Origin of the sequence: Pseudomonas sp. Yb2C2, from assembly GCF_052112325.1 — a bacterium.
Lineage (GTDB): Bacteria > Pseudomonadota > Gammaproteobacteria > Pseudomonadales > Pseudomonadaceae > Aquipseudomonas > Aquipseudomonas marginalis.
This window is the reverse complement of record NZ_JAVAJK010000021.1, coordinates 1-57,206: the sequence shown is the minus strand read 5'-3', so window position 1 is coordinate 57,206 and position 57,206 is coordinate 1. Positions and strand designations below refer to the sequence as shown.

General features: G+C 61.6%; 49 protein-coding genes and 1 pseudogene (1 of these 50 running past the window's edge). 28 read left to right on the top strand and 22 right to left on the bottom strand.

Annotated features, from left to right (window positions below; genetic code table 11):
• Positions 1-498 (bottom strand): annotated as a pseudogene (locus Q8X51_RS24990) (MCP four helix bundle domain-containing protein); its annotated part reaches 258 nt to the left of the window's first position; the annotation flags it as partial.
• Between the two features lie 136 nt (positions 499-634).
• Here Q8X51_RS24990 and Q8X51_RS24985 point away from each other — a divergent pair.
• Both Q8X51_RS24985 and Q8X51_RS24980 read left to right on the top strand, forming a co-directional pair.
• Positions 635-1,843, top strand: coding sequence for a multidrug effflux MFS transporter (locus tag Q8X51_RS24985; RefSeq protein WP_065946997.1), 1,209 nt, complete (start codon positions 635-637; stop codon positions 1,841-1,843).
• Positions 1,844-1,943: 100 nt separating this feature from the next.
• Entirely contained in the window at positions 1,944-2,801 is an 858-nt protein-coding gene (locus tag Q8X51_RS24980; protein WP_137212316.1) for an SDR family oxidoreductase, read from the top strand.
• Between the two features lie 153 nt (positions 2,802-2,954).
• Here the strand turns inward: Q8X51_RS24980 and Q8X51_RS24975 are convergent, their stop codons facing one another.
• Together Q8X51_RS24975 and Q8X51_RS24970 are read right to left on the bottom strand one after the other, a co-directional pair.
• Entirely contained in the window at positions 2,955-3,869 is a 915-nt protein-coding gene (locus Q8X51_RS24975) for a site-specific integrase (RefSeq protein WP_027605855.1), read from the bottom strand.
• 108 nt (positions 3,870-3,977) lie between these two features.
• Complete coding sequence (locus Q8X51_RS24970; protein WP_065946995.1) at positions 3,978-4,790, bottom strand: M949_RS01915 family surface polysaccharide biosynthesis protein; 813 nt, start codon at positions 4,788-4,790, stop codon at positions 3,978-3,980.
• A gap of 400 nt (positions 4,791-5,190) precedes the next feature.
• On the opposite strand from Q8X51_RS24970, the gene arnC reads away from it, so the two are divergent.
• The 11 genes from arnC (at position 5,191) to Q8X51_RS24915 (ending at position 17,858) form a co-directional block, all read left to right on the top strand.
• Positions 5,191-6,228 carry an undecaprenyl-phosphate 4-deoxy-4-formamido-L-arabinose transferase gene (gene arnC / locus Q8X51_RS24965; RefSeq protein WP_065927534.1) on the top strand — a complete coding sequence of 346 codons (1,038 nt, stop codon included), beginning with the start codon at positions 5,191-5,193 and terminating at the stop codon, positions 6,226-6,228.
• On the top strand, positions 6,225-8,216 hold the full coding sequence (gene arnA / locus Q8X51_RS24960; protein WP_407694215.1) for a bifunctional UDP-4-amino-4-deoxy-L-arabinose formyltransferase/UDP-glucuronic acid oxidase ArnA: 1,992 nt from the start codon (positions 6,225-6,227) through the stop codon (positions 8,214-8,216). Before arnC ends, arnA begins: the two co-directional genes overlap by 4 nt.
• Positions 8,216-9,100 (top strand): 4-deoxy-4-formamido-L-arabinose-phosphoundecaprenol deformylase, encoded by an 885-nt coding sequence (arnD, locus tag Q8X51_RS24955; protein ID WP_137212315.1) that lies wholly within the window; start codon positions 8,216-8,218, stop codon positions 9,098-9,100. Before arnA ends, arnD begins: the two co-directional genes overlap by 1 nt.
• A complete protein-coding gene (gene arnT / locus Q8X51_RS24950) occupies positions 9,097-10,752 on the top strand; it encodes a lipid IV(A) 4-amino-4-deoxy-L-arabinosyltransferase (RefSeq protein WP_407694214.1) in 1,656 nt (551 codons plus the stop codon). Before arnD ends, arnT begins: the two co-directional genes overlap by 4 nt.
• Entirely contained in the window at positions 10,749-11,096 is a 348-nt protein-coding gene (gene arnE, locus Q8X51_RS24945) for a 4-amino-4-deoxy-L-arabinose-phosphoundecaprenol flippase subunit ArnE (RefSeq protein WP_407694213.1), read from the top strand. The genes arnT and arnE overlap by 4 nt, the downstream gene beginning before the upstream one ends.
• Entirely contained in the window at positions 11,093-11,506 is a 414-nt protein-coding gene (gene arnF, locus Q8X51_RS24940) for a 4-amino-4-deoxy-L-arabinose-phosphoundecaprenol flippase subunit ArnF (protein WP_065927529.1), read from the top strand. The genes arnE and arnF overlap by 4 nt, the downstream gene beginning before the upstream one ends.
• On the top strand, positions 11,503-12,882 hold the full coding sequence (locus Q8X51_RS24935; protein ID WP_065946990.1) for a UDP-glucose dehydrogenase family protein: 1,380 nt from the start codon (positions 11,503-11,505) through the stop codon (positions 12,880-12,882). Before arnF ends, Q8X51_RS24935 begins: the two co-directional genes overlap by 4 nt.
• Positions 12,883-12,885: 3 nt before the next feature.
• Positions 12,886-14,508, top strand: a complete 1,623-nt coding sequence (locus Q8X51_RS24930; protein WP_065946989.1) for an ArnT family glycosyltransferase — start codon at positions 12,886-12,888, stop codon at positions 14,506-14,508.
• A 239-nt stretch (positions 14,509-14,747) separates the two neighbouring features.
• On the top strand, positions 14,748-15,458 hold the full coding sequence (locus tag Q8X51_RS24925; protein ID WP_065927526.1) for an HPP family protein: 711 nt from the start codon (positions 14,748-14,750) through the stop codon (positions 15,456-15,458).
• 141 nt (positions 15,459-15,599) lie between these two features.
• Positions 15,600-16,703 carry an enoyl-CoA hydratase/isomerase family protein gene (locus Q8X51_RS24920; RefSeq protein ID WP_065927525.1) on the top strand — a complete coding sequence of 368 codons (1,104 nt, stop codon included), beginning with the start codon at positions 15,600-15,602 and terminating at the stop codon, positions 16,701-16,703.
• Positions 16,704-16,706: 3 nt separating this feature from the next.
• On the top strand, positions 16,707-17,858 hold the full coding sequence (locus tag Q8X51_RS24915; protein ID WP_074846809.1) for an acyl-CoA dehydrogenase family protein: 1,152 nt from the start codon (positions 16,707-16,709) through the stop codon (positions 17,856-17,858).
• A gap of 83 nt (positions 17,859-17,941) precedes the next feature.
• On the opposite strand, the gene Q8X51_RS24910 is transcribed toward Q8X51_RS24915, so the two are convergent.
• The 5 genes from Q8X51_RS24910 to Q8X51_RS24890 are packed head-to-tail and all read right to left on the bottom strand — an operon-like array spanning position 17,942 to position 21,986.
• On the bottom strand, positions 17,942-18,715 hold the full coding sequence (locus Q8X51_RS24910) for an enoyl-CoA hydratase (RefSeq protein ID WP_407694212.1): 774 nt from the start codon (positions 18,713-18,715) through the stop codon (positions 17,942-17,944).
• Positions 18,716-18,726: 11 nt separating this feature from the next.
• A complete protein-coding gene (locus Q8X51_RS24905; RefSeq protein WP_407694211.1) occupies positions 18,727-19,854 on the bottom strand; it encodes an acyl-CoA dehydrogenase in 1,128 nt (375 codons plus the stop codon).
• Between the two features lie 12 nt (positions 19,855-19,866).
• On the bottom strand, positions 19,867-21,051 hold the full coding sequence (locus Q8X51_RS24900; protein WP_137212311.1) for an acetyl-CoA C-acyltransferase: 1,185 nt from the start codon (positions 21,049-21,051) through the stop codon (positions 19,867-19,869).
• A 12-nt stretch (positions 21,052-21,063) separates the two neighbouring features.
• A complete protein-coding gene (locus Q8X51_RS24895) occupies positions 21,064-21,831 on the bottom strand; it encodes an SDR family NAD(P)-dependent oxidoreductase (protein ID WP_065927520.1) in 768 nt (255 codons plus the stop codon).
• Entirely contained in the window at positions 21,831-21,986 is a 156-nt protein-coding gene (locus Q8X51_RS24890; protein WP_159440246.1) for a hypothetical protein, read from the bottom strand. Before Q8X51_RS24890 ends, Q8X51_RS24895 begins: the two co-directional genes overlap by 1 nt.
• A gap of 45 nt (positions 21,987-22,031) precedes the next feature.
• Here Q8X51_RS24890 and Q8X51_RS24885 point away from each other — a divergent pair, with 45 nt between their 5' ends.
• The 4 genes from Q8X51_RS24885 to Q8X51_RS24870 all read left to right on the top strand — a co-directional run bounded on the left by Q8X51_RS24885 (position 22,032) and on the right by Q8X51_RS24870 (position 27,336).
• Positions 22,032-22,925 (top strand): bestrophin family protein, encoded by an 894-nt coding sequence (locus Q8X51_RS24885; protein WP_330216391.1) that lies wholly within the window; start codon positions 22,032-22,034, stop codon positions 22,923-22,925.
• A 71-nt stretch (positions 22,926-22,996) separates the two neighbouring features.
• On the top strand, positions 22,997-24,055 hold the full coding sequence (locus tag Q8X51_RS24880) for a tetratricopeptide repeat protein (protein WP_065927518.1): 1,059 nt from the start codon (positions 22,997-22,999) through the stop codon (positions 24,053-24,055).
• A 111-nt stretch (positions 24,056-24,166) separates the two neighbouring features.
• On the top strand, positions 24,167-25,669 hold the full coding sequence (locus Q8X51_RS24875; protein WP_027605874.1) for an ATPase domain-containing protein: 1,503 nt from the start codon (positions 24,167-24,169) through the stop codon (positions 25,667-25,669).
• The gene (locus Q8X51_RS24870) at positions 25,666-27,336 is read left to right on the top strand and encodes a response regulator (protein ID WP_407694210.1); all 1,671 of its coding nucleotides are present in this window, start codon (positions 25,666-25,668) and stop codon (positions 27,334-27,336) included. The genes Q8X51_RS24875 and Q8X51_RS24870 overlap by 4 nt, the downstream gene beginning before the upstream one ends.
• A 62-nt stretch (positions 27,337-27,398) precedes the next feature.
• Here Q8X51_RS24870 and Q8X51_RS24865 read toward each other — a convergent pair whose 3' ends face one another.
• The 5 genes from Q8X51_RS24865 to Q8X51_RS24845 all read right to left on the bottom strand — a co-directional run bounded on the left by Q8X51_RS24865 (position 27,399) and on the right by Q8X51_RS24845 (position 33,966).
• Positions 27,399-27,776 (bottom strand): response regulator, encoded by a 378-nt coding sequence (locus tag Q8X51_RS24865; protein WP_057703059.1) that lies wholly within the window; start codon positions 27,774-27,776, stop codon positions 27,399-27,401.
• Positions 27,777-27,854: 78 nt separating this feature from the next.
• A complete protein-coding gene (locus Q8X51_RS24860) occupies positions 27,855-29,048 on the bottom strand; it encodes a hybrid sensor histidine kinase/response regulator (protein WP_065927516.1) in 1,194 nt (397 codons plus the stop codon).
• Complete coding sequence (locus Q8X51_RS24855; protein ID WP_065946981.1) at positions 29,042-29,641, bottom strand: chemotaxis protein CheB; 600 nt, start codon at positions 29,639-29,641, stop codon at positions 29,042-29,044. Before Q8X51_RS24855 ends, Q8X51_RS24860 begins: the two co-directional genes overlap by 7 nt.
• Positions 29,638-30,468 (bottom strand): CheR family methyltransferase, encoded by an 831-nt coding sequence (locus Q8X51_RS24850; protein WP_176719685.1) that lies wholly within the window; start codon positions 30,466-30,468, stop codon positions 29,638-29,640. Before Q8X51_RS24850 ends, Q8X51_RS24855 begins: the two co-directional genes overlap by 4 nt.
• Positions 30,469-33,966 (bottom strand): response regulator, encoded by a 3,498-nt coding sequence (locus Q8X51_RS24845; protein ID WP_065927514.1) that lies wholly within the window; start codon positions 33,964-33,966, stop codon positions 30,469-30,471.
• Between the two features lie 219 nt (positions 33,967-34,185).
• On the opposite strand from Q8X51_RS24845, the gene Q8X51_RS24840 reads away from it, so the two are divergent.
• From Q8X51_RS24840 to Q8X51_RS24820, 5 genes are all read left to right on the top strand, one after another.
• Entirely contained in the window at positions 34,186-37,737 is a 3,552-nt protein-coding gene (locus tag Q8X51_RS24840) for a hypothetical protein (protein WP_323159188.1), read from the top strand.
• 238 nt (positions 37,738-37,975) lie between these two features.
• Entirely contained in the window at positions 37,976-38,341 is a 366-nt protein-coding gene (locus Q8X51_RS24835) for a response regulator (RefSeq protein WP_065927512.1), read from the top strand.
• A gap of 198 nt (positions 38,342-38,539) precedes the next feature.
• Positions 38,540-39,940, top strand: a complete 1,401-nt coding sequence (locus tag Q8X51_RS24830) for a DUF1254 domain-containing protein (protein ID WP_065927511.1) — start codon at positions 38,540-38,542, stop codon at positions 39,938-39,940.
• A gap of 131 nt (positions 39,941-40,071) precedes the next feature.
• Positions 40,072-41,619 (top strand): J domain-containing protein, encoded by a 1,548-nt coding sequence (locus Q8X51_RS24825; protein ID WP_323159186.1) that lies wholly within the window; start codon positions 40,072-40,074, stop codon positions 41,617-41,619.
• The gene (locus tag Q8X51_RS24820) at positions 41,616-42,599 is read left to right on the top strand and encodes a DUF3829 domain-containing protein (RefSeq protein ID WP_065946976.1); all 984 of its coding nucleotides are present in this window, start codon (positions 41,616-41,618) and stop codon (positions 42,597-42,599) included. Before Q8X51_RS24825 ends, Q8X51_RS24820 begins: the two co-directional genes overlap by 4 nt.
• A gap of 3 nt (positions 42,600-42,602) precedes the next feature.
• On the opposite strand, the gene Q8X51_RS24815 is transcribed toward Q8X51_RS24820, so the two are convergent.
• Both Q8X51_RS24815 and Q8X51_RS24810 read right to left on the bottom strand, forming a co-directional pair.
• Positions 42,603-43,274 (bottom strand): DUF3313 domain-containing protein, encoded by a 672-nt coding sequence (locus tag Q8X51_RS24815; protein ID WP_074846816.1) that lies wholly within the window; start codon positions 43,272-43,274, stop codon positions 42,603-42,605.
• A 133-nt stretch (positions 43,275-43,407) separates the two neighbouring features.
• Positions 43,408-43,902 (bottom strand): hypothetical protein, encoded by a 495-nt coding sequence (locus Q8X51_RS24810; RefSeq protein ID WP_065927507.1) that lies wholly within the window; start codon positions 43,900-43,902, stop codon positions 43,408-43,410.
• A gap of 194 nt (positions 43,903-44,096) precedes the next feature.
• Between Q8X51_RS24810 and ccoN the strand changes: the two genes are divergently transcribed.
• The 3 genes from ccoN (at position 44,097) to Q8X51_RS24795 (ending at position 46,518) form a co-directional block, all read left to right on the top strand.
• Positions 44,097-45,524 carry a cytochrome-c oxidase, cbb3-type subunit I gene (ccoN, locus tag Q8X51_RS24805; RefSeq protein ID WP_065927506.1) on the top strand — a complete coding sequence of 476 codons (1,428 nt, stop codon included), beginning with the start codon at positions 44,097-44,099 and terminating at the stop codon, positions 45,522-45,524.
• 1 nt (position 45,525) lies between these two features.
• Entirely contained in the window at positions 45,526-45,735 is a 210-nt protein-coding gene (locus Q8X51_RS24800) for a hypothetical protein (protein WP_065946973.1), read from the top strand.
• A gap of 90 nt (positions 45,736-45,825) precedes the next feature.
• On the top strand, positions 45,826-46,518 hold the full coding sequence (locus Q8X51_RS24795; RefSeq protein ID WP_065927504.1) for an aspartate/glutamate racemase family protein: 693 nt from the start codon (positions 45,826-45,828) through the stop codon (positions 46,516-46,518).
• On the opposite strand, the gene Q8X51_RS24790 is transcribed toward Q8X51_RS24795, so the two are convergent.
• The 6 genes from Q8X51_RS24790 to Q8X51_RS24765 all read right to left on the bottom strand — a co-directional run bounded on the left by Q8X51_RS24790 (position 46,515) and on the right by Q8X51_RS24765 (position 52,648).
• Entirely contained in the window at positions 46,515-47,027 is a 513-nt protein-coding gene (locus Q8X51_RS24790; RefSeq protein WP_253490053.1) for a GNAT family N-acetyltransferase, read from the bottom strand. The genes Q8X51_RS24795 and Q8X51_RS24790 overlap by 4 nt on opposite strands.
• A gap of 61 nt (positions 47,028-47,088) precedes the next feature.
• The gene (locus Q8X51_RS24785) at positions 47,089-48,153 is read right to left on the bottom strand and encodes a DUF1176 domain-containing protein (protein WP_407694209.1); all 1,065 of its coding nucleotides are present in this window, start codon (positions 48,151-48,153) and stop codon (positions 47,089-47,091) included.
• 64 nt (positions 48,154-48,217) lie between these two features.
• Positions 48,218-48,937, bottom strand: coding sequence for a hypothetical protein (locus Q8X51_RS24780; RefSeq protein WP_407694208.1), 720 nt, complete (start codon positions 48,935-48,937; stop codon positions 48,218-48,220).
• Entirely contained in the window at positions 48,934-50,208 is a 1,275-nt protein-coding gene (locus Q8X51_RS24775) for an AAA family ATPase (protein ID WP_065927500.1), read from the bottom strand. Before Q8X51_RS24775 ends, Q8X51_RS24780 begins: the two co-directional genes overlap by 4 nt.
• Before the next feature lie 102 nt (positions 50,209-50,310).
• Positions 50,311-51,450, bottom strand: a complete 1,140-nt coding sequence (locus Q8X51_RS24770) for a glycerate kinase (RefSeq protein WP_065927499.1) — start codon at positions 51,448-51,450, stop codon at positions 50,311-50,313.
• Positions 51,451-51,541: 91 nt separating this feature from the next.
• Positions 51,542-52,648: a sugar diacid recognition domain-containing protein gene (locus Q8X51_RS24765; RefSeq protein WP_065927498.1), complete on the bottom strand. Its 1,107-nt coding sequence runs from the start codon at positions 52,646-52,648 to the stop codon at positions 51,542-51,544.
• A gap of 173 nt (positions 52,649-52,821) precedes the next feature.
• Between Q8X51_RS24765 and Q8X51_RS24760 the strand changes: the two genes are divergently transcribed.
• On the top strand, positions 52,822-54,132 hold the full coding sequence (locus Q8X51_RS24760; RefSeq protein WP_065927497.1) for an MFS transporter: 1,311 nt from the start codon (positions 52,822-52,824) through the stop codon (positions 54,130-54,132).
• 64 nt (positions 54,133-54,196) lie between these two features.
• Here the strand turns inward: Q8X51_RS24760 and Q8X51_RS24755 are convergent, their stop codons facing one another.
• Positions 54,197-54,901 carry an SDR family oxidoreductase gene (locus tag Q8X51_RS24755; RefSeq protein ID WP_065927496.1) on the bottom strand — a complete coding sequence of 235 codons (705 nt, stop codon included), beginning with the start codon at positions 54,899-54,901 and terminating at the stop codon, positions 54,197-54,199.
• Positions 54,902-55,002: 101 nt separating this feature from the next.
• Here Q8X51_RS24755 and Q8X51_RS24750 point away from each other — a divergent pair, with 101 nt between their 5' ends.
• Positions 55,003-55,905: a LysR family transcriptional regulator gene (locus Q8X51_RS24750; RefSeq protein ID WP_065927495.1), complete on the top strand. Its 903-nt coding sequence runs from the start codon at positions 55,003-55,005 to the stop codon at positions 55,903-55,905.
• An 81-nt stretch (positions 55,906-55,986) separates the two neighbouring features.
• Positions 55,987-56,997 carry an aldo/keto reductase gene (locus Q8X51_RS24745; RefSeq protein WP_065927494.1) on the top strand — a complete coding sequence of 337 codons (1,011 nt, stop codon included), beginning with the start codon at positions 55,987-55,989 and terminating at the stop codon, positions 56,995-56,997.
• Positions 56,998-57,206: the final 209 nt, after the last annotated feature.

The window sequence follows — 57,206 nt, the reverse complement described above, 5'->3', positions numbered from 1 at the left end:
TTCGATCAGCTCGCTCATCGCCGCCATTTGATCTTCCAGCTGGGAAAACGCCTTGTTGAAGGTGTCCAGTTCCCCGCGAGCGGCCTCAGGATTCTCCAGTGCCAGCGCGACGATGCGCTCGCCGGCACTGATATAGGTGTCCAGGCTGGGTCTGATTTTTTCCAGGCCGGTCTTGATCGTGGCATCCAGCGGCAACTTGAGGTTGTCCCCCAGTACCTGACGGAAATGCTCGGCGTGTTCCTTCAACGAGGTGTTGACCTCGTCCTTGCTGCTGGTGCTTTTGCCCAACCCCACGAGCATGGCAGACAGCACGTCGGCACGCAGTGCGTCGTGCATCATGTCGGCTTCCATATGGTTGCGCAGGACCGTCATGCTCACCTCGCTATCCTGTACGGCCTCGCTCATCCGAACATTCCCCAGGTAGCCGGCCAGGCTCATGACCAGAGCCGTGAGCAACCCAGTCGCAATCAACAGCATCAAGCGTAATTTGATCGTCATGCTGACATCCCCATACCCAACCGTCGAAGCAACGTTCTTACCGTTATCGGCATCAATCCCTGTTAGTGAAGCCTAAGTTTGCGGATCTGCGCGGATCCCTTAAGCTGATCGGCTTTTGCGCTGCCGGAAACCGCCCATGTCCCGAAGTATTGCCCACCTTGCGTTACTGCTGGGGTTGATCACCGCCGTCGGCCCGTTCGCCATCGACATCTACCTGCCCGCCCTGCCTACCCTGGGCGCCAGCCTGCACGCCTCGCCGGCGGCGGTACAGATGAGCCTCACGGTGTTCTTCATGGTCATTGGGGTGTGCCAGCTGTTCTACGGCCCGATCAGCGATGTGTTCGGGCGCAAGCCGCCGATTTACGCCGGTCTGCTGATCTTTGCGGTGGGCAGCGTCGGCTGCGCGTTGGCGCCCACCATTGAAGTGCTGATCGGCTTTCGTGCCGTGCAGGCCTTCGGCGCCTGTGCCGGGATGGTCATTCCCCGGGCGATCGTGCGTGACCTGTACACCGGCCATGAAGCCGCGCGGCTGATGGCCTTGCTGATGCTGGTGATGAGTGTGTCGCCGATTCTCGCGCCACTGGCCGGCAGCCTGGTGATTTCGTTGTGGAGTTGGCGCGAAGTGTTCGCCGTGCTCGCGGTGGTGGCCGTGCTGTGCCTGGTGATGACAATTGTGCAGCTGCCCGAAACCCATCCCGCCGAGCGCCGGCTGGGCAAGACCTTGGGCACGGCGTTCAGCAGCTACGGCGCACTGCTGCGTGACCCGGTCTTCATCGGTTTGTCGGTGGTGTGCGGGTTCGGGCTGGCGACGTTCTTCGTGTTTATCGGCAGTGCGCCCTTCGTGTATATCGAATACTTCGGCCTCACGCCTACCCAGTTCAGCCTGTGTTTCGCCCTGAACGCCGCGTCGTTTTTTGCCATGAGCCAACTCACTGCACGCTTGAGCGCACGCTTCGGCCTGGCGCCACTGATTCGTTGGTCGGTGGTCGCCGTAGCCGCCGTTATGGTGCTGCTGGCCGCGACCACGCTGTGGGTCGACAGCCTGGCCTTGATGATGGCGTTGCTGTTTATCGGCTTCGGTTTCCTCGGCCTGTTGTTGCCGGCGGCGGGCGTGTTATCCCTGGAAGATCATGGTGCTGTGGCGGGATCTGCCTCCGCGCTGTTGGGGGCCATCCAGATGATCACCGCTGCCGTGTCCATGACCCTGGTCGGAGTGTTTGCCGACCACACGCCGGCGCCGATGCTCATCGGTATCGCGCTGTGTGCGCTCGCGGCGATGTTCACCACGCTGTGGACCTTGCGCCGCCTGCCGGCGCACCTGGCGAGCGCCCCGCCCCACGGCTGACCTATACCGCTCGTCGGGCCTGGCCGGCATTCATTACAACTATCGCCGGCCATGAAACTACTAATCCCATAGCACCGCTCGAAACCTATGGAGATTGGAAATGACTGACTACCCTCGCCCGCCCTTCGCCCCTCAAGCGCAAAACGTGCCCGGTACCCAGCGCAAAATGGACCCGTACCCGGACTGCGGGGAACAGAGTTACAAGGGCTCCGGCCGGTTGGCCAACAAAATCGCCTTGATCACCGGTGCCGACAGCGGCATCGGCCGTGCGGTGGCCATCGCCTTTGCCCGTGAAGGCGCTGACGTCGCCATCGCCTACCTGGACGAACACGAAGACGCCAAGGAAACCGCGCGCTGGGTTGAGGAAGCGGGCCGCCAATGCCTGTTGCTGCCCGGTGACATTGCGCAAAAAGCCACCTGCCAGGCGCTGGTCGACAAGACCGTGGAACAGTTCGGGCGCATCGACGTGCTGGTGAATAACGCTGCGTTCCAGATGACCCACGAAACGCTCGAAGAGATCGAGGATGAGGAATGGGTCAAGACCTTCGATATCAACATCACCGCGATGTTTCGCCTCTGCAAGGCTGCGCTGCCGCATATGAAGGCCGGCAGTTCGATCATCAACACCAGCTCGGTGAACTCCGACATGCCTAAGCCGACCCTGCTGGCTTATGCCGCCACCAAGGGCGCAATCGCCAACTTCACCGGCGGCTTGGCGCAATTACTCGGCAGCAAGGGCATCCGCGTCAACAGCGTCGCGCCCGGCCCGATCTGGACGCCGTTGATCGTGGCGACCATGACTGATGAAGACGTGCAGAACTTCGGCAGCGAAACCCCACTGGGCCGCCCCGGCCAACCGGTGGAAGTGGCGCCGATTTATGTGCTGCTGGCATCGGACGAGGCCAGCTACATCTCGGGTTCGCGTTATGCGGTCACCGGTGGCAAACCCATTCTCTAAACCCACCGATCAATTAAGCGTACTTGCCTTTTGTAGGAGCGAGCTTGCTCGCGAAAAACGTCTACGGTAACGCGTGCATTCTGGATAAATGCGGTGCCTGTGAGCTCTTCGTGAGCTCGCTCCTACAGGGCCTAGTAATATCGCGCTGATCGCCTATAAATCGAACCGGTCCACCGCCCGCCTCCGCTCATTGTCGTCACGCACGTCATAACTGGCGGTGGTCTGGATATTGGTGTGGTGCGCCAGCTTCTGTGCAATCGACAGGTCATGCTCCTCGATCACCCGCGTGATGAACGAGCGGCGAAAATCGTGGGGCATGATCTTCACCCCGACCTGCTCACCCCGTTGGCGCGCGATGTAGTAAATCGCGTGCTTGGTGATACGTTCGCGGGTGATATGGCTGCCCCTTCGTATGCGGTTGAACAGGAAGCTGTCGTCCTGCTCGCCTTCCTTGAGCTGTTCGCGCCTGAACGCCAACCAGGCCTGCAACTTGGCGAAAGCCCAGTCCGGTGCATACTTGACCAGCTCCTTGTTGCCCTTGCCGATTACCCGCAAGCTGCGTTCATCGAAGTTGATCTGCGCCAGGTCGAGGTTGACCGACTCGGACTTGCGCATGCCCGAGCCATACAGGATGCCGATGACCGCTGCATCACGCAGGCCTTGGGGGCGAGGGTCGGCGGCGCAGACTTCCATCATTTCCCGGATCAACGTGCGCCGCAGATTGCGGCCCTGGCCCAGGCGCGTGCCGGGCGTGGCCTTGACCGTACGCATTTTCAGGAGATGTTCCTGGCTGATCAGGCTCATGCGCCAGGCTTCATTCATCACCCCGCGCACGGCATTCACGTACAGGGATGAGGTATTCGGCGCGTAGCCGTCTTCGCGCAACGCTGCGACCAGGGCGATGACATGTTCAGGTTGCAGCAGGTGCCAGTCGATGTCTTCGAGGTTGATGTCTTCGAAGCCCAGGCGGTCGGCGGCGTCCTGCAGCACGTAGCGCATGGTGAGTTGGCTGGAGGGGGCCAGGCGGGTGAGGTAGAGGGTCAACGGGTTACGGATAGACTCGGTCAAGGTAGATCAGCCTTTGGATTAAATACCTCGAACAACTCATTGTTTAATCGAGGTATTTAGTGAATTGGCGAAGACCGAGTCTAACCCAGGAAAAGCCCTGGCACAAAATCACGGTGCCGTGTCTTCATCCTCGGTGGGCGCCTGGGGCTGGGTCTGGGCCTGACTCCATTCGGCATCCTGCTTCTGCATCAGTGCGAACCAGTGCTGACGCATAAAGGTCAGGTAAGCGTCCGGCGCCTTGGCAAAGTCCTTCTCATCGCCATAGCAACCCGGCAACGGCAACTCCGTGCCCTGCTCCTTGTACTGGCTGACCAGCGCCTGCTGCCCGGCCACGCTACAATCCTTGGGCAGCGGCATGCCACGCAGGGCCCCGGCCTCTTCATCCCACCAGGCTGCGCCGACCCGGTCGACCCCGCGCAGGCGGTACTTCTGCGACTTGCCGACATGCATGATCAGCTTGAATTCGTTGGGGCTGACATCGCTGGTGCAGGAGCGCGAATAGCCCACGGTGGCCTGGGTGACGCCATCGCCGGTGAGGTCGGTGACCTTGGTCGCGGCCATGTCGAAGCGCAGCGCCGCATCGAATTGGCAATGCTGCACGTCGTCGTAGAGCATCCACATGCGCTTGGGACGGTCACCGTCGATCAGGTATTGGGCCGCATAGACAAACGCCGACTGGGTACCGTCATCCTCGCGTTCACTGACCTGCTCGGAGAGCACCAGCAGGTTCTTGCCCTGGCGGTCGTCCCAGGTATAGGCGGCGACCTGCCTGCCGCGCACTTCAACACCCTCAGGCACTTGGGCGAGCGCGGTGAGCGCCACGCCATCATCTGCCCGTACGGCGCTGACGCAGGCCGCCGTCATCAACAATCCGATCAAAACGGGCCGCCATTGGCCGCTTATACGCTGCACGCTATTCATCCGAGTACCCTGGCAAGAGATGGCTTACTTTACCGGCACTTGAAGCGCATTGCAGAGAAGATTCTTCAATTAAGACCAAGGGCTGGCGGATTAAAGCGCCTCACCTGCAGACAACGCCTATTCAGCCTGCGGGCCTTACCCTGCCATACCTTAGTTGCGTAGCTGAACCCTAGCTGTCTACCTGTCAAATAAACGAGTTTTTCATCTGCCTTTCATATCTGTTGCACATTTTTGCGCTTAATCTTGAACGTGAAACTTCAGAGCGAGTCCCACAACACCAGCTAACCTGTTGATTAAACTTCAACTTTTGCGCCGTTTTTTACCTGCGAGCCCTACGTTTGCCCAATGATCACTGCTGTTTTTACGCTCCAAGTTGCTCTAGCCCCGAGGTCATGAATCTTTGAAACCCTACCCTATTCATTGCGTGTCGATCGTTATCCCGGTCTACAACGAACAAGAAAGCCTGCCTGAACTGCTGCGTCGCACCACCGCCGCCTGCAAGCAACTGGCCTACGAATACGAAATCATCCTGGTGGATGACGGTAGCCGCGACAACTCCGCCCAATTGCTCGAAGACGCCGCCGCGCAAGACGGCAGCAACGTGGTGGCGGTGATCCTCAATCGCAACTACGGGCAGCACGCGGCGATCATGGCCGGTTTCGAGCAGTGCCGGGGTGAAGTGGTGATTACCCTCGATGCCGACCTGCAGAACCCTCCCGAAGAAATCCCGCGCCTGGTGGAACAGGCCGCCCTGGGCTACGACGTGGTCGCCACGGTACGCAACAATCGCCAGGACTCGGCCTTTCGCCGCTGGCCTTCGCGCCTGATCAACCTCGCCGTGCAACGCTCCACCGGCGTGGCCATGAGCGACTACGGCTGCATGCTGCGCGCTTACCGGCGCACCATCGTCGACGCCATGCTCGCCTGCCGCGAGCGCAGCACCTTCATCCCGATCCTGGCCAACGGCTTTGCCCGTCACACCACCGAGATCCTGGTGCACCACGCCGAGCGTGAACACGGCGAATCCAAATACAGCGCCATGCGCCTGATCAGCCTGATGTTCGACCTGCTGACCTGCATGACCACCACGCCGCTGCGCCTGCTGTCCATCGTCGGCTTCAGCCTCGCGGGCCTGGGCGTGCTGTTCGCCTTCGCGCTGATCATCCTGCGCCTGGCCTTCGGTGCCCAATGGGCCGGCGATGGCATGTTCGTACTGTTCGCGGTGCTGTTCGTGTTCACCGGCGGCCAGTTCATCGGCATGGGCCTGCTGGGCGAATACCTGGGGCGCATGTACAGCGACGTGCGTGCGCGCCCCCGCTTCTTTATTGAAAAAGTGCTGCGCAACCAACCGGCAGCACCGGCACCCGTGGTCGTCGTCGACGGCCTGGTGTCTTCCCATTCCACCACTACTTTTCCTTCCGATCAGGTTTCGTCATGAATTCAAAAGCCGTTGTCTTCGCTTACCACGATATTGGCTGTGCGGGCATTGAAGCCCTGCTGACTGCCGGCTACGACATTGCCGCCGTGTTCACCCATGCCGACGACCCCAAGGAAAACAATTTCTACGCTTCCGTCGCCCAACTCTGCGCGTGCAACGGCATCCCGGTACATGCGCCGGAAGACGCCAACCACCCGCTGTGGATCGAGCGTATTGCCAAGCTGAACCCGGAATACATCTTCTCCTTTTACTACCGCAACCTGCTGAGCGAGCCGCTGCTGGCCACCGCCAGCAAAGGTGCGTTCAACCTGCACGGCTCGCTGCTGCCTAAATACCGTGGCCGCGCACCGGCCAACTGGGTGCTGGTCAACGGCGAAACCGAAACCGGCGTGACCCTGCACCGCATGGTCAAGCGCGCCGATGCCGGGGCGATCCTGGCCCAGCAAAAAGTCGTGATCGAGCGCACCGACACCGGCCTGACCCTGCACGCCAAGCTGCGTGATGCGGCCACCAGCCTGCTGCGCGACGCCCTGCCGCAACTGGCTGCGGGCAAGCTGACGGAAACGGCCCAGGACGAAAGCCAGGCCACCTACTTTGGTCGTCGCACCGCAGCCGACGGCAAGCTGGAGTGGAAAAAACCCGCTGAAGAACTGTTCAACCTGGTGCGCGCGGTGACTCAACCGTACCCAGGCGCGTTCTGCGCCGTCGGCGAGCACAAGCTCATCGTCTGGCAAGCCGAAGTGGTCAAGGGCAATGAAGGCCTGGCACCGGGCCGTGTGATCAGCGTCAACCCGCTGCGCATCGCCTGCGGCGAAGACTCTCTGGTGGTCAAGTTCGGCCAGCGCAACGACAACGGCCTGTACCTGGCCGGCCCATCACTGGCCAACGAACTGGGCCTGGTCGACGGCTCCGTGCTGCGCGGTGCCGAGTCCGGCCGCAAGCCGCGCCGGACCCGCGTGCTGATCCTCGGTGTGAACGGCTTTATCGGTAACCACCTGTCCGAGCGCCTGCTGCGTGACGACCGTTATGAAGTCTACGGCCTGGACATCGGCTCTGACGCCATCGAGCGCCTGCGCAGCCACCCGAACTTCCATTACGTCGAAGGCGACATCAGCATCCACACCGAGTGGATCGAGTACCACATCAAGAAGTGCGACGTGGTCCTGCCGCTGGTGGCCATCGCCACACCGATCGAATACACCCGTAACCCGCTGCGCGTGTTCGAGCTGGACTTCGAAGAAAACCTCAAGCTGGTGCGCTACTGCGTCAAGTACAACAAGCGCGTGATCTTCCCGTCGACCTCCGAAGTCTATGGCATGTGCCAGGACCAGTATTTCGACGAAGACACCTCCAACCTGGTGGTCGGCCCGGTCAACAAGCAGCGCTGGATCTACTCGGTCTCCAAGCAACTGCTGGACCGCGTGATCTGGGCCTACGGCGCCAAGGGCCTGAACTTCACCCTGTTCCGTCCGTTCAACTGGATGGGCCCGCGCCTGGACCGCCTGGATTCGGCGCGTATCGGCAGCTCCCGGGCGATCACCCAGCTGATCCTGAACCTGGTGGAAGGTACGCCGATCCGCCTGTTCGACGGTGGCGAGCAGAAGCGTTGCTTCACCGACATCGCCGACGGTATCGAAGCCCTGGCGCGCATCATCGATAACGACAACGATGCCTGCAACGGCCAGATCATCAACATCGGTAACCCGGAAAACGAAGCCAGCATCCGTCAGTTGGGCGAAGAGTTGCTGCGTCAGTTCGAGGCGCACCCGCTGCGCGGCAACTTCCCGCCGTTCGCCGGTTTCCGTGACGTCGAGAGCAAGGCGTTCTACGGCACCGGTTACCAGGACGTGGCCCACCGCAAGCCAAGCATCGAAAACGCCAAGCGCCTGCTGAACTGGGAGCCGACCGTGGAAATGAGCGAAACCATCGGCAACACGCTGGACTTCTTCCTGCGTGAAGCCATGCTCGAAATCGCGGACAAAAAGTAATGAAGGCAGGCTTGCGCATCGACGTCGATACCTACCGCGGCACCCGTGAAGGCGTGCCACGGTTGCTCGAATCCCTGGATGAGGCCGGGGTCAAGGCGACGTTCTTCTTCAGTGTCGGGCCGGACAACATGGGGCGCCACTTGTGGCGCCTGATCCGCCCGCAGTTCCTGTGGAAGATGCTGCGTTCCAACGCGGCCGGCCTGTACGGCTGGGACATCCTGCTGGCCGGCACCGCCTGGCCAGGCAAGCCGATCGGCCGTGACCTGGGGCACTTGATGCGCCAGGCCAAGGCGGCGGGGCATGAAGTCGGCCTGCACGCCTGGGATCACCACGGCTGGCAGGCCAACACCGGGCGTTGGAGCGATGCGCAGCTGGTCGAGCAGATTCGACGCGGCGTGGAGACCCTGAGCGACATCCTCGGCGAACCCATCGACTGTTCGGCGGCCGCCGGTTGGCGTGCCGATGAGCGTGTGGTGCAAGCCAAGCAAGGTTTCAACTTTCGCTACAACAGCGATTGCCGGGGTACCAGCCTGTTTCGGCCGACATTGGCCGATGGCAGCGCGGGCACGCCACAAATTCCGGTGGACCTGCCGACCTTCGACGAAGTCGTCGGGCCGGTGGTGGCCGCCAAGGACTTCAACGGCTTCATTCTTGACCGGTTTTCCGAGTCGAAGCTCAACGTCTACACGATCCACGCAGAAGTAGAAGGGATTCTGATGGCCAACGATTTTCGCCAGTTGCTCGCCCAGGCAGGGCAGCGCGGCATCGACTTCAAACCGCTGGGCGACTTGTTGCCTGCGGACCTGACCACCCTGCCCCGGCAACACCTGGTGCGCGGCGCCTTGAGCGGCCGCGAGGGGTGGCTCGGAGTGCAGCAGGCATGATCCGGCGTTGGGCCTTGCCCCTGCTCCTGCTGGCGTTCGGTGTGTTTTACCTGTTGCCGCTGACCACCCACGGCCTGTGGATTCCGGATGAAACCCGCTATGCACAGATCAGCCAGGAAATGCTGCTGACCGGCAAGTGGGCCTCGCCGCACTTCATGGGGATCCGCTATTTCGAAAAACCGGCTGCCGGTTACTGGATGATCGCGCTGGGCCAGGCGATCTTCGGGCAGAACCTGTTTGGCGTGCGCTTCGCCTCGGCGCTGAGCACCGGCTTGAGCATCCTGCTGGTGTACCTGGTGTCGCGCCGGCTGTGGAATGACCCGCAAAAGAGCCTGGTCAGCACCGTGCTGTACATGAGTTTTGTCAGCGTGGCGGCACTGGGCGGCTATGCCAACCTCGATCCGCAGTTCACGTTCTGGGTCAACCTGACCGGCGTCGCCCTGTGGTTCTGCTTCGACAGCACCACTCGCAACGGCCGCCTGGGGGCCTGGGCGCTGCTCGGTTTTGCCTGTGGCATGGGCTTTATGACCAAGGGCTTCCTGGCGTGGCTGTTGCCGGTATTGATCGCCCTGCCCTACGCGATCTGGCAGAAGCGCTTTCGCGAACTGCTCGGCTACGGCCTGGTCGCCGTGGTCGTGGCCATTGTGGTGAGCCTGCCGTGGGCCCTGGCCGTGCACCTGCAGGAGCCGGACTACTGGAACTTCTTCTTTTGGCACGAGCATATCCAGCGCTTTGCCGGCGACGATGCCCAGCATGCGGAACCGTTCTGGTATTACCTGCCGCTGCTGATTGCCTTCTGCCTGCCGTGGGTGGCGCTATTGCCGTCGACCCTGAAACAGGCGTGGCAGGAAAAACGCGCGGCGAAAACCGCCTTCTTGTTGCTGTGGCTGCTGATGCCGCTGGCGTTTTTCAGCCTGGCCAAGGGCAAGTTGCCCTCCTACATCATGCCGTGCCTGTTGCCGCTGGCGTTGTTGATGGGCCATTCCCTGGCCGACAAACTGGCCCAGGCCCGTGGGCGCGTGTTACGCATCAACGGCTGGCTGAACCTGGTCATCGGCGTGCTGGCCTTGCTCGCGCTGACGTGGGTCCAACTGAAAAAACCGGTGTATGAGCACGGCAGTGAAACCCTCAGCCTGGTGCTGGTGTTTATGTTCCTGTTCGGCTGGATCGTCGCCAACCTGCTGCAAGCGTCGCGCCCGCTGCGCTTGTGGGCGGCGCCGGCGATCGGCAGCTGGTTGCTGGTGGCGCTGGTCCCGGCCGCATTGCCCCATTCGGTGGTTTATAACAAGACCCCGGACCAGTTCATCATCGATCACCTCCAGGAGTTGAGCCAGACCAGCGCGTTGCTGAGCAACGACCTCGGCGCGGCCTCCGCCCTGGCATGGCGCGTCAAGCGCCCGGACGTGACCCTCTATAACACCGTCGGCGAAGTGAAATATGGCTTGGCCTTCGACGATGCGGCCCATCACAAGGTCGATACCACACAGGTCCAGCAATGGATGAGCGACGCGCGAAAACACGGCGCGGTCGGTGTGGTGATGCGCGTCAAGGGTGACGACGAACTCGCCGAAGTGGACTTGCTGCCCAAGGACGGCAAGCGCTACGAGCAAGGCAATATCGTGATCCTGGTGTTCCCGCAGGTTGCGCCATGATCACACTGCTCCTGTTATTGGCGGCCTGCCTGCTGACATGCATGGGCCAGGTCTCGCAGAAATTCGCCGTGGAAGGCTGGCGCGGCCAGCCCGACGGTTGGGCGCTGAAACTGCGCTCACCATGGTTGTGGTCGGCCCTGCTGTGCCTGGGTTTTGGTTTGCTGGTGTGGTTGCTGGTGTTGCAGCGCCTGGAAGTCGGCATCGCCTACCCGATGCTCAGCCTCAATTTTGTCCTGGTCACCCTGGTGGCGCGCTGTGTATTCAACGAAACCATCGACACACGGCATTGGCTGGGTGTGGTGCTGGTGATTGCCGGTGTGGTGCTGTTGGGGCGCCAGGTATGAGCCGCGTGCGTGGTTTTGCCCTGGCCCTGGGCAGCGTTGGCCTGGTCAGCGCCGCCCAATTGGGCATGCGCTGGAGCATGACGCGCCTGCCCTTGCCCACCGAATGGCTGACCGCGTTCAACAGCAACGCCATCGACTTCACCGCGTTGGGCGTAGTAAGCCTGGCGATCCTGGCCTACGCGCTGTCGATGCTCTGCTGGCTCGGCGCCCTCAAGCACCTGCCCCTGGGCCGCGCCTATTCGCTGCTGAGCATCAGCTATGCGCTGGTGTACCTGCTGGCCGCCAGCCTGCCGGTGTTCAACGAACATTTTTCCCTCTCGAAAACCCTGGGGGTGGCGCTTGTCATCCTTGGTGTGCTGGTTATTAACTCTCGCCGTGCTAGCGCTGCAAGCGCCAGGAATGCCCCATGAAAATCAGTGTATTTGGTAGTGGTTACGTCGGTCTGGTGCAGGCCACCGTATTAGCCGAAGTCGGTCACGATGTCATCTGCATGGACGTCGATCAGAACAAGGTCAAGCTCCTGCAGCAAGGCCATGTGAGCATCTTCGAGCCGGGGCTGGCGGCCATGGTCAAGGAAAACCTGGAGAGCGGGCGACTGCATTTCACCTTTGACGAAAAGCTTGCCGTCGAACACGGCGAAGTGCTGTTTATCGCGGTGGGTACACCGTCGGATGAAGACGGCTCGGCGGACCTCAAGTACGTGCTGTCGGTGGGCGATGCGGTGGCCCGCCACCGTATCGACCCGGTGATCCTGGTGGAGAAATCCACCGTCCCGGTGGGCACCGGGGACACCCTGCGCGCCCATATCGAAAAAGCCCTGCACCTGGCCGGCCGGCACCTGGAGTTCGATATCGTCTCCAACCCGGAATTCCTCAAGGAGGGCTCGGCCGTTTCCGACTGCCGCCGCCCGGACCGCATCATCATCGGCTGCGAGCGCGAAGAAGTGCGCGACGTGATGCGCGACCTGTACGCGCCGTTCAACCGCAACCATGACCGCATCATTTTCATGGACCTGCGCAGTGCCGAACTGACCAAATACGCCGCCAACTGCATGCTGGCGACCAAGATCAGCTTTATCAACCAGATCGCCGAGCTGGCCGAACACCTGGGCGCCGATATCGAAGCCGTGCGCCTGGGCATCGGCGCCGACTCGCGCATCGGCTACCACTTTATCTACCCCGGCTGCGGCTACGGCGGCTCGTGCTTCCCCAAGGACATGCGTGCCTTGATCCACAGCGCCAAGCAGGCCAACTGCTCCAGCGACCTGCTGGAAGCCGTGGAAGCCATCAACCAGCGCCAGAAGAGCAAGCTGTTCGAACGTATCAATGCGTTCTTCCAGGGCAACCTGCGCGGCAAGACCTTTGCCCTGTGGGGCCTGGCGTTCAAGCCCAACACCGACGACATGCGCGATGCACCCAGCCGCGTGCTGATGGAAGCCCTGTGGGCCGCCGGCGCCAATGTGCGGGCGTTCGACCCGGAAGCCATGCAGGAAACCCAGCGCATCTACGCTGACGAGGAGCGGCTGATGCTGATGGGCACGCCGGAATCCACGTTGCTCGGCGCCGATGCGCTGATCGTCTGCACCGAATGGCAGCAGTTCAAGGCGCCGGACTTCGAGCTGATCCACCAGCGCCTGAAAACCCCGGTGATCTTCGACGGCCGCAACCTGTATGACGGTGAGCGCCTGGCGCGCAAAGGCTTCCAGTATTACCCGATCGGTCGTGGCGATTCCTGCCAGTTGCCGATCCCCCAACAACAGTGGGTGCCGCAGGTCGTGGAAGCCTGATTCGTGAACAAAGCTCAACCGTCCCTGCTCAGCCCGACGATTCGTCGCCAATCCCTCGGCTTGGGATTGCTGGCGCTGCTGTTGTTCATCGCCGGCAGTTGGCACCAGGCGATTATCGGTTTCGACTCACGCTTCGTGGTATTTGCCCAGGAGATGCTGCGCCATGGGCCGGGTTTTTTTCCCACCACCTACGGGCAGCCGTATGCCGATTACCTGGCCACCTCGACGCTGATGACCTGGCTGTTGTCCCTGCCCCTGGGCCAGGTCACCAGCCTCACGGCCTGGCTGCCCACGTCGATTGCCTCGGCAGTGATCGTCATCCTGGTGTATCGCCTGACGGCGCCCTACTCCCAGCGTTGGGGGCTGCTGAGCATCGCGCTGTTGTTGCTGAGCAGTACCTTCATCAGTGAAACCCGTGCGGTATCCCTCGACCAGATGCTCGCCGCCATCGCCCTGGCGGTGTTCTACCTCGGTTATGCCCATGATCATTTCGGTGCGGGCAGACGCCTGTACTGGCTGTACCTGCTGCTGATCCTCGGCTTTGCGATTCGCGGGCCGATCGGGCTGGTCATTCCCACGGGTGTGCTGTGCAGCTACTACCTGATCAACCGGCAATGGCGCCAACTGTTCAGTTTTGGCCTGCTGGCCCTGGCGCTGCTGGCGGCCTGTGTCGGCCTGCTGTTGCTGATGGCCAAGCTCAGTGGCGGCGAGAGCTTCATGCAGGATGTGATCCGCATGCAGTTCCTGGGGCGCATGGACGGCAGTGAAGGCTCCAGTGGCGCGTTGTATTACTTCACCAGCTCGCTGGGCAACTACGCCCTCGCCTATCCCGTGGCGCTGCTGGTGCTGCTGGCGCTTGCGTTCGGTGGGCGCCGCGTGCCGACGCCGGCGTTGCAACTGGTGCTGTACTGCGCCGCCGCAGGCTTGCTGGTGATGTTGGGCCTGTCGATTCCCCAGGCAAAGAAGGCTCGCTATGTGCTGCCGATGTTGCCGATGGCAGCGATCATTGCGGCGTACCCGTTCCAGGTCACTGAGGGGCGGCTGTTTGCATGGCTACGCGGGCTGATGCTGGGTCTATGGACACTGCTGCCAGGCCTGCTGATCGTCGGGCTGGTATTCGCGCGGCCACGCTATCCGCAGCAGTTGAGCCAGCTGGGGCCGGTGTTCGCCGTTCTCGGCGTGTTGCAAGCCTTGGCATTGCTGGCGTTGTTCAGGGCTCGCCTACGGCCGCTGGGTCCGGCGCTTGCCGCCGTGCTTGCGGTTTGGGCAACCTATATTGCCGTGGTCGAACCGCTCGAACGCAGCGTCTACGACACCCGCACCTTTACCCTGCAAGTGCATGAGCAGGTCAAGCAACAGCGCGCCCCCGTGGTATTGCACGGCTTGGGCAAAGACGCCAAGGCGATCAAATACATGGTCAACCTCGACTGCGACCAGGTGCCGTTGTTTACCCAACAAGCTTCTGACCTGGCACCGCTGCAAGGGCCGGCGTGGCTGGTGATGAGCCAGGCGGATTTCGAAGGGCTCGAAGACCCGCGCTTTGCCTCTATCACGCCTACGTTGAGCGGTGAGTTCGACCGAACCCCCTATGTGCTGCTGCACCTGGCTAAACCTGCCCAACCTTGAGTTGCGTCTGAACCCCAACTGTAAACTCGATGGCCACATGCGGTAGCTATCTACCGCTCCGCCACGCCTTGATAAACTCATTATTTTTGTATTTAACCCTCATTAATATGCATTGGCGCTGCCCTGCCGGGCGCGGCACACTGCGCGGGTTCCTCCCCCAAATGCAGGAACTTTCAAAGGGCTTTTCCGGGCAACCAGACAAGCCTTTTTTTTGCCCGCCGTTTATGGATTTCCTTTCAATGCGCTCTCGCTGGTTTCCCGCTGCTATCAACACCCGCCCCACCGAATGGAGCCGTGCCGCGATTGGCATGGCCTTGGGTACATTCTTCAGTGTGTGGCTCTGTGCCCAGGTCTTCGGCATGGAGGTGGCCCTGCACCTGCTCGGCCCACTGGGGGCATCGGCGGTGTTGTTGTTTGCGGTCTCATCCGGGGCGCTGGCACAACCCTGGTCGATCATCGGCAGCTACCTGTGCGCCGGTGTCGTGGCATTGCTGGTGGCCCGCGTCCTTGGGCGCACCCTGGGCGGTGCCTGCCTGGCGGCCGGCATGGCCGTGGTGCTGATGTGCTGGTTGCGGTGCCTGCACCCGCCCGCCGGTGGGCTGGCCATGAGCCTGGTCCTGGCCGACCCTGCCTCCGCCGCCCTGGGCTGGCACGAATTGGGGGCCGTATTACTCGGCGCCGGCGCCTTGCTGGCCTGTGCATTGGCCTACAATAATGCGACGCGAACGCGCTACCCCAAGGGTGCTGTCGAGACGTCGACGACTGTCCTGCCTGACCCCAGGGCCGCCCGCGACCCCGCTATCACGGCCGCCGACTTGAAGCTGGCGCTGGCGGACATGGAGCAATTCTACGACGTGGCCCCGACGGAGCTGGAGCAATTGATCCATGCTGCAGAAACCCACGCTCGGCGCCGCAGCATCGGTGAAGTACTGGCAACCCGCGTGACCTGAACCCGCGCCCGCCACCCTGCATAAATGCAAAAACGACCTGCATGATTTCGGGTTGTACTGTGCAAATTTGCACTGGTACGATCACGGGAGTGTTTGCGCACGACCATCTTGATAAAGAACAATAAAAGCAGGGAGTTACAGATGACTGCTCAGGTTTCAAGCGAAGCAAGCAGCGCCGAGAGGCGTCAGGACGACGTACTGGCCGAAGTACGCAACCATATCGGTCACCTCACCCTCAATCGCCCCGCTGGCTTGAATGCCATCACCCTGGACATGGTCCGCAGCCTGGCGCAACAGCTGCACGCCTGGTCAGACGACCCGCAGGTGCATGCCGTAGTCCTGCGCGGTGCGGGCGAAAAGGCATTTTGTGCCGGCGGCGATATCCGCTCCCTGTATGACAGTTTCAAACGCGGCGACACCCTGCACGAAGACTTCTTCGTCGAGGAATACGCGCTGGACCTGGCCATCCACCATTACCGCAAACCCGTACTGGCCCTGATGGACGGGTTTGTCCTGGGCGGCGGCATGGGCCTGGTGCAGGGTGCTGATTTGCGCGTCGTCACCGAGCGCAGCCGCCTGGCGATGCCGGAGGTGGCGATCGGTTACTTCCCGGACGTCGGTGGCAGCTACTTCCTGCCGCGCATTCCCGGCGAGCTGGGCATTTACCTCGGCGTGACCGGCGTGCAGGTTCGCGCGGCAGACGCCCTGTATTGCGGGTTGGCCAACTGGTACCTGGACAGCGCCAAGCTGGCCAGCCTCGACCAGAAACTCGACAGCCTGCAATGGCATGAATCGCCCCTCAAAGACCTGCAAGGCGTGCTGGCCAAGCTGGCGGTGCAGCGCCTGCCCGACCCGCCGCTGGCCGCATTGCGCCCCGCGATCGACCACTTCTTCGGCCTGCCGGACATTCCGAGCATCGTCGAGCAACTTCAGGAGGTCACTGTCGCCGACAGCCATGAGTGGGCACTGAACACCGTCCACCTGATGCAAACCCGCTCGCCCCTGGCCATGGCCGTGACCCTGGAAATGCTGCGACGCGGCCGGCGCCTGCCGTTGGAGCAGTGCTTTGCCCTGGAGCTGCACCTTGACCGCCAATGGTTCGAACGCGGCGACCTGATCGAAGGGGTCCGTGCGCTGATCATCGACAAGGACAAGAACCCTCGCTGGAACCCGCCGACGCTCCATGGACTGAACAAAAGCCACGTCGACAGCTTCTTCCATCACTTCGAGCAGGTTGCGAAATAAGCCATGCAAGACATTGAATACACTGAAGAACAGGTAATGATCCGTGACATGGCGCGCGACTTCGCCCGTGGTGAAATCGCTCCCCATGCCCAAGCCTGGGAAAAAGCCGGCTGGATCGACGACGCCCTGGTGGCGAAGATGGGTGAACTGGGCCTGTTGGGCATGGTAGTGCCGGAAGAATGGGGCGGCACCTATGTCGACTACGTGGCGTATGCCCTGGCCGTGGAAGAGATCTCGGCCGGCGATGGCGCCACCGGCGCACTGATGAGTATCCATAATTCAGTGGGTTGCGGGCCAATCCTCAACTACGGCACCGATGCCCAGAAACATACCTGGCTGGCCGAACTCGCCAGTGGCCAGGCGATTGGTTGCTTCTGCCTGACCGAACCCCAGGCCGGCTCCGAGGCCCACAACCTGCGCACCCGCGCCGAACTGCGCGATGGCCAGTGGGTGATCAATGGCGCCAAGCAGTTCGTCAGCAACGGCAAGCGCGCCAAGCTGGCGATTGTATTTGCCGTGACCGACCCGGACCTGGGCAAGAAGGGCATTTCCGCGTTCCTGGTACCCACCGACACCCCGGGGTTTGTGGTCGACCGTACCGAACACAAGATGGGTATTCGTGCCTCGGACACCTGCGCCGTGACCCTCAACCACTGCAGCGTGCCCGAGGCCAACCTGCTCGGCGAGCGCGGCAAAGGCCTGGCCATCGCCCTGTCCAACCTCGAAGGCGGCCGCATCGGCATTGCCGCCCAAGCCTTGGGCATCGCCCGTGCGGCCTTCGAGGCGGCGCTGACCTATGCCCGCGACCGGGTGCAATTCGACAAGGCGATCATCGAACACCAAAGCGTGGCCAACCTGCTGGCAGACATGCAAACCCGCCTGAACGCTGCCCGTTTACTGATCCTGCACGCGGCGCGCCTGCGCAGCGCCGGCAAGCCGTGCCTCTCGGAAGCGTCCCAGGCCAAGCTGTTCGCCTCGGAAATGGCCGAGAAGGTCTGTTCCAGCGCAATGCAGATTCATGGCGGCTATGGATATTTGGAGGATTACCCGGTGGAGCGTTACTACCGGGACGCGCGGATCACGCAGATTTACGAAGGGACCAGCGAGATACAGCGGATGGTGATTGCCCGGGAACTCAAAAACTACCAGCTGTAGGAGCTGCAAGTCTTAAGCTGCAAGCTTCAAGTAAAAGCGCATTGGCGATTACTTGCAGCTTGCAGCTATACAGCTGGCAACGGCTACTTATCCTTGAACTCAGGCTCACGCTTGGCCACAAACGCCGCCATGCCTTCCTTCTGATCCTGCGTGGCGAACGCGGCATGGAACACCCGGCGCTCAAAGCGCACGCCTTCCGACAGGCTCACTTCAAACGCACGGTTCACACTTTCCTTGACCATCATGCTGATCGGCACCGATTTGCCGGCAATCAGCGTGGCGACCTTCAGCGCCTCGTCGAGCAGTTCATCGGCGGGCACGATGCGCGCGACAATCCCGCAGCGCTCGGCTTCCACCGCATCGATAAACCGTCCGGTCAGGCACATTTCCATGGCCTTGGCCTTGCCCACCGCGCGGGTCAGGCGCTGGGTGCCGCCCATGCCCGGCAGCACGCCGAGGTTGATTTCCGGCTGACCGAACTTGGCGCCGTCACCGGCCAGGATAAAGTCGCACATCAGCGCCAGTTCGCAGCCACCGCCGAGGGCGAAGCCGTTGACCGCGGCGATGATCGGCTTGCGACGGTTGGCGATGCGGTCGCTGTCACTGAACAGGTCGTCGAGGTAGATCTGCGGGTAGGTCAGCTCGGCCATTTCCTTGATGTCGGCGCCGGCGGCGAAGGCTTTTTTCGAGCCGGCCAGCACGATGCAGCCGATTTCCGGGTTGGCCTCCAGGCCATCCAGCGCCTGGTTCAACTCGCTGACCAACTGCGCATTCAGGGCGTTCAGGGCTTGGGGACGATTGAGGGTAATCAACCCGACGCGGCCCTGGACTTCGAGCAAAATGGTGTCGTAACTCATGTATCGGCTCCTTAGAGATTGCGTGAGATGACCATGCGTTGAATATCGCTGGTGCCTTCGTAAATCTGGCAGACCCGCACATCGCGGTAGATCCGCTCCACGGGGAAGTCGCTCAGGTAACCGTAACCGCCGAGGGTTTGCAAGGCGGCGGAACAGACTTTCTCAGCCATTTCCGAGGCGAACAGCTTGGCCATGGAAGCTTCGACCAACGCCGGCTTGCCGCTGTCCCGCAGGGCGGCGGCGTAGTGCACCATCTGCCGTGCCACGGCGATTTGCGTGGCCATGTCCGCCAGGCGAAAGGCCACGGCCTGGTGTTCAATGATCGGTTTGCCGAAGCTTTCGCGCTCTCGGGCGTAGTCGCGTGCAGCCTCGAAAGCGGCGCGGGCCATGCCCACCGATTGCGAGGCGATGCCGACGCGACCGCCTTCAAGGTTGGCCAGGGCGATCCTGTAGCCCTCGCCCTCCTCCCCAAGACGGTTGGCCACTGGCACCTTTACATCCTCGAACAGGATCTGGCAGGTATCGGAGGCATGCTGGCCGAGCTTGTCCTCGACCCGCGCCACGCTGTAGCCCGGCGAATCGGTGGGCACGATAAACGCGCTGATGCCACGCTTGCCCGCTGCCGGGTCGGTCACCGCGAACACAATCACCACCCCGGCATTCTGGCCGGAAGTGATGAACTGTTTGCAGCCATTGAGCACGTAATGATCGCCTTCACGCCGTGCACGGGTTTTCAGGCCACTGGCATCCGAACCGGCTTGCGGCTCAGTCAGGGCGAAAGCACCGAGCATGGCGCCGCTGGCCAGGGGCTTGAGGAATTGCTCTTTCTGCTGATCGTTGCCGAAGTTCAGGATCGGCACGCAGCCCACCGAGTTGTGCACGCTCATGATGGTGGAGCAGGCGCCGTCACCGGCGGCGATTTCTTCCAGGGCCATGGCGTAGGCCAGGTAACCGGTATCGCACCCGCCCCACTGTTCGGGCACCAGCATGCCGAAAAAGCCCAGTTCGGCCATTTCGCCGATGGCTTCCTTGGGAAAGCGATGTTCGCGGTCCCACTCGGCGGCAAACGGTTTAAGCCGCTCCTGGGCAAATTGCCGGGCGGCGTCGCTGATCTGCAGTTGTTCGTCATTGGGCAGCATTGGGCTCAGTCCTTAATACAGGCATTCGACGGCCATGGCCGTGGCTTCACCGCCGCCGATACAAATGGCCGCGACGCCCCGCTTGAGGCCTTTCTGGCGCAGGGCCGAGAGCAGGGTGACCAGAATCCGCGCGCCGGACGCGCCAATCGGGTGGCCCAGGGCGCAGGCACCGCCGTGGACATTGACCTTGGCGTGGGGGATTTCCAGCTTGCTCATGGTCACCAGGCTGACCACGGCAAAGGCTTCGTTGATTTCAAACAGATCGACGTCGTCGAGGCTCCAGCCGGTCTTGCTCATCAGCTTGCGAATCGCGCCCACCGGCGCCACCGGAAACAACCCCGGTTCATCGGCAAACGCTGCGTGCCCATGGATCACCGCCAACGGTTTGAGCCCCCGCTGTTGTGCCTCGGACTCGCGCATCAGCAGCAATGCGGCCGCGCCGTCGGAAATCGAGCTGGAATTGGCCGCCGTCACCGTGCCGCCTTCGCGGAACGCCGGTTTGAGGCCGGGAATTTTTTCCGGCCTGGCCTTGGGCGGTTGTTCGTCATGCAGGATGGTTTTCTGCTCTTTGCCGACGGTGACCTGTACCGGGACAATTTCGGCGGCGAAGCTGCCATGGGTGATTGCCTCCTGCGCACGGGTCAGCGACGCGATGGCAAACGCATCCTGCGCCTCACGGCTGAAGCCGTTGAGCTGCGCGCACTCCTCGGCAAAGGTGCCCATCAGGCGGCCTTTTTCATACGCATCTTCCAGGCCGTCGAGGAACATGTGGTCGATGACCCGCCCGTGCCCCATGCGATAGCCGCTGCGGGCGCGGTCCAGCAGGTAGGGCGCGTTGGACATGCTTTCCATGCCGCCGGCGATCACCACGTCGACGCTGCCGGCCAGCAGCGAATCATGGGCGAGGATCGCCGCTTCCATGCCCGAGCCGCACATCTTGTTGAGGGTGGTGCAACGCGTGGACTTATCCAACCCGGCGCCCAAGGCGGCTTGACGCGCGGGCGCCTGGCCCAGGCCGGCGGGCAGCACGCACCCAAACAACACCTCATCCACGGCGTCGGCGGCGATGCCGGCACGCTCGATCGCCGCACGGATGGCGGCAGAGCCCAGTTGCGGCGCAGTCAGGCCCTTGAGGTCGCCCTGGAACCCGCCCATGGGCGTGCGCACGGCGCTGACAATCACGATGGGATCATTCATGGCTCATCCTCCTTACTTGGCCGCCATGCGCAAGGCGCCGTCGAGACGGATCACCTCGCCATTGAGCATGCTGTTTTCAATGATGTGCCGCACCAGCGCGGCGTATTCGGCAGGCTTGCCCAGGCGCGGCGGAAACGGCACGCCGGCGGCCAGGGAGTCGCGTACTTCCGGGGTCATGCCGGCCATCATCGGGGTTTCGAAAATGCCCGGGGCGATGGTCATCACGCGAATGCCGAAGCGCGCCAGCTCACGGGCGGCGGGCAAGGTCAGGCTGGCTATCGCGCCTTTGGACGCCGCATAAGCGGCCTGCCCGATCTGCCCGTCGAACGCAGCCACCGACGCGGTATTGATGATCACCCCGCGCTCGCCGTCGGCGTTCGCTTCCGTTTCGGCGATGGCCGCTGCCGCCAGGCGCAGCAGGTTAAAGCTGCCGATCAGGTTGACGTTGATCACCTGGGCAAAGCTGGCCAGCCCGTGGGGGCCAGTCTTGCCGAGGATCTTTTCACCGCGCACCACCCCCGCGCAGTTGACCAAGCCGTGCAAACCGCCAAACGCCGCGACCGTTGCCTGCACGGCGGTTTCGGCTGCGGCCTCCTGGCTGATATCCGCCACTGCGCTGCGGGCGTTGTCGCCGAGCTGCCTGGCCTTGGCCGCCACGGCGTCGGCATTCAAATCCACCAGCATGACCTTGGCGCCGGCCGCGACCAGCATATCTGCGGTGGCCGCACCGAGGCCGGAAGCGCCGCCGCTGACCAGAAAAACCTTGTTCTCAATCTGCATTATTGTTTCCTTGAACGGTCGAGATCGTCGAAATAGTCGCTCTGCAACGCCACGGCAGCAATGGTCAAAGCCTTCAACATGGCTGACTGGTTTGGCCAATCGTCGACCGCGCTGATCGTCCGGTCAGCCCAAGCGATTGGACGTGCGTCGTGCAAGCTCCTAACCTGAGGGCCTGCGCCACCGAAGAAGTCCTCCCCGCGATGATCGTACGTCCCAAACCGAACCTGCTGGGCATCCTGTTTTCCCTCAAGGGCTCGATTGCCAAGCGCATCGCCCTGCGCAGCCTGCTGGTCACGCTGCTGGCGTCGGTGATCGTGCTGGTGGAAACCCTGCACCCGGCCTATTTCTCCAAGGTCAACGCCACGCCCTTCACATTGCTCGGGCTGTCGCTGTCGATCTTCATGAGTTTTCGCAATAACGCCTGCTATGACCGCTGGTGGGAAGGCCGCAAGCAACTGGGGCAGATGATCATCGAGGTGCGCTCGCTGATTCGCGAGACCCAGTTGCTTACTGACCCGGCGGAGCGTGGGCGCCTGCTGCGGGGCCTGGGCGGCTTCGCCCACGGGCTGGTCGCGCGCTTGCGCCACGAAGACGAAGCCCGGGCGATCCAGCCCTGGGCGAGCGTGGAAGCGAGTCATCCCAACCTGCCTGACCGGGTGCTGCAACAGATTGGCGCGGGATTTTCCGCCCTGGCCGAGCAAGGCGCCCTCAGCGAATGGCGTTACACCCAGTTGGAAACCCGTCTGGTCAGCCTCAGCCAGGTACAGGCCGCGTGCGAGCGAATCAAAAGCACGCCGCTGCCCTTCCCCTACACCTTGCTGCTGCACCGCACCATTTACCTGTTCTGCATCCTCTTGCCGTTCGCCATGGCCGAACCCCTGGGCTGGCTGACGCCGGTGTTTACCGCCATTGTCAGCTACACCTTCTTCGGCCTCGATGAGATCGGCGACGACCTGGAAGACCCTTTCGGCTTTGACGAAAACGACCTGCCCTGCAATGCGATCCTGCGCACCCTGGAGCGTGAGCTGCTCGCCGCCCTCGGCGAAACCGACCTGCCGCCGGCCCTGGAGCCAGTGGAATACGTGCTGACCTGACGCGGGTTTGACACCTGCCGTGGTCTGGCCGAAGCTTGCGGCTTTGCTTCTTCAGCTTTTCGGACGCCTGCATGTCAAAGTCACGCCGTTACGCCATCGTCGGCCTGTGCGCCCTGTTGTTGATTGTGCTGATCACCTGGTATTTCTCCCGCACCGCCCAGGTGGCCGTGCCTCCTGCCATTGCCCACGGTTACTCAAAAGCCTTGAAACAGGCGCATAACGGCGAGCCGGGCGCCGCGCGCGTGCTGTATCAGCAACTGGGCCGGCCGGACCTGTCACCCGAACGCCGCGCCGCGCTGCATGCCGAATTGCCCAACTACCCCAGCCCCCAGGCCTTGAAGCTCGCCGATAAAGACCTCACCAGCGACTCCGCGTTGGTGCGCGAAGCGGCCATCCACAGCATTGTCGGCCTGGTGCCCAGCGGCCAGCGCACCCTGCTGCTGGGCCCGGTGCTCGATGATCCCGAACAAAGCGTACGCTTTGCCGCCGCCAATGCCCTGCTCGGCCTGTCGCCCGACACCTTGGGCCTGTACTTCGGGCCATTGCAGCAGGTATTGGACGAGTTCGTGAAAAAGCTCAAGGCCCAGCCGGAAACGGCCGAAGGCTGGATTCAACTGGCGCGCCTGTACATCCACAGCGCCCTGCTGCCGGAAGCGCAAAACGCCTTGGAACAGGCCATGCGCTTGCAGCCGGACAACCTGCAAGCGGTGGTCGCGCAGATCGAGTTGCTGGATAAACAGGGCAAGACCGATGAGTCCCGCCAATTGCTGGCCCGGCAATTGGCGGCGCACCCTGAGTCGGCCTACCTGCAACATGCCCTGGGTATGTGGCTGCTGCACCATGGCGAGCGCCCCTATGCGTTGCTCGGCCTGTCCAAGGCCGTGGAGCTGGAGCCGGACAATCAGGATTACCGCTACGACCTCGCTACCACCCTGCATGCCCAGCAGGAATTGGAAGCGGCCCAGCGCCAGTTGGAGGAAATCGTCCAGCGCCACCCGGCCAATCGCAAGGCCCGGGTGCTGTTGGTCAATTATTGGAAAGAAAGCGGCCAATTGCAGAATGTGCAGGTGCTGCTCGCCCAGCTGGAACAGCAAAACCCTGACGATCCGGCACTGCAGCAAGGCCTGTAGGCACAATAATCGCGCATCAGTTTGAACCGCCACAAAGCGCTACGGTCAAGAGAACATGGCGCGTCCACCTGGATGCGCATCCTCTACTCGTATGTGACCTGAGGGCACTTCTTGTCTACATCCAAAGCGTTGTTAACCGAAAAAGCAGCCATCGGCATCGAAGGTCTCGACGACATTCTTGCCGGAGGGCTATCGCGCAGCCACCTGTTCCTGCTGGAAGGTGAACCTGGCACCGGTAAAACCACGGTCGCCCTGCACTTCCTGCAGGCCGGGGCGAAAGCGGGTGAGCGAACGCTCTACATCACACTGTCCGAAACCGAGCGTGAGTTGCGCCAGGGCGCCGAGTCCCACGGTTGGGACCTGGACGACAATATTCATATCTTCGAACTGACCCCGCCGGAGAGCCTGCTGGATGCCGAGCATCAGCAGAGCCTGCTGTACTCTTCGGACCTGGAGCTGGGCGAAGCAACCCGGCAGATCTTCGAAGTGGTGGAGCGGGTCAAGCCGACCCGAGTGGTCATCGACAGCCTCTCGGAAATCCGCCTGCTCGCGCAAAGCTCGCTGCGCTATCGCCGCCAGATCCTGGCGATCAAGCATTACTTCGTGCGCTACGACGCCACCGTGCTGCTGCTCGACGACCTGACCACCGAATCCCTCGACAAAACCGTGCACAGCGTGGCCCACGGGGTGATTCGCCTGGAAGAACTGACCCCCAACTACGGCGCCGAACGCCGTCGCGTGCGGGTGGTGAAATATCGCGGGCAGAAATATCGGGGTGGGTTTCACGACTTCACCATCATGCACGATGGCATTCACGTCTTTCCGCGCCTGGTCGCCGCCGAGCATCGTGGCGGTTACATACGCCAGACCTTGAGCAGCGGCATTCGTGAGCTGGATGCCCTGATGGGCGGCGGCGTCGAGACCGGCTCCAGCAGCCTGATTCTCGGCCCGGCCGGTACCGGCAAATCGCTGATCTCGATGATCTTCGCCGCAGCGGCGGTAGGCCGTGGCGAAAAGGCCGCGCTGTTTATCTTCGATGAAGAACTGGGCCTGCTGTTCGAGCGCATGAACAATATGGGCATCGACCTCGCCGCCCTGCAGGCCACCGGCAACCTGCTGATCGAACAGGTGGACGCGGCCGAGTTGTCCCCCGGCGAGTTTTCCCACCGCGTGCGTCGTTGCGTGGACGAGCGCGGGATCAAGACGGTGGTCATCGACAGTATCAATGGCTACCAGGCGGCAATGCCGGAAGAAAACGCGCTGATCCTGCATATGCATGAACTGCTGCTGTACCTCAACCGCCGTGGCGCGGCGACGTTCATGACCGTCGCGCAACATGGACTGGTCGGCGACATGCAGGCTCCTGTCGACATCACTTACCTGGCCGACACCGTGATTCTGCTGCGTTATTTCGAGGCGTTGGGCAAGGTGCGCCGCGCCATCTCGATTATCAAGAAACGCACCGGCGCCCACGAGTCGACTATCCGTGAATACCGTATCAGCAGCCGTGGCATGACCGTCGGAGAACCGCTGGACAATTTCCAAGGGGTTTTGCGCGGTATCCCGACCTACATGGGCGCCGGTTCGCCTTTGCTCAAGGATGAGGGCGTGTGACCACCATTTCACCCGTATCCGAACGCGCAATCGTCCTGGCGCCCATGGGCCGTGATGGTTCGTTGGCGCTGATGATGCTCAAGGAAGCCGGCTACACCGGCATGGTTGCCAGCAGCCTGCCCGCATTGTGCGAGGCCGTGGAGCAAGGCGCCGGGATGCTTATCATCGCAGCCGAAGCCTTGCGCGGCGCGGACCTGGAGCCCCTGCTGGAATACCTTCACCAGCAGCCCGCCTGGTCCGACCTGCCCATCGTGCTGATGACCCATCACGGCGGCAGCGAGCAGAACGGTTCATCCCACCTCAGCGGCCTGCTGGGCAACGTGACGTTCCTGGAGCGCCCCTTCCACCCCGTGACCTTGATCAGCCTGGTGAGCGCGGCCCTGCGTGGACGGCGTCGGCAATATGAAGCACGGGACAGGTTGATCGACCTGAGCGAGAGCGAACTGCGCCTGCAGCGCACCCTTGAGACCCTGGAGCAGCAAGTCGAAGAACGCACGGCGCAGTTGCGCAGCAACGAAGAAGCCTTGCGCCAATCCCAGAAGATGGAAGCCGTCGGCCAGTTGACCGGCGGTATCGCCCACGACTTCAACAATATGCTCACCGGCATTATCGGCAGCCTGGAGCTGCTGAGAAGGCGTGTGTCCCGCGGCAAGCTGGATGATCTGGACAGCCTGATCGACCTCGGCGTGACCTCCGCCAACCGTGCCGCCGGCCTCACCCACCGCCTGCTGGCGTTCTCGCGGCGCCAGTCGCTGGACTCCAAGCCGGTACAGATCAACCAGCTGGTGACCTCCATGGGCGAGTTGCTGCAACGCAGCCTCAACGAAAGCATCGCCTTGGACATGCACCTGGACACTCAGTTGTGGACCGCCGAGGCCGACCCCAATCAACTGGAAAGTGCCCTGCTCAACCTGGCGCTCAACGCCCGGGATGCCATGCCGAGTGGGGGCCGCCTGGTTGTCGAAACCTGTAACCGCCACCTCGATAGCGTCTTCACGGCCGCCTACGGCACGCTCAAACCCGGCGACTACGTGGAATTGAGCGTCAGCGACACCGGCTGCGGTATTCCGGAAAGCCTCATGGGCCGGGTATTCGACCCCTTCTTTACCACCAAGCCCATTGGCCAGGGCACCGGCCTGGGCTTGTCGATGATCTACGGTTTCGCGCGCCAGTCGCGCGGCCATGTAACCCTCCACAGCGAGGTAGGCAAAGGCACCACGGTGAGCCTGTTCCTGCCGCGTTTCGTCGGCGAAATCACCCCCGATGTGACCGTGGACCCTGCCCTGTTGCCGATCGCCAACAGCGGGGAAACCGTGCTGATCGTCGAGGACGACCCGGCGGTGCGCGTGCTGGTCAGCCAGGTATTGAGTGAGCTGGGCTACGCCTTTGTCGAAGCGGGCGATGCCGATGGCGCACTGCCGATTATCGAATCCAGCCAGCGCATTGACCTGATGATCAGCGACGTCGGCTTGCCCGGCATGAATGGACGCCAACTGGCAGAGATAGGCCGGCAGGTTCGTCCGGACCTGAAGGTGCTGTTCATTACCGGATATGCCGAGCATGCGGCGGTGCGTGGTGGGTTCCTGGATCCGGGGATGCAGTTGATCACCAAGCCATTTACCTTTGATTTGTTGACGGCGAAGGTGCGGGAGATGATTCGGGTGTAAATGGCCATTAGCCAAGCAGTGTCATTCAGGCTCAGGAAGAGCCTGATGCACCACCTGGCCCTTCAGGCCAACAACCGCTGTATATGCTCCTGCAAGGTATCCAGGTCAAACGGCTTGGCCAGGATCGGCGCATTGCGCGTGATCGGGCTGTTGCAGTCGAGAATCTCCTGCGGGTAGCCGCTGATAAAGATCACTTTCAATTCCGGGCGCAACTTGAGCGCGGGCTCAGCGATCTGCACGCCGGAAATCCCACCGGGCAAACGGTAGTCGGTGACCATCAGGTCCAAGTGCGGCTTGGTGGCGAGGATTTCAAAGGCCTGCTCCCCGTTGATCGCCTTCAATACCCGATACCCCAGGCCGGCCAGGTACTCACCCAGCACAAACATAATGGATTCGTCGTCCTCGACGATCAGTACGACATCTTGTGCATCTTCACTCATGGGAAGCCTTTGTCCGGTCAATTGCTGCAATTACGACCATGGGGTCACGTAGAGGTTGCGTCGGGGTGACGATTGATTTCATGCCGACGGTTCAAGGGGCAGGCACACCCGGAACAAGGCGCCCTCGCCTATCTGGCTCTCGACCTCGATGGTGCCGCCATGGGCGGCTACGATCTGCTCGGAAATAAACAACCCAAGGCCCAGTCCCGCGGCAACCTGGCTGGCTGACACACGTTCGAACTGCTGGAAAATACGCTTCTGGTTCTCTTCGCTGATGCCGATCCCGTGGTCACGCACTTCTACCCTGGCTTCGCCATGCTCGGTATACACGCGCACCTCAACCGGGCTCTTGGCCCCGTAGCGCAGGGCGTTGGTCAGCAGGTTGGTGACCACCTGTTCGATACGAAACTCATCCCAGTTGCCCACCACCGGCCCCTCGGCCGCGAGGTGCATCGACGATTCGGCGGCAGCCACCTGCGGTGCGAAATTCTCCACCAGGTTGCTCACCAATTGCGCCAGGTCGAAGCGCCCCGGGCGTATCGACAGTTTGCCGGTGCGGATACGCGAGACGTCGAGCATGTCTTCGATCAGGCGGATCAGGCTCTGGATCTGGCGCTCATCGCGGTCGACCATGGCGTGCATCTTGTCCAGGGTGAACGCGGCGGCGTTATCCCGGGCCAGGTGCATCTTGCGCAGCTGGGTTTCGAGAATCAGGCCGTTAAGGGGCGTACGCACCTCGTGGGCGACGATCGACATGAAGTCGTCGCGCATGCGCACCGCCTGCTCCAGCTCGGCCTGGGTGGCCTGCAGGCGCGTGAGCAACAGCTCCTGCTCGCGGCGGCTGCGCTCCAGGGCTTCGACTTGCTGCTTCATCGCCTTGCTCTGGCGGTACAGGTCGACAAACACATTGACCTTGCTCTTGACCGCGTGGATATCCAGCGGCTTGTGCAGGAAGTCCACGGCGCCACTTTCATAGCCCTTGAACGCATAATTGAGTTCACGGCCGGCGGCGCTGACGAACACAATCGGAATGTTTTTGGTTTTCTCGGTGCCGCGCATCAGCTCGGCCAGTTCGAACCCGTTCATGCCGGGCATCTGCACATCGAGAATCGCCATGGCGAACTCGTGCTCCAGCAACAGCGACAAGGCCTCATCGGCGCTCAAAGCCTTGAAGACCTGACGGTCCTCGCGCTTGATCAACGCTTCGAGGGCCAGCAGGTTTTCCGGCAGATCGTCGACGATCAGCAGTTTGGCCTGGACAGTACTTAACATGGGGAGGATTCCAGGGAAGCCAGCAATGCGGCAATGCGGCTCAGGGTCAGAATATGGTCAGGGGTGTGCAGGGCCAGGGCCGCCCGCGGCATCACGGCAATCCGCGCTTCGCTGGGGTCCTGGACCACCGTGGTGCCGCCCGAATGCTTGACATGGGCCAGCCCGTGGGCGCCGTCCTGGTTGGCCCCCGTCAACAAAATCGCCAGCAGGCCCTGGCCATAGGCATCGGCGGCGGAGGCAAACAGGTAGTCGATCGCCGGCCGGGAATGGTGTACCCGCTCTTCCTGGCTGAGGGACAGGCTGCGGTCATGCTCGACCGAAAGGTGATAACCAGGCCCGGCGAAATACAACGTGCCCGCCTGGATCGCTTCCTTGTCCTGCCCTTCCCGTACCGGAATTGGCAGGCGTCGCGCAAAGACTTCCGCCAGTTGGCTGCGGCGCTCATCCGGCAGGTGCAATACGGCTATGATCGGCAGGCCGAAGGTGTCGGGCAGTTCGCTGAAAATACTCAGCAACGCCTCGACGCCGCCGGCGGAGGCGCCGACGACGATGGCTTCAATCCCGCGAATCGGGTTGGCGGCAACGTCGTTCATGATTTGCGGTAGATCCGTTCCTGCTTGACCAAGGGTTCGAATTGCTTGCTGTAGGCGGAAAAGTCCAGGGTTTCCTTACTGCCCAGGACCAGGAAGCCGCGATGGCACAGCGACTCATGAAACAATCCAAACGCCCGATCCTGCAATTTTTTATTGAAATAGATCAGCACGTTACGACATGAAATTAATTGAGTTTCTGAGAATACACTGTCGGTTGCCAGGCTATGGTCGGCGAAGGTCACATTCTCCCGCAACGATTTGTCGAAGATCGCGTAATCGTAAGCCGCCGTGTAGTAGTCGGCAAATGATCGCTGCCCCCCGGCCTGCTGATAATTGGCGGTGTAGGCCCGCACATTCTCCAGGGAGAAGATGCCTTGCTTGGCTTTATCCAGGGACGCGGGGTTGATGTCGGTGGCATAGATGATCGTGCGTTCCAGCAGCCCTTCCTCACGCAACAGGATGGCCATGGAGTACACCTCCTCCCCCGTGCTGCAGCCGGCAATCCAGATCTTGATCGACGGGTAGGTCTTGAGCAGCGGCACCACTTCCTGACGGATCGCCAGGAAGTGCGACGGGTCGCGAAACATCTCGCTCACCGGGATCGTCAGGAACTGCAGCAACTGCATGAACGCCGCCGGGTCGTGCAGCACCCGCTCCTGCAGCGCTGAAATCGTGGCGCAGTCGAACTGGCGCAAGGCATGGGCCACGCGGCGTTTGACCGACGCGCCGGAGTAGTCGCGAAAGTCGTAGCTGTACTTGAGGTAAATCGCCTCGATCAACAGGCGCAGCTCAATATCGCTGTTCTTCTCCAAAAAACGTTGCTCCACTTAAATGCGTTCCATCTTCGGTAGCCACACGCGAATCAGCGAGAACAGGCGATCCAGGTCGATCGGCTTGGCCAGGTAGTCGTTGGAACCCGCCGCGAGGCAGCGCTCCTGGTCGTCTTTCATGGCCTTGGCCGTCACCGCGATGATCGGCAGTTTCTTCCAGCGCGGGTCCTGGCGGATCAAGGCGGTGGCCTCGTAGCCGTCCATCTCCGGCATCATCACGTCCATCAGCACCAGGTCGATATCGTCGACTTCATTGAGTCTCTCGATGGCTTCGCGGCCGTTACGCCCGATCACCACCACGGCACCTTTGTGCTCCAGGGCGCTGGTCAGGGCGAAGATGTTACGCACATCGTCGTCCACCAACAGGATCTTGCGCCCTTCGAAGACCTTATCGCGGCTGCGAGCGGTCTTGAGCATCTTCTGGCGGTCATGGGACAGCTGGGATTCGACTTTGTGCAGAAAGAGTGTGACTTCATCGAGCAGGCGCTCTGGCGAGCGGGCGCCCTTGATGATGATCGAGCGCGAATACTTGCGCAGTTCGGCCTCTTCATCGCGGGTCAGGTTGCGCCCGGTGTAGACGATCACCGGCGGGAACGAGCAGATATCTTCGGTGGCCATGCGCTTGAGCAACTCGTTGCCCAGCATGTCCGGCAGCTTGAGGTCGATGATCATGCAGTCATAGACGTTGGTGCGCAGCAGTTCCAGGGCGGCCTGGGCATAGCCGACATCGGTGATCTCGATGTCATCGTCGCCGATCAGGCGGGCAATGCTGTCGCGCTGCAGGTCATCGTCCTCCACCAGCAGTACGCGCTTGACCTTCTGGGTCAGCTTGGCCTCAAGGCGCGCAAACACGTCCTTGAGCTCTTCGCGCGTCGTCGGTTTTACCGCATAGCCGATGGCGCCCATATGCATGGCGGCTTCGACACGGTCCTCCACGGAAATCACGTGCACCGGGATATGGCGCGTGTTGGCGTGCTCCTTGAGGCGTTGCAGCACGGTGAGCCCGGAATGGTCCGGCAGGCGCATGTCCAGCAGGATCGCATCGGGAATGTACTCCTCGGCCAGGCTGTAGCCCTCGTCCGCACCGTGGGCCACCAGGCACTGGTAACCCAGCTCATGGGCTAGGTCGAACAGGATGCGGGCAAAGTTCGGTTCGTCCTCCACCACCAGGATGCAGCGGGTGGTGAACGGCGCCTTGTCGCGGTCATCGGCGAAGCGCGGGATCTGCCTGGTATCGGCCACCGGCAGCGGCGAAATTGCGATGGGCGTGGGTGCGGGTGCGGTAATCACCTGGCGCGGCGGCTCGATTGGCGCGGCATCTTCCTCGCGTTCGACATACTGCTCCGGCAACACCAGGGTGAAGGTGCTGCCTTTGCCGGGCTCACTGGTCACGCTGATATAGCCGCCAAGCAACGCGGCCAGGTCGCGGGAAATCGACAGGCCCAGGCCAGTGCCGCCGTAACGGCGGTTGGTGGTGCCATCGGCCTGGCGGAACGCCTCGAAGATGCTTTCCTGCTGGTCCGGGGCAATCCCGATGCCCGAATCGCGCACGGTAAAGGCGATGCCTTCCCCCGGCGCGCGGGACACCGACAGGCTGACCTCGCCTTGCTCGGTGAACTTGATCGCGTTGGAGAGCAGGTTCTTGAGGATCTGCTCCAGGCGCTGGCGGTCGGTGAACAGCATGATCGGTGCATCGGCCTGCACCTGTACCTGAAACCCCAGCTTACGGTCGGCGGCCAACGGCTCGAACATCCCGCGCAGGCCATCGACCAGGCGCGTGACGCTTGAATTTTCCGGCCGCACTTCCAACTTGCCGGCTTCCACCTTGGAAATATCCAGGATGTCGTTGATCAGGTTGAGCAGGTCATTGCCCGCCGAATAGATCGACTCGGCAAACTTGACCTGTTCGGCGCTGAGGTTTTCCTGGGGGTTTTCCGCCAGCAACTTGGCCAGGATCAACGAACTGTTCAGCGGCGTGCGCAGTTCGTGGGACATATTGGCGAGGAATTCGGACTTGTACTTGCTGGAGCGCTGCAATTCATCGGCGCGATCTTCCAGCTCCAGCTGGGCCTGGTTGAGTTCGACGTTCTTGCGGTCCATGGCGTCGCGCTGTTCGGCCAGGGTCTGGGTCTGTTCGGCCAGTTGCTCGTTGGTCTGCTCCAGCTCTGCCTGCTGGGTTTCCAGGTGAGCCTGAGACTCCTTGAGAATGCGCGACTGTTCTTCGAGTTCTTCGTTGGCGGTCTTGAGTTCTTCCTGCTGGACCTGCAGTTCTTCGTTGAGCTGCTGGGTTTCGGCCAGCACTTCCTGCAGGCGTTGGCGATAACGGGCGGCTTCGATGGAGGTGCCGATATTGCCGGCGATCAGCTCCAGCAGTTCGACGTCGCGCTCCTCCAGCGGGCGCAAAAAGCCCAGTTCGATCACACCGTTGACACGGTCGTCATCGCTGGTGGGAACCACCAGCACGCTGCGGGTCGAGCCTTCCCCCAGGCCGGAGCTGACCTTGAAGTAGTCCACCGGCACGTCGTCCAGGCGAATCAGGCGATCGAGCTGGGCGGCCTGCCCGACGATGCCCTCATCGCTGTAGATCGACTGCTCCAGCTGTTCCTGCTCGCGGGAGAAACCATAGGTGGCCACGCGCTTGAGGCCGCCGTGCTCTTCGCGGACATACAGCGCCGCCACCGCCGAGCCCATGTACTGGGCAAAGAACTGCAGGATATTGCGTCCGAGCATGTTCAGGGTGAGTTGGCCGAGCACTTGTTCGGCCAGTTCGGTCTGGCCGTTACGCAGCCATGCCTGTCGCTCCAGGCGCTGCGCGATCTTCTGTTGTGACGCGAGGTTTGCGCTGTAACTATCTGACAGGGAAAGTAAATTTTTTCTACCGATATACGCCAGGATCCCGCTCAGGCCGAGAACGAACAACAGATAGAGGGTGACGCTGATCACCGTGGTGCGCGTGACTTGTTCGTTGCGAGTGATCCGGAACTGCTGCTCCATCGCCACCGCGTCCTCGTATTCCTTGCGAATTTCGTCGGTCAGGCGCTTGCCCCGGCCGGACTTGACGGCGTTGCGGTAGTCACCGCTTTCGCGCTGCAGGTCGATCATCGACTGGGCGTATTTGTTCCATTCGGCTTGCAGGGCTTCCAGGCGTTTCAGGCGGTCCACCTGTTGCGGGTTGTCCGCCACCAGCTCCTGCAAGTTACGCAGGTCGGCAATGATGCGCGGCTTGGCCACTTCGTACGGGTCGAGGAAGTGCTCGTCCCCGGTGATCAGGAAACCACGCATGCCGGTTTCAAGATCGACGGTCAGCTTGGACGACTCGTTGAGGTTGTTGATGACCCGGTCCGTGTGTTCCACCCACTGGATCACCGCGAGCAAATAGGTGATCAGACAGACGAAAAACACCGCGCTGAGCACGCCCACACCCAGGGGCAATGCCACGTTTCGGCTGAGCAGTGTACGAAAGCTCTTTTCATCGACGGACGACGCGGGAGTCATGGGCATGCCTTGGCCAAATAGGGAAAAACCGGGAGTTTGCCCCAAAGTGCCGGTAGAGGGCTACGTTTCTGACGCGAAACATATTCACATCCCAAACTTGCCACCGCCGATGCCCGACATTTATGGAACCAATGCCGGAGGAACACCTTTGTGCGCTCCCGACACTCACCGGAGGTCTGAAGCAGGTCCAGGGAGGACCAACAACCAAAGGTAATGAAAATGTCATCCTCATTGAGCGTCCAACCACGCCCCTCGGTTATAGATCACTCCATTGCATCGACGCCTGCTCAGTCGCAGGCCACCCCTGGTAACACCCTGTCCATACACAGCGACCCAGCTTCAACACCTGCACGACGCTCCTCGGATGAATCGCAGCCTCTTTCACCCCAAGCACGCGCGCAGGCAAACGCACAGAACTGGAAGAACCTCGCGCACCAGCTCACCGAGGCGACGAAGAGCCTGGGAGAGGACGCGACTCCAGCAGCCGTGTTGTCACATTTGAAAACCACTCAAACAGTCATTGATCCACACTCGGCCTTTCACCCGTCCGGCATGCCGGGCAGCGAGTCCGCCGCCAGCCTGGAAAGCTTTATCAAGCATCACGATTTACCTATCCCTGAAACCCGAGCTGACCTGGTTCACTTGGCAGATGCCGCTAACGCTCGGGCCCTGGAACCGCCGCTGGGTGATCTAGGAGGTGGCTTATCCTGGCCCCTTCCCCTGACCCAGGAACAACGGCGCAAGATACGGGTCATCGTCGAGTCCAGCATCCTGCGCAGCAATATCCGGACAGAGCCCTCCTTAGTCCGGGCGGAGCTGGCCAAAGCGGCGCTGGGTGCGCTTATCAAGGCCAGCGCTCTTTCGGATGTCGAACTGCAAGACCCGGCCAGGGCGCTGGACACCCTGCTCAAGTCCCCCATGGCCCAGAAGATAGGGCAAGGGATCCAGGACGGGCTGAATGGTATCGACACGCCAACCAGCATCAGCGATTACGTGTTGGCCGCCCTTCACATCGGTCTCGATCGTGAATCCGTCGTGTTGCCTGTGAGAAATTCAATCGCCGGCTTTGACTTGAGCCATCAAGACTATTGGGGCCTGCCACCGTCAGCCATCGTCGAGGGGCTCAGTAAACATCTGGTGACTAAAGGCAGGGCCACGCCGGCCACGGCCAAGCTGGCCACCCACCTGTTGCTGTCACGCACAGCCCCCCAGTTCCTGGTCAAGGATATTCCCGACACACTGGTGAACGGCAGCCAGGCCTGGGTGAGTTTCTGCCTTGCGGTGGCCAAGGTCGAAGCGAGTGCGCCGGGGACCGCATCACAAATGAGCTACGGCCAGGTCATGAGTGCCGCACAAGCCTTGAATGGTCCTGCGGAACACGCCATCACGCCGTTGTTACTGGATTGGGGCGTGTCCAATGGTTTGGTCGAAAAGAAGGACGATGCCCTCTACACCCCTGAGGAAGTGGACAGCATCCGGACCGCGTTCAATGAGCAGTTAAGTGCCAGAATCAAGGCCTCCCAATCACTCACTGCCGAGATTCCAAGTAGAAAAGCCATCGCCCTGGAAAAACTCAAGGAGCATTTTGGCGAGCGCACTGACTTTGAGTCGAAAAGTCTCTCAACCGTCTCCGATGACAAAGCCAAGCAACTGGATGGCAAGCACTCGATGCTGGACATGGCCATGATGGGCATCAACGTCAACTGGAAAACCGACGACCCTGGCCTTCCTATCCATGCGATCAACCAGCAACCCAGGCTCAACGTCAATGGGATATTCCTGGGGCAATACGAATCGGCAATCGAATCACTCAAAGATGGCATTGAGACCCAGGTAAAACACATGATTTCCGAGCTGCCACTGGAAGATCGGAAAAACCTGGAGTTCGGTAAAATCGAATTATTTCAATACAACCAATACAAGATTGGCAGGGGTTTCATAAACCCGGCCACTTTCCAATCCAAGCTCAATGAATTGCTGGTAAGAACCGAAAGGCAGGTTGACGGAAAAACCGAGGTCAATGTTTATGAGATCGATGTCCGGAACAAACGCATCGTCAAGCGACAGAGTGAGGCAGCCATTACGCGGGGTGGATGGCGCGACGCGAATATATCGACCAAAGTGGAAAAGTTCACCCCTGAGCACAAGGACCGGCTCGAGCGAGAACAGCCGCCGGAGGACCCTTCTCGTCCCCCATCGAGTTTCACCTCTACCCGAACACACGACCTGGCAGGCGCTTTTTTTGAGCACCTTGGTATCAGGAACCAATGGCAGCAAGCCAGGGGAAGCACGACATTCGATCAGCAGAAAGAAAGTGATGAGCGACTCAGGCAGTTTGCTCTCAACTTGATTCCCTTGAGATCGGCCATTGTCAACTTTCGTGACGGTGACTATGAAGCCGGGCTTTTGGACCTCGGCCTGGATGCTCTCGGGCTGCTGACCATGGGTTACGGTGCTGCCGCAAAGCTCGCCAAGGTGGCTTCATCCTCGGCGTCCGCTGCCGTAAAGGCATTGCAGGCGGGTCGCGTCATCGGCAGTAGCCTTATCAGCTCGCTCAACCCGTTGAGCGGAGTGAGGGGCGCGGCGACGGGAGGCGCCAAGCTGGCCACGCGCGGCGCAAAATTTCTCGGCGACTCCGGGCAGGTACTGATCAACAAGGTGCGTGGCGCATCCGGAAGCTATGACCTGTTGAAGGCGGCAAACAAGCAATATGGCCCGACGCTGATAGGGTCTTATAAGGTCGGAGAGCAAAGCGTCGAAGGCTTTGCCGTGTTGAAAAACGATCAGTGGTTCAGTTATGACCCTGTCCGGAACCTGCCCTATGGCCCGCCAATCGAGGATTTCTCCCCCCTGCGCGGCAGTCTGTTCGATAGCGTCGCGGATATGCACCTGACGAGTGTAGGAACGAATATCGCTAAGGCGAGGACCTCCAACGCACTTCCAAAATTCAACCAGGGTTATCGAAGCGGTGCATTGGATGACCTGTCGGATTACGCTGGAGAGCGCAGTTTCGAAGCGTTGGTGGCACTCGCCGCAAAACCTGGCAGGACACCGGAAGAAATGGGGATTCTGGCCAGGGAGTTGAAGACCAGAAGAATTGAAGACGGCGAGTATTTCACCGCGCTGCTTGCCAGCGACGTCGGGAATCCCGGGGTTTCCATCAATCGCTTTGCCCAGTCGGACTACCTCGGCCGTGTCGATCTGACCTCCAAGGGCGATTGCGCCGGGCTATCGAATGCCATGGCGCTCGCCTTGCATCGAGGCGACGAAAAAATATTCCTCGACAATCTTCGCAAGGCGTCCACGACTAAATCGCCCTCTTCGCTGCATGACAAATTCAATCGCGATATAAAAACACTGCAGTACGCCGTAAACACAAAGGACACCTTCCATATAAACGCCGCCCCTTCACTGATCAATCATCAGTCCATCATCGACGACCTGAGCAAGTCCACTGCGTCAAAATACCTGAGAATCAGCACGGAAGATCACGCCATGCTGGCGGGTGTCAGAGTCAAGGATGGTCAAAAAGAGTGGTTTTTCTTCGAACCCAATGGCGGGCTGGTCAGTTTTGACAACGTAGAGTCCATGCGCGAAGGCATCGAAAAAATCCTCAGCAGCGGCGGTGTCAGCGCGACCTTGAAGCCTAAGGTTTCGCCGGCGGGCAAAAAGGAATTCCACGTGAGCGCTTTCCATCCCGATGACATCGTCACAGACAAGGTCGACAGTTTTGCGGTTTCAATCATGGTGTCCACGCCCTTGCCGTCTTGATGCATGGGACTGCCCCGGCCCCCGGCAGGGTTGGGGCTCCTGAAAAAGCAAGGCGTTGAACGGTGCGCAGGAGGGCGCCACTGACCGCTCGCGGCCCCTCGTGGTTAACGCGACATTTTCCTCCATTCCCGTCACAATGCCCGCGCCAACGGAACTTGCCGAGATTGACGCGACTCATTAGAGAATGGTCTTTCAACCGCTAAAGACCTGCACCTCCATTTTTTCGGGAACCCTCATTATGTCCGCAGCCCCCTCCACCCTCCTTGTCGTCGAAGACGATGCCATCGTGCGCATGTTGATCGTTGATGTGCTCGAAGAGTTGGAGTTCCTGGTGCTTGAAGCTGCCGACGCTGAAGAAGCCTTGAAGATTGTCGAAAATGCCGCGCAGCACATCGACCTGATGATGACCGACGTCGGCCTGCCGGATATGGACGGTAAGCAATTGGCAGCCAAGGTGCGTGAAGTGCGGCCCACCCTGCCGATCCTGTTTGCCAGCGGCTATGCCGAGAACATCGATGTGCCCGCCGGCATGCAGGTGATCGCCAAGCCGTTCTCCATCGATCAATTGCGCGACAAAGTCAAATCGATGCTGCCTGCCGCCTGACCCCCCCTCTTTTACACAGTGCAGCCCATCGAGGCGGCTATTTGTGCGTCTTTACCCACAGGTTCAAGCCGCCGTACGGATCGGCATTGATGAGTTCGCATAATTCGCAGGGATTAACGTGACGTTCGGGAAATAAAACAGGAAACTCATCGCCTTTATTCCCCGTCAGTCAAACGCACTTTGGAAGGACGCGACAACATGATTGGAAAACCGACGCGCCTGCTGTTGGCGAGCCTCTCGATACTCATGAGTACCGGCGCCTGGGCCGATTTCACCGCCACCCCCAGCGAAGCCCGGGCCATCGCCAAGGAAGCCTACCTGTATGGCTACCCAGTGGTGGAGATGTACAAGACGCTCTACACCCAGGCCGTCGACAAGGGCGGCGCCAACTTCAAGGCGCCGTTCAACCATATCGGCAATACAGCTCAGGTGTTCACCCCCAAGGACACCGCGGTCGTCACCCCGAACCTGGACACGCCCTACTCCTTCGTCTGGCTGGACCTGCGCAGCGAGCCTCAGGTTCTGACACTGCCCAGGATCGAAGACAACCGTTATTACTCGGTGCAGTTGATCGATCTCTACACACAGAACATCGCCTACCTGGGCACCCGCAGCACCGGCAACAACGGCGGCCACTACATGATCGCCGGCCCTGACTGGAAAGGTCAGCAACCGGTCAACGTGGACCGTGTGGTGTACAGCGAAAGCAACATCGCCTACGCCCTCTACCGTACGCAGTTGTTCGACGAGAAGGACCTGAACAAGGTCAAGCAGATTCAGAACGGCTACAAAGTGCAGTCACTGAGCAGCTACGTGAAGCAAGCCGCGCCGGCCAAGGCTCCGAAAGTGGAGTGGCCCAAGCCCATGGCGACCATGACCGAAGGTCCGCAACTGTTTCGCTACCTGAACTTCATGCTGGCCTTCGCCGCGCCCCAGGACAGCGAGAAAGACCTGCTGGCGCGTTTCGCCAAGATCGGTATCGCCCCAGGCGCGCCCTTCAAGGTCAAGGCGTTGACCGCTGAACAGCGCAAGGCCCTGGAAGACGGTATCTCCGATGCCCGCGCCGAGTTTGCCGCGTTCAAAAAGGACAAGGTTGACACGCATCAAGTCTCCAGTGCCGATTTGTACGGCAGCCGCGACCACCTGAACAACAACTACCTGTACCGCTACGCCGGTGCGGACATGGGGATTTTCGGTAACTCCGGCGATGAGGTTGCGTACCTGAGCTACGTCATCGACAGCGAGGGCAAGCCTGCCAACGGCGCACGCCACAGCTACACCGTGCATTTCGCCAAGGACCAGTTGCCACCGGCCGATGCGTTCTGGTCCCTGACCATGTACGACGCCAAGACCAAGCAACTGGTGCCCAACCACAAGAAACGCTACCTGATCAACTCGCACATGCTGTCCGGCCTCAAGCGCGACGCCGATGGCGGCCTGACCCTGGCCCTGCAGCACCACGAGCCGCCAAAAGCCGAGCAGAGCAACTGGTTGCCGGCCCCACCCGGTCCGTTCTACGCAATCCTGCGGATTTACCTGCCCACGCCTGAGGTGGGTAACGGCCAGTGGAAACTGCCGCCGTTGACGCCGCTCAAGTAACACCGCGTGCCCGGTCGCCGCAAGGCTGGACCGGGCCAGTCCTACCACGAGCCCTACCCCCTACTACCGCTGGTTTATCAACCTGTAAAACGGGTAACGTGCGCGCGATTGTCTATGGAGTTGCACTGCACATGACTTGCTGGAATGTCCTCGGCCTGGCCCCGGATGCCGATAGCCGCGCGATCAAGCGCCAATACGCCGCCCTGCTGAAGAAAACCCGGCCGGATGATGACCCCGAGGGTTTCCAGCGCCTGCGCGAAGCCTATGAGGCCGCGCTGGAGTGGAGCCAGGGGCAGCAGGAAGCTGACGAAGTGGTCATCGACATCCTGGGCGACGGCCTTGCCGACCACTACCAGGCAGCCATGGCCCATGGCAATGCGCTGCACTTTGAAATCCAGCTGTTGTTACGCGACATCGAGGGGCATCTCAACCCCGAAGACACCCGCTGGGCCTTTGAAACCTTCAACTGGCTGACGGCCTGGCAGCGCCTGGAGTTGCCCGGCGAGCTGATCGAAAGACTCGAGCGCAAGCACCGCAGCGCGTTGCAGCAACCCTTTCGCCAGGCCCTTGAGCAAAAGGACGAGGCCGCTTTCCTGGCTGCCTATGCCGCACGTTCCGAACATCCCTGGGTGAACAATCATCCCCATGCCGAGTGGTTCAACCAATGGCTGGCCCGCCTGCTTGCACAGAGTCACTACTGGTCGAGCGCAGTGTTCGACGCGGTGTGCGCCGGCCAGCACTGGCATGGCGGCGCCGGTCACGACTGCCCGGCGGGGGATTGGGCGCGGCTGTTGCAACGCCAGCAAGGCCCGGTCTTCATGGCACGCCAACGGGCACTGGCAGCCGAAGCGCCCAACAGCCCGCAACAACGTGCCGCCCGGCTGCTATTGGCACCGATGAGCCTGGGTCAGCGCCGTGCCTTCGCCCAACGCTTCGATGAACATGACTGGAAAGCCTGCCAGGCACTCAGCGCAGATATCTACGCCGACCATGTGGCCGAAGCCGAAGCGATGCCCGGCGGTACCGTGTATTTCTGGCAAGGCTGGGACACGACCATGGACACCTGGCCCTGGATTGTCGCACTGGTATTGAGCTGCCTGGTGGGCGTGCTGGTGAATGCCGAGCCCCTGGCCGGCAATGTGCTGCCGACCTTGGGCTACGGCCTGCTGTGGGCGTTGGGCGCCGTGATAGGCGCCGGATTGGCTTGGCAGGTCTGGCGCCCGCTGGCTCATCAGTACCGCGTGCTCGATGAACGACTCAGTGAGCACCTGCCGCGCTGGCTCAGCCCTACTCACCTGCCGTTGTTGCCGATACGGGACCTGCTGCCAGGGCTGGTCCTTGCCGCAGCGCTGGGTTACGCCTTCGGCCCGTTTGCCAGCCTGGCGCTGGTCGCGACCCTGGCGGTTATCGGCGTCATCAAGCGACCCTTCATGAACAGCCACACCCCCTGGACCGCCCGCCACCCGCGCTGGACGGCCCTGGGCATGGTGCTGTTGGTCACCAGTGGGATTGTGCTGTACGCCGGCTTGAAGGTGCTCGACAACCAGCAACACGTGACCCGTAACCAGGGCCTGCAACAGTGGCCCGAACGCCTGTGCAGCCGCATGCCTCGCACCGCCCCCGACTGTCAGGCGCCCGCCACCCAGGCACAGTGGTATGGCCAGGAGGCCGCGCAATGAATCCGAAATGGTTGTTACCCATCAGCCTGGTATTGGGCCTGGGATTGCTCGGTGTGGCCGGCGCCACCAAACCCCTGCAACGCGTGCAATTATGGCTCGACCAACGGGACAGCCCTTCCACCGCAACGGCCAGCGCACTGGCCCCGATCATTGACTGCGTGAACCGCATTGATCGCGATACGCGCCTGGCGTACTACCGTATGCGTTCGACACAGCCCGAAGCACCCACCCAGGATAAATTTGGCGACCGTGATGAGCCTGAACCGCGCCTTATCCAAGCGGCGGTCTGTTCGCAGTTGTACACACTCAAACTGGAGCGCCAGCAGCCCGGAAGCCACCTCGGTACTCTCGCCACGGTGTATGCCGACAAGCTGAATAAATTCACCTCGCTGGCAGACATGGTTGACCCGATACAAACCGAAGGTATGCCGTCGAACATACGCCAGTTTGTGGCACAGGCCATGAACAAGAGTCTGGAGGAGCAACTGGCCCAGCGGGGCGAAGAATACCTGCGGGCATCCGCCGAATTACGCAACCATTTGCAGGACGAAGACCTCCGTTTGCGCCCGGCACAGCTGGAGCGACTCGAATCGCGCTTCGGCCGGGACCTGCATTGGCACCTGCTCAACCATATGATCGCCGCCCGCCAGGCGATGAACCAGATTGACCAGGGTGTACGCGACGCCAGCCTGACGCCTCAGCAACTGCTCAGCTTGACCGAGACGCTGCAACAGGCCAGCGATGCCAGCAAGGACTTCCTGGTGAAAATGCCGCGCAGCAAACGGGAGGATGAAGCCACTCACCTCTGGTACGCCACCCGCGCGTCAGCCGACGCGTACCTCCAGGCGTTGCGCACCCTGCATCAGGACTGGCGGGAACACGCCCCACCACAGCAACTGAGCGATGACTACTACCTCATCACCCGTCGCTACGACGCCCTGCTCAGCTACTACAACAAACCCGCCAGGAATGCGTTCTAGTCCCTAGTGTTTTTTCAGCTTCACATACGACTGATGCAGGTCCGACGCCCAGCCATCGATCACGCCTTTCACGTCATCGGCCTTCATCACCTGCGAGTCGTTGGACAGCGGCTTGCCCGTGCCCTTGCGCACCACTTGGGCGAGCACCTTGCCACTGGCACCATCGAGGAACTGCGCCTCGGTACCCAGGGTGGTTTCCTGGTCTCGGATGCCGGTACCGGTACTCACCGCTGCCGCCACCAGGGCCACGGGCACGAATTCATAGGGTTTGAGGCCTTCGGTCTTGCTGCTGACGGCGGTGATCGCCGCACGTACCACCATCACACCGGGGCCGGGCCCGTTGGCCAGGGGCAGTGATTTGCCCAGCTCACGCTTGAGCGCCTGGTTGAAGTAGGTGTTGATGCCATTGAGGGTGCTGTCGGGGATTTTCGTGGTGGCCTGGGGCTTGGGGTAGAACTGCGTCGGTTCGATATACACCGCGGTATAGCGGCTCAGGTCGAGTTGGGGGTCTACCCAGCGCATCACCTCGACCCCCGAAGGCGACTTGGCTTCCTTGAGTTGGCTGTAGTCGGACAGAAAGCCTGAGTACTCGTCCGGTTGGGTGACCTTGCTGGCGCAGCCGGCCATTGCGATGGAGGCCACGCACAGCGTACTGATCATTAGCCTTAGTTTCATCATTGAACTCCCTGGCGATCATCATCGAAACATGGAGCTGTAGGTATAGCCAATCCTGGGGAAAAATGCGTATTTCCACCCAGTGTCTGACACACCGGCGTCCCCCATCGACGTTGCGCGAAGCGGGAGCCCCTCAGCCGCGTTCGCGCGGGATCAGGCTCTGCAACTGCGTAGCCAGGAAATTGGCGTCAAAGCCAAAGGTGTCCGGGTCTTTGAGGCCATTTGTTTTCTTCCACAGCCAGTCGTTTTTGTCGGCCGGCAGCACCAGCGACACACTGCCGTGGCGGGCAGCGGTCAAGCCCATCACCGACACCGAGATCAAACCGCCCACGCCCATGACTTCAGGCACGAACTCCACGGTCTTACCGGTGATCTGCACCAGCAGCTTTTCGGTCTTGAAGGTCGAGGTCTCCACCGGTACGCCCGGCCCGCTGGCGACATAGGCTTCACAGTGCACCTCCAGCAGGCCGACAGTCTTGACCGGCTCCAGCCATTGCTCGATCTGCCCGAACAGCTCGTCGAGCTTGTGCGTCCAGCGCGCCGACTGCACATCGAACTGCTGCTTCTTGTGCGCTTCGCTATCGGCGTAATGACGAAGCATCTCGCCCAGTTGCTGTACATCGTCCATTGCAGATTTCCTTGGGTGTGCCAGGTTGCGATGCCCGATCATGGCAGATGCGGCCACTCACCGTACGATTAACGCTGACAGGCCAGTGGGCGTGCTTGTCGACTGATCCGCTGTAATGAGGTTTTTCTGAGCCTGTTTTGTTTTTCCCGCGTTTCCTACAGTGCCCGCCACTTGGAACCGTGGGAGGACTAAGCATGAGCACAGCAATAACCGGGCAGGCCTATAACTATAAAGTCGTCCGCCAATTCGTGATCGCCACCCTTGTGTGGGGCGTGGTGGGTATGGCCATGGGCGTGTGGATCGCCTCGCAACTGGTCTGGCCGCAGATGAACCTGGACCTGCCCTGGACCACGTTCGGCCGGTTGCGGCCGTTGCACACCAGCCTGGTGATCTTTGGCTTCGCCGGCAGTGCGCAATTTGCCGCCAGCTACTATGCGGTGCAACGGACCTGCCAGGTGCGCCTGTTTTCCGACCGCCTCGCCGCGTTTACCTTCTGGGGCTGGCAGTCGGTGATCGTGATCATGCTGGTCAGCCTGCCCCTGGGCTACACCACCACCAAGGAATACGCCGAGATCGAGTTTTCCGGCGCGGTGTGGATGACCGTGGTGTGGGTGGCCTACGCCATTGTGTTCTTCACCACGGTGGTAAGGCGCAAGACCCGGCATATCTACGTGGGCAACTGGTTTTTCGGCGCGTTTATCCTGGTGATCGCCATGTTGCACGTGGTCAATCACCTGGCGATCCCGGTGGATTGGTTCAAGTCCTACCCGGTGTATTCCGGCGCGACCGATGCCATGGTGCAGTGGTGGTACGGGCATAACGCCGTGGGCTTTTTCCTCACCACCGGTTTCCTGGGGATGATGTATTACTTCGTACCCAAGCAGGTTGGCCGGCCGGTGTACTCCTATCGCCTGTCCATCGTGCACTTCTGGGCGCTGATCACCCTGTACATCTGGGCCGGCCCGCACCATTTGCACTACACCGCCTTGCCCGACTGGGCGCAGTCACTGGGCATGGCCATGTCGCTGATCCTGCTGGCCCCGAGCTGGGGCGGCATGATCAACGGCATGATGACCTTGTCCGGTGCCTGGCATAAGCTGCGCACCGACCCGATCCTGCGCTTCCTGGTGCTGTCCCTGGCGTTCTATGGCATGTCGACCTTCGAAGGCCCGATGATGGCGATCAAGACCGTCAACGCCCTCTCCCACTACACCGACTGGACCATCGGCCACGTACACGCCGGTGCCCTGGGCTGGGTGGCGATGATCACCTTTGGCTCGCTGTACCACATGATCCCCAAGCTGTTCGGCCGCGAGCAGATGCACAGCGTGGCGCTGATCAACCTGCACTTCTGGCTGGCAACCATCGGCACGGTGCTGTACATCGCCTCGATGTGGGTCAACGGCATCACCCAAGGCCTGATGTGGCGCGCGGTAAACGACGACGGCACCCTCACCTACTCGTTTGTCGAAGCCTTGCAGGCCAGCCATCCGGGGTTTGTGGTGCGGTTTGCGGGGGGCGTGTTTTTCCTCACGGGCATGTTGCTGATGGCCTACAACACTTGGCGCACGGTGCGGGTCGCAGACTTGAACGTGGCCCGGCTCGATGCGCGGATCGCCTGATATGTGGAGCGTGCTGATCGTGGTGTGCCTGTACGCTGCGGTGGAGTATTGCCTGCGCGGGCAGTCCGAGACGAGCCTGGACGAAGCCAGCATGTTGCCGTTCGCCGACGACCCGGAGGTGGCGCGGCGCGTGGAGCAGGCCACGGGTAAACCCATCCACGCCATTGCCGCGGAGCAACCCCGGCCGGGATGGGGCAACCTGGACATGTGAAACTGCTCCGGTCATTTGGCGGGCAACTGCGTATGACTATTCAGCGGCTGATGGGTAAGGTGAAGCGACTTTCCCTGTCAGGAGCATCACATGCGCACCATCGGCCTTATCGGCGGCATGAGCTGGGAGTCCAGCGCCGAGTACTACCGCATCATCAATCAGCGCGTGCGCGACCAGCTCGGCCCGCTGCGCTCGGCCCAGGTGTTGATGTACAGCGTGGACTTCGGCCCGGTGGAACAGGCCCAGCACGCCGGGCGTTGGGATGACACCGCGCTGATCCTGGAAGACGCCGCGCGCCGTTTGCAGGCCGGCGGCGCCGAATGCGTGGTGTTGTGTACCAACACCATGCACTTGGTGGCGCCGCGTATCGAGGCGGCGGTGTCGATTCCCTTCCTGCATATCGCCGATGCGGCCGCTGCGGCGGCGGTGGCAGCCGGCACCCTGACCGTCGGCTTGCTCGGCACCGCGTTCACCATGGAGCAGGATTTTCTCACGTCACGCCTGGCCGCCCAGGGCCTCACCGTGCTGGTGCCGGACGCGGAGGAGCGCCGCGCCGTGCACCGGATCATCTATGAGGAGTTGTGCGTCGGCGTGATCAGCGATGCATCACGCCAGGTTTATCTGCGGGTCATCGAGTCCCTGGCCGCACGGGGTGCCCAGGCGGTCATCCTCGGTTGCACGGAAATCAGCCTGTTGGTCAAGCCCGAACACAGCGACCTGCCGCTGCTGGACACCACCGAGCTGCATGCGCAGGCTGCGGTGGCGTTTGCGCTGGAGGGTTAAGCCGACTGGCGCAGGCGCGCCATGCTCAGGGTGTCGACAAACACCCCATCGCGCAGGGCGTAGTCACGCAAGCGCCCTTCGACCTCGAAGCCGAACTTGCGATACAGGTGGTGCGCGGCTTCGTTGTCGGCGTACACCGTGAGTTCCACCCGGTGCAGGTTCATCCAGTTGTCGGCCACGTCCAGCGCGGCCGTCAACAGCCGCGAGCCTACGCCCTTGCCCTGCCAGGCCGTCGCCACGCCCATGCCGAACGAACCGACATGGGCCTGGCGCACGCGCAGGTACTGTTCCAGGCCCAGTTGGCCGATCACCTCGCCGCCGTGCACCGCCACCAGTTGCAGGCGCCGCTCGTTGTCCATCACCAGGCGCTTGCGCCACGCCTCGACCGACTGGAACGGCATCTGCAGCACCTGCCGGCACACGGCCGGTTCGTTATAGAGCGCCGCCACACCTTCAAGGTGGGCCTCGGTAAAGCGCTGGATCACGATATGGGGTTCAGGTGCGTGCATGGGGTTTCATCCTTTGAAAGACACGTGGCCGGCCAGTGTAGAGGCCATGCCTGCTCCCTGGCTAGGACGCCGGCACGGTCGTCCATAACGACGGCCAGTCGCCGTAACCGACACCGGTGCAGCGCGGCATGCTATGAAATTCACTGAGCTGGAACGCCTTGCCGTCAAACACCCAGACACCACCGCCGCCACAGTCACCGATGCCACGCTGCTTGTAGAAATAACTCAAGGTGCCGGTGGCTTCGTCATAGCCCACCGAGCCTTGCAGCGCAGCGCCGTCCAACGGCAAGGGCTCAAGCGCCAGCGGCGTTTGCGCATAGGGCGCCTGACGCTGGCGGCTGGTCACGTCGAACTCACAGTTGTAGGCCGCGCAGTCGTAACGCACCACCGTCATCGCCTGTTGCGCCGTCAGCGCCCCGGCCTTTGCCTCGGGCTCACCCTCCTCCGGCGTCACGGCCTGCACTGCAGCGGCCACCAGGCCGGCCTGTTCCTGCGCGGTCAACGCCGGCGGCGCAGGGAACTTGCGCAACACCGGTGTCGGCAAACGTGGCGGCACCTCACGGGCCGGCGCTTTTCCGGGGCGTGCCAGGGCCGTCACGTTATCCACCCGCCCCTGCACCGCATCCATCAACAGCAGCGAAGCGCTCAGGCCGCTCAGCGACACATGGGCCTGCTCGTCGCCCGGCAATTGCAGGCGCTGGCCATTGCGCAAACGCTGCAACCAGCGCCGGGCCGCAGCGTCCTCGATCACGCCGTAAGACTGCACCTCGGGATCGCCGCCCTGATCGTCCAGTTCCACATGCAGATCCCGGGTCAGCTCCAGGCCCAGCGGCTGACCGTCCAACAGCAAGGTCGACAGGTCCAGCGCTTCGCCGCGGTGGTCGAAGCGCAAGCGCAGATACCCTTCGGGACCGGCCTGATGCCAGATATGTAAGGTCAGGGAGCTGTAGTCTTCTTCATCGACGCCACTGGGCGCGCTGAGGGCGTGGCAATTGCGCAGGTTGTCGCACCCGGTGACCCAGTTCTTGATTTCCCGCAGCAGCGGTACGGTTTCAGCGGGCGGTTGAGCGAAGGCCTGGGTGGCGCTGCCGGTCAGCAGCAGGGCCAGGAGTACGGGGCGCAGCATGGGGACTCTCCGTGTCGAAAAATGACGCGGATTGTCCCATGTTCACTGTTTAAGACGGTAGTACTCAGGGCCTGGCTTGGCCACGAACACGGGCTGCGTACTTTTCGAGACGCTGTGCGTGACGTTCGGCCTGTTGCTTGAGTGCCTGGCAGTATTCGGGGAGGCAATGCTGGGCATCGGGTGAGTTGACTTCGTCTGCCAGGCGCCGGGCAGCAGCGGCAGTGATCGGAGTACCACGTGGTCGCAATCGGCCTCTGACAACGGCGGCCCTATCGTTTACCAGCGTCGGGTGATTGAGCTTAAGGACCTCGACGGTGGCAACAGCGTCAGGCGTCAGACCTTCTACGTAGCCATCACTGGAATATCGAAACTGGCGCCCGACATTGGCTGACAGCGGAGAAACGAAGGGCTTTCGGGCCACGTCGTAGTCAGCTTTTTCCACGGCACCATAACCACAAGCCATTTTGGTTTGGCTGGAGGGATAACACGCTACCAAATTGTCGTAGGCGATGCTGTCAGCCTCGTGATGCGTTTGTGCAAGGACATGCTCAATGTGGCAACTGAATTGTGTGCCCTGCCCCTTTGTTTGGCATTCGGTCGCAGTGGGCAACCGCCGCAAGGTGTACGCGCATAAATGGAACTGCTCCTTCAAGAGCGCCTGGCGAACGGCCTCGCTCGGGAAGCTGCTTCCTTTGCCGTAGTAAAGGTTATGCGGCGTATTGCGGTTTTCTCTTTTCCATTCAATCAGCGCCCGTGGCTCGGCGCCTTTTTTGATAGACCTCACGCGCCGCCCTCTTCTAGCGACCTCAGAGAGTCAATACTGGCTTGGGCTTCAAGGACATCAGGGATTTTGCCGACCTGTTCGCGCAGTTTCGCGAGTTTAGCCTGGGCGGATTCAAGATTGTCGTCGTCGAGGTCACGGTAGATTGTTCTGAGTTGCTGGCTGACGTTTTGGTTTTGGGCCAATTCCCCCATCAGTTCCTCTATGACCTCACCACTTCGAAGGCCCAGTGAGCGCTCCGGATGACCGATATACTTGCCTTCCTTGAGCAGCATCACCGCCTCAGCAGGAAGTTCACCCAATATTTGCGGGGAGTGGGTGGTAATGATGAATTGGCAGTTGGGAAATGTTCGTTCCAACTTGGCGACAACGGTGCGTTGCCAACCTGGATGAAGGTGAAGATCCAACTCGTCAATAAGGACGACACCTTTGCCCTCCAATGGGTCAGGCACTTCGCGATTTAACAATGTAAGTCTTCGAGCCAAATCGCCAACCATTGCCAACAAGCATTTCTCTCCATCCGAAAGCTGCAGGACGTTGAATTCGAGGTTACCTTTGAGAACGGTCATCCTAAGTGTTGGCTTGCGACGTACTCGAATGTCCTTGAATCCTGTGAATATTTCAATTGCTCGCCGAACTGCTGAAAGCTCATGGTCACGGAATCCTGGAAGGTCTCGACTAATTTCATTTTCGAGATCTTCCTGGTTGCGAAACCAGATGAAAAATCTTTTAAAGTCAGCGCCGCCATGACCAAGTGCGTCGTCGTAACCTTCATCGATTGTGTTCACCAAACGCTCACGAACACGTAATGGAACATCTAAAACAGCCCGATGAACGTCGTAATAAACTGCAAGAGGCAACTGAATAGGCTTGTCACCAATGAGCTCGTAGTGAAGGGCATTGATTTCAAAAGACGCAGCCGTCTCTTTCACCAAAGCCAAATCACTACTACGTTCCTTGGGGTGTTTTCCTGATTTTCGGTTAAGTGCTATTGCCCAATCGACATCGTGCTCATCTTGGAACCCGACGACAACCTTCAGTCGTGTGTATTCAGCGCCAGTCTTGATGTCATCTTTTGATATTGCTCTGGACTTCGAAGCCTGATTAACAATGCGCGCCGTCAAATTCGAAAGCGTAATCGCCAACGCATCCAGAATCGAAGACTTGCCCACCCCATTGACGCCCACCAAAGCAACAGTCTTCTTACCCTCGAAGTCGAGCTCCATGTGCTCGATGCCGCGAAAATTGACGAGAGTAAAACGCTTGATCTGCATGATCGGCTTCCAACGTGTCCGGCCAGGTCAGCCAGTCTTAAAAGAATGCACGGATCATAGTAATTATCGACAGCTGTGTCACGGCGCCGAGGGCTGCCTCTCTCAGCCCCGCGCAGCCACACGCCACACCCGCGCAATATCCGCCGCGCGCTCGCGTAGCAAACGCGGTGCCTCACTGCAGGCCTGCTCCAGGCTTATCGGGCCGCTTGGCAAGGCAAACGCCGCTGCCACGCCATGGGCGTACATCTGCTCGTAGCCGTCGCCCAGGGTGCCGGCGATGACAATCACCGGTACGCCGTGTTGCCGGGCGATGCGGGCCACGCCGAAGGGGGTTTTGCCGCGCAGGGTCTGGGCGTCGAAGCGGCCTTCGCCGGTGATGACCAGGTCGGCGCCGCGTACGGCTTCGTCAAGGCCCACCAGTTCGGCAACGACTTCCACGCCCGCGCGGAACTGCGCGCCGAGGAACGCCTTGGCGGCAAACCCCAGGCCGCCGGCGGCGCCGCTGCCGGGCTCGTCGCGCACGTCCTTGGGCAGGACCTTGGCGCAGTGATCGGCGAAGTGGCCGAGGGCGGCGTCCAGTTGTTGCACCTGCCCGGGGCTGGCGCCTTTTTGCGGGCCGAAAATCGCCGAGGCGCCGTGGGGGCCGCACAGTGGGTTGTTCACATCGGCGGCGATTTCAAAGCGTACCTGGGCCAGGCGCGGGTCGAGTTTTTCCAGGTTGATATGCGCCAGCCGTGACAAGGCCAGGCCTCCGGGCGGCAAGGCCTGTTCCGCAGCGTCGAACAGTTGCACGCCCAGGGCTTGCATCGCCCCCGCGCCGCCGTCGTTGGTGGCGCTGCCGCCAATTGCCAGAATGATGCGCTGGGCACCCAGGTCCAGGGCCGCGCGAATCAGCTCGCCGGTGCCGTAGGTGCTGCTGGTGCACGCATCGCGCTGGCCTGGCGCTACCAATTGCAGGCCGCTGGCTTCGGCCATTTCGATAATCGCGGTGTGGCTGTCAGCCAACCAGCCCCAACGTGCTTCAACCGTACCGCCCAGAGGGCCACATACCGCCTGGCGGCGCAATTGGCCGTTACAGGCGGCGAGCACCGCGTCCACCGTGCCTTCACCACCGTCCGCCATCGGGCACTGGATCAGCTGTGCGTCCGGCCAGACCTGCGCCAACCCTGCGGCAATGGCCTGGGCGACGCCCTCGGCACTCAGGCTGTCCTTGAACGAGTCGGGTGCGATGATGATTTTCATGGGCTTTCTCCGGTTTTTATCACGCCCATGCTGCCAGTTGGCACCGCCGCTGACGCCGGTCCGATGCACAAGTACGAGTAAGGTTTGTTGTTCATTCCGACAAAGCCTGGGGCAATAACTGCACGCCGAGGTACAGCGCCAACATCCCATCCAGGGTCAGCGGGTCGACGCCGCTGAGTTCGGCGATGCGCTCCATGCGGTAACGCAGGCTGTTGCGGTGAATGCCGAGGGCGTCGGCACAGGCCTGGCTTTGCCCGTCGTGTTCGCACCAACTGCGCAGCGTGGCCTGGAGTTGGCCGTTGCTGTCCTTGGCCAGCACCTTGCGCAAGGGGTTGAGCAGTTCGTCGAGGGCATCGTCGTTGCGATGACGCCAGAGCATCACGGGCAGGCGGTAGCGGTTGAGGGTCAACAGCCGCGAGTGCGGCAGTACATCGCGACCGTACGCCAGCAAATCGCCGACCCGCCGATAACACCGGCGCAGCCCCGCCAGCCCATCGGCCTGCCCGCCCACGGCCACACGCAGGATAGTCCAGCCCAGGCCTTCGAGTTTTTCCAACAGGCGCGGATTGTCGACGGGCACGGCGGCAGGCCGGCACCACAACAGGGAAAACTGCGCCGAGCTGACACACCAGCTGTCCGGGTAACGCGACGTCAACCAGGTACTCAAGGCCTCCGCTGATTGCCCCGCGCCCAGTTCGAACAGGTACGGCGTGCGCGCCAGCTGCGGCTTGAGGCCCAGTTGCCGGGCTTCATCAATCAGGCGCGGTGAGTCGCCACCGTCGGCCAGCAACAAGGCCAATAGATCGTCGCAGCGCTGGCGTCGCCACTGTTGCTCGACCTGCTGATGCCGGTGGCTGACCAGCATCTCGGCGGTCATGCGCACCAGCTCGGCGTACGTGCGCAAGCCCTCCGGCTCGCCAGTGATGCCCAGCACGCCAATCAGGCGCTGATCGTGCATCAGCGGCAGGTTGATGCCCGGCTGCACGCCCTTGAGGTGCTTGGCGGTCTGCCCGTCGATCTCGACCACGCGACCGTTGGCCAGTACCAGTTGCGCGCCTTCGTGGCGGGTGTTGATGCGCTCGGGTTCGCCGCTGCCGAGGATCAGGCCCTGGCTGTCCATGACGTTGACGTTATAGGGCAGGATCGCCATGGTGCGATTGACGATATCCTGCGCCAGGTCATGATCCAGCTCGAACATGCGGCCATCTCCTTGAAAGGAAGTCCTTGAAAGCGTGGTTGTTCATCGGCACAGCGCAAAGCATGCATCACTGTGCGCAAGCACAAAGACAGCACCCCGCCACGTGGCCGAGACTCGTTGGGCGATCAACGTTACCCTCGCATCGCAAAAAATCATAATAAAGAGAGATTCCCATGTCACAGAGCGCCGCTGTCACACTGGCCACCGATGACGATAAAAACGCCATCTACAAGCGCATTACCCTGCGCCTGATCCCCTTCATTTTCATCTGCTATCTGTTCAACTACCTCGACCGGGTCAACGTTGGCTTTGCCAAGTTGCAGATGCTCGATGCGCTGAAATTCAGCGAAACCGTATACGGCCTGGGCGCCGGGATCTTCTTTATCGGCTACGTGCTGTGCGGCGTGCCGAGCAACCTGGCGCTGACCAGGTTCGGTCCACGGCGCTGGATTGCCTTGATGATGATCGTCTGGGGCACACTGTCCACCTGCCTGCTGTTCGTCACCACGCCTACGCATTTCTACACCTTGCGCCTGTTTACCGGCGCGGCTGAAGCCGGCTTCTTCCCCGGTGTGGTGCTGTACCTCTCGCAGTGGTTCCCGACGTTCCGCCGTGGGCGGATCATGGCGCTGTTCATGTCGGCGATCCCGGTGTCCGGTTTGCTTGGCAGCCCGTTTTCCGGCTGGATCCTCAACCACTTCGCCGCCGGCCAGGGCGGCCTGGCGGGCTGGCAGTGGATGTTCCTGCTGCAAGGCATCCCGACCGTGATCCTCGGCGCCCTCGCCTACTTCCTGCTCAGCGACAGCTTTGCCCATGCCAAGTGGCTCAAGCCCCACGAGCGCGCCGTGCTGGAAGCCGATCAGGCCACCGACCTGGCCAACAAGCCGAAAACCACCACCGATTCACTCGCCGCAGTGTTCAAGAACCCGGCGATCTGGGCGTTCGGCCTGATCTACTTCTGCATCCAGAGTGGCGTATACGCCATCAACTTCTGGCTGCCGTCGATCATCAAGAACCTGGGCTTCAGCGATAACCTGGTGATCGGCTGGCTCAGTGCGATTCCGTATCTGCTGGCAGCGGTGTTCATGTTGCTGGTGGGCCGCTCGGCGGACTTGCGCAAGGAGCGTCGCTGGCACTTGGTGGTGCCGATGCTGATGGGCGCCATCGGCCTGGTGATCGCGGTGAATTTCGCCACCACCCCGGCCATCGCTATCCTCGGCCTGACCATCGCCACCATGGGCGCCCTCACCGGCCTGCCGATGTTCTGGCCGGTGCCGACCGCCATGCTCAGCGCAGGCGCAGCCGCTGGCGGCCTGGCGCTGATCAACTCCATGGGCCAGATGGCCGGCTTCCTCAGCCCGTATATCGTCGGTTTTGTGAAGGATGCCACCGGGTCCACGGATGTGGCGTTGTACCTGCTGGCGGCGGTGATTGTGGCGGGCAGTGTGCTGGCGTTGCGGATGACGCGGACCTTGAAGGTATAACGCGGTCCATGTGGGAGGGGCGGTGCGACGATTCGACTTGCCCCCTCCCACCTTTAGCCTGCGTTTACAGCAGGCCGCCGCCGTCGATATCAATGACAGCGCCGGTCATGTAGCCATTTTCCATGGCCAGCACATACCCCGCCGCCACTTCCTCGGCCTGCCCCACGCGCCCCACCGGCAGCGCGCCACCTGCCTTGGCAAACATCGCCAGGCGCTGGTCCTCGGCCAACCCCGCATACGCCGGGGTATCAATCACGCCGGGACTCACCACGTTGACCCGACGCGGCGCCAGCTCCTTGGCCAACTGCTTGCCCAGGGCTTCAGTGGCGGCGTTGATACCGACTTTGATGAACTGCCCCGGTGCCAATTTGCGCCCCAGTTGCCCGGAGGTCAGGCTGATGCTGCCGTGCTCATCGAGGAAAGGCAGCGCGTGCTGGATCGCCCGCAAGGCGCCCCAGAGTTTCACGTTGAAGTTGTCCTGGGCCTCGCCCAGGTCGGTTTCGGCCAAGGCCTTGGCGCGCACCGCGGGGCCGGAGGTGTACACCAGATGGTCAAACCGCCCGACGGTTTCGAACAACCGTTGCAGGGACGCGGCGTCGGTGACGTCCACTGGTTCGCTGCGCAGGCCGTTATCGCGGCCCGACGATAGGCGCCGCCCCGCCAGCACCACCTGGGCACCGCGTGCGGCTGCGGCCTTGGCCACGGCTGCACCGATGCCGCTGCTGCCGCCGATGACGATGACCGTTTTGCCGTTGAGTGAGGAATTCATGGGGAAGTGTCCTGGGTCAGAAAGTGAGCGTTCATCTTCCCAGCTTGGCAATCAATGAAAAATCCCGGTAAAACGACAGGATCTTTAAGGGATTTTTACAAATGAGCTCAATCCTCGACCTCGAAGTGTTCGCACGCACCGCCGACACCGGCAGCCTGTCTGCCGCCGCACGCGGGCTCGGCCTGACCCCCGCAGCGGCCAGCATTGCCCTCAAGCGCCTGGAAACCCGCTTGGGTACCCGCCTGCTGGCACGCTCCACCCGCAGCATGCGCCTGACCGAAGAAGGCCGGCGCTACCTCGACAGCGTGCGCGAGGCCCTGGCCGCCTTGGCCGAAGGCGAGCAAGCGCTCAAGCAGCAGAGCCAGGGCCTGACCGGCTTGTTGCAGTTGGCCGCGCCCTCGGATTTCGGCCGTAATGTGGTGCTGGGCTGGCTGGATGAGTTCAAGCTGGAACACCCGCACATCCGCCTGCAACTACTGCTCAACGACAGCAATGCCGACCTGTTCCGCGACACCGTCGACATCGCCCTGCGCTTCGGCGTCCCACGGGACTCCAGCCTGGTGGCGCTGCCGGTGGTGCCCGATCACCAACGCCTGCCCTGCGCCAGCCCCGACTACCTGGCGCGCCACGGCACGCCGCGCACCCCGGCGGAGTTGGCGCAGCACAATACGCTGCGGTACATGCGCCAGGGCCGGGCCAACAGCACCTGGTACTTTCGCCAGGGCACTAGGTTGCAGGAAGTCGAAGTGACGGGCGACTACCTGAGCGATGACGGTGAAATTGTGCGGCGCTGGGCGCTGGCAGGCCACGGGATTGCCTACAAAGCCAATCTCGACATCGCCCGGGACCTCAAGGCCGGACGGCTGGTGCAACTGCTGCCGGACTGGCAAGGCGAACCCACCCCGTTCAACCTGATGTGCCCGCACCGCCTGCAAGTGTCGGAGCGGGTGAAAGTGCTGCACCGATTTCTGCAAGGGCGTTGCCAGGCCTTGCTGAGTGCATGAAGAAACGCCCGCAGGGCTTGTTCCAGAGCCTGCGACTCTGGTATTGCATAGGTCACGTCTCACTGCCGCAAGGAGCTTTGCATGATTTACCGCACATTGGGCCAGTCCGGTTTGAAGGTCAGCGCCTTGACCCTGGGCACCATGATGTTTGGCGAACAGACCCACACCGAGGACTCGCTGCGCATCATCGACAAGGCCTGGGACCAGGGCATCAATTTTATCGACACTGCGGATGTCTACACCGGCGGGCGCTCCGAGGAAATCGTCGGCGAGGCCATCGCTCGCCATCGTCAGGATTGGGTGGTGGCGTCGAAAGTCGCCATTGGCCCCACCGAGGGCCTGCCCAACCGCAGTGGCCTGAGCCGCAAGCGCATCTTCAACGCGCTGGAAGCCAGCCTCACCCGTCTCGATACCGACTACCTCGACATCTACTACCTGCACCGCGAAGATCACGACACCCCGCTGGAGGTGACGGTATCGGCCATCGGCGACCTGATTCGCCAGGGCAAGATCCGCTACTGGGGCCTGTCCAACTATCGCGGCTGGCGGATTGCCGAGGTGATCCGCGTCGCCGAACGCCTGGGCGTGGACAAACCGGTGATCAGCCAGCCGTTGTACAACATCGTCAACCGCCAGGCTGAAGTCGAACAGATCACCGCCGCTGCCGCGTACGGCCTGGGCGTCGTGCCTTACAGCCCACTGGCGCGCGGCGTGCTCAGCGGCAAGTACGCACCGGACGTGACCCCCGAAGCCGGCAGCCGTGCGGCACGCCAGGACAAGCGCATCCTGGAAACCGAATGGCGCGTGGAGTCGTTGCGCATCGCCCAGCAGATCCAGCAATACACCCAGGGCCGTGGCGTGGGCATTGTCGAGTTTGCCATCGCCTGGGTGCTGAACAACGCGGCGGTGAGCTCGGCGATCGTGGGGCCGCGCACCGAGGCGCAGTGGGATGCCTACACCGGCGCGCTGGACGTGAAGATCACGGCTGAGGATGAAGCGTTCATTGATTCGTTGGTAACGCCGGGGCATTCCTCTACGCCGGGGTTCAACGATGTGGGCCATTTTGTCTCGGGCCGAGTGGCGCGCGCATAGCCTGTTTGACCAAGTAAGGGTTGCGGAGCGGCCTTACTGTGGTGAGCTGCCTTGCTGTGGTGAGCGGGCTTGCCCCGCGCTGGGCTGCGCAGCAGCCCTTTAAAGCCGTCGCGTTTTTCCAGGAAAACCTCGTCGCCAGTTATTGGGGCTGCTTCGCAGCCCAGCGCGGGGCAAGCCCGCTCACCACTACTACCACTACTACCACTACC

What these genes read in the sequence shown, in the direction of transcription:
- arnT (WP_407694214.1), top strand. Translation starts at nt 9,097, where the DNA reads ATGATCCGGCGTTGGGCCTTGCCCCTGCTCCTGCTGGCGTTCGGTGTG.
- Q8X51_RS24765 (WP_065927498.1), bottom strand. Translation starts at nt 52,648, where the DNA reads ATGTTCGAGCTGGATCATGACCTGGCGCAGGATATCGTCAATCGCACC.
- Q8X51_RS24985 (WP_065946997.1), top strand. Translation starts at nt 635, where the DNA reads ATGTCCCGAAGTATTGCCCACCTTGCGTTACTGCTGGGGTTGATCACC.
- Q8X51_RS24800 (WP_065946973.1), top strand. Translation starts at nt 45,526, where the DNA reads ATGTGGAGCGTGCTGATCGTGGTGTGCCTGTACGCTGCGGTGGAGTAT.
- Q8X51_RS24840 (WP_323159188.1), top strand. Translation starts at nt 34,186, where the DNA reads ATGTCATCCTCATTGAGCGTCCAACCACGCCCCTCGGTTATAGATCAC.
- Q8X51_RS24755 (WP_065927496.1), bottom strand. Translation starts at nt 54,901, where the DNA reads ATGAATTCCTCACTCAACGGCAAAACGGTCATCGTCATCGGCGGCAGC.
- Q8X51_RS24760 (WP_065927497.1), top strand. Translation starts at nt 52,822, where the DNA reads ATGTCACAGAGCGCCGCTGTCACACTGGCCACCGATGACGATAAAAAC.
- arnA (WP_407694215.1), top strand. Translation starts at nt 6,225, where the DNA reads ATGAATTCAAAAGCCGTTGTCTTCGCTTACCACGATATTGGCTGTGCG.
- Q8X51_RS24795 (WP_065927504.1), top strand. Translation starts at nt 45,826, where the DNA reads ATGCGCACCATCGGCCTTATCGGCGGCATGAGCTGGGAGTCCAGCGCC.
- arnE (WP_407694213.1), top strand. Translation starts at nt 10,749, where the DNA reads ATGATCACACTGCTCCTGTTATTGGCGGCCTGCCTGCTGACATGCATG.
- Q8X51_RS24880 (WP_065927518.1), top strand. Translation starts at nt 22,997, where the DNA reads ATGTCAAAGTCACGCCGTTACGCCATCGTCGGCCTGTGCGCCCTGTTG.
- Q8X51_RS24895 (WP_065927520.1), bottom strand. Translation starts at nt 21,831, where the DNA reads ATGCAGATTGAGAACAAGGTTTTTCTGGTCAGCGGCGGCGCTTCCGGC.
- Q8X51_RS24845 (WP_065927514.1), bottom strand. Translation starts at nt 33,966, where the DNA reads ATGACTCCCGCGTCGTCCGTCGATGAAAAGAGCTTTCGTACACTGCTC.
- Q8X51_RS24835 (WP_065927512.1), top strand. Translation starts at nt 37,976, where the DNA reads ATGTCCGCAGCCCCCTCCACCCTCCTTGTCGTCGAAGACGATGCCATC.
- Q8X51_RS24900 (WP_137212311.1), bottom strand. Translation starts at nt 21,051, where the DNA reads ATGAATGATCCCATCGTGATTGTCAGCGCCGTGCGCACGCCCATGGGC.
- Q8X51_RS24860 (WP_065927516.1), bottom strand. Translation starts at nt 29,048, where the DNA reads ATGTTAAGTACTGTCCAGGCCAAACTGCTGATCGTCGACGATCTGCCG.
- arnF (WP_065927529.1), top strand. Translation starts at nt 11,093, where the DNA reads ATGAGCCGCGTGCGTGGTTTTGCCCTGGCCCTGGGCAGCGTTGGCCTG.
- Q8X51_RS24790 (WP_253490053.1), bottom strand. Translation starts at nt 47,027, where the DNA reads ATGCACGCACCTGAACCCCATATCGTGATCCAGCGCTTTACCGAGGCC.
- Q8X51_RS24980 (WP_137212316.1), top strand. Translation starts at nt 1,944, where the DNA reads ATGACTGACTACCCTCGCCCGCCCTTCGCCCCTCAAGCGCAAAACGTG.
- Q8X51_RS24775 (WP_065927500.1), bottom strand. Translation starts at nt 50,208, where the DNA reads ATGCAGATCAAGCGTTTTACTCTCGTCAATTTTCGCGGCATCGAGCAC.
- Q8X51_RS24785 (WP_407694209.1), bottom strand. Translation starts at nt 48,153, where the DNA reads ATGCTGCGCCCCGTACTCCTGGCCCTGCTGCTGACCGGCAGCGCCACC.
- Q8X51_RS24745 (WP_065927494.1), top strand. Translation starts at nt 55,987, where the DNA reads ATGATTTACCGCACATTGGGCCAGTCCGGTTTGAAGGTCAGCGCCTTG.
- Q8X51_RS24905 (WP_407694211.1), bottom strand. Translation starts at nt 19,854, where the DNA reads ATGCTGCCCAATGACGAACAACTGCAGATCAGCGACGCCGCCCGGCAA.
- Q8X51_RS24770 (WP_065927499.1), bottom strand. Translation starts at nt 51,450, where the DNA reads ATGAAAATCATCATCGCACCCGACTCGTTCAAGGACAGCCTGAGTGCC.
- Q8X51_RS24810 (WP_065927507.1), bottom strand. Translation starts at nt 43,902, where the DNA reads ATGGACGATGTACAGCAACTGGGCGAGATGCTTCGTCATTACGCCGAT.
- arnD (WP_137212315.1), top strand. Translation starts at nt 8,216, where the DNA reads ATGAAGGCAGGCTTGCGCATCGACGTCGATACCTACCGCGGCACCCGT.
- ccoN (WP_065927506.1), top strand. Translation starts at nt 44,097, where the DNA reads ATGAGCACAGCAATAACCGGGCAGGCCTATAACTATAAAGTCGTCCGC.
- Q8X51_RS24820 (WP_065946976.1), top strand. Translation starts at nt 41,616, where the DNA reads ATGAATCCGAAATGGTTGTTACCCATCAGCCTGGTATTGGGCCTGGGA.
- Q8X51_RS24910 (WP_407694212.1), bottom strand. Translation starts at nt 18,715, where the DNA reads ATGAGTTACGACACCATTTTGCTCGAAGTCCAGGGCCGCGTCGGGTTG.
- Q8X51_RS24830 (WP_065927511.1), top strand. Translation starts at nt 38,540, where the DNA reads ATGATTGGAAAACCGACGCGCCTGCTGTTGGCGAGCCTCTCGATACTC.
- Q8X51_RS24815 (WP_074846816.1), bottom strand. Translation starts at nt 43,274, where the DNA reads ATGAAACTAAGGCTAATGATCAGTACGCTGTGCGTGGCCTCCATCGCA.
- Q8X51_RS24920 (WP_065927525.1), top strand. Translation starts at nt 15,600, where the DNA reads ATGACTGCTCAGGTTTCAAGCGAAGCAAGCAGCGCCGAGAGGCGTCAG.
- Q8X51_RS24885 (WP_330216391.1), top strand. Translation starts at nt 22,032, where the DNA reads ATGATCGTACGTCCCAAACCGAACCTGCTGGGCATCCTGTTTTCCCTC.
- Q8X51_RS24970 (WP_065946995.1), bottom strand. Translation starts at nt 4,790, where the DNA reads ATGAATAGCGTGCAGCGTATAAGCGGCCAATGGCGGCCCGTTTTGATC.
- Q8X51_RS24935 (WP_065946990.1), top strand. Translation starts at nt 11,503, where the DNA reads ATGAAAATCAGTGTATTTGGTAGTGGTTACGTCGGTCTGGTGCAGGCC.
- Q8X51_RS24915 (WP_074846809.1), top strand. Translation starts at nt 16,707, where the DNA reads ATGCAAGACATTGAATACACTGAAGAACAGGTAATGATCCGTGACATG.
- Q8X51_RS24925 (WP_065927526.1), top strand. Translation starts at nt 14,748, where the DNA reads ATGCGCTCTCGCTGGTTTCCCGCTGCTATCAACACCCGCCCCACCGAA.
- Q8X51_RS24825 (WP_323159186.1), top strand. Translation starts at nt 40,072, where the DNA reads ATGACTTGCTGGAATGTCCTCGGCCTGGCCCCGGATGCCGATAGCCGC.
- Q8X51_RS24750 (WP_065927495.1), top strand. Translation starts at nt 55,003, where the DNA reads ATGAGCTCAATCCTCGACCTCGAAGTGTTCGCACGCACCGCCGACACC.
- Q8X51_RS24865 (WP_057703059.1), bottom strand. Translation starts at nt 27,776, where the DNA reads ATGAGTGAAGATGCACAAGATGTCGTACTGATCGTCGAGGACGACGAA.
- Q8X51_RS24855 (WP_065946981.1), bottom strand. Translation starts at nt 29,641, where the DNA reads ATGAACGACGTTGCCGCCAACCCGATTCGCGGGATTGAAGCCATCGTC.